Below are 57,671 nucleotides of genomic sequence, written 5' to 3' on the forward strand. Positions count from 1 at the left end.
CGTCGGCGAGAAGACCGCCACGAAGTGGATCAACCAGTTCGGCTCGTTCGCGGAGCTCGTGGAGCGGGCCGACGAGGTCAAGGGCAAGGTCGGCCAGGCGCTCCGGGACCATCTGGAGGCCGTCAAGCTCAACCGTCACCTGACGGAACTGGTCCGTGACGTGGAGCTGCCGAAGTCCGTCGGCGACCTCGAGCGCGCCCCCTACGACCGGACCGCGCTGAAGGGCTTCCTGGAGGTCCTGGAGATCCGCAACCCGAGCCTGCGCGAGCGGCTGCTCGCCGTGGACCCGGGCGCCGCCGAGGACGAGCCCCCGGCCCCGGCGGCCGGCGTGGAGCTCGACGGCAGCGTGCTCGGCGCGGGCGAACTGGCCCCCTGGCTGGAGCGGCACGGCGCCCAGCCCCTCGGTCTCGCCACGGTCGCCGCCTGGGCGCTGGGCGTCGGCAGCGTCAGCGAGATCGCTCTCGCGGCCGCCGGGGGAGCGGCGGCCTGGTTCGACACGACCCAGCTCGACGAGGCCGACGAGCGTGCCTTCGCCTCCTGGGTCTCCGACCCGGACCGCCCCAAGGTCGTGCACGGCGCGAAGGAGGCACTGCGGGTCTTCCCCGAGCACGGCTGGGACATCCGGGGCATCACGATGGACACGGCCCTGGCCGCCTACCTGGTGAAGCCCGGGCGCCGGTCCTTCGCGCTGGACGCCCTCTCCGTCGAGTACCTCCACCGCGAGCTGGCCCCCGCCGCCGCCGACGGGCAGCTGGCCTTCGGCGCGGAGGACGAGCAGGCCGAGGCCGACGCGCTGATGGCGCAGGCCCGCGCGGTCCTCGACCTGGGCGAGGCCTTCGGCGGGCGGCTCGGAGAGGTCGGCGCCGGCGAGCTGCTGCACGACATGGAACTGCCCACGTCACTGCTGCTGGCCAGGATGGAGCGGCACGGCATCTCGGCCGACCGGGCCCATCTCGAGGCCATGGAGCAGCAGTTCGCGGGAGCCGTGCAGCAGGCGGTGAAGGAGGCCCATGCCTCCGTGGGCCACGAGTTCAACCTCGGTTCGCCCAAGCAGCTCCAGGAGGTCTTCTTCGGGGAGCTCAACCTCCCCAAGACCAAGAAGACCAAGACCGGTTACACGACCGACGCCGACGCGCTGGCCTGGCTCGCGAACCAGACCGACCACGAGCTGCCCGTCATCATGCTCCGCCACCGCGAGCAGGCCCGGCTGCGCTCCACCGTCGAGGGCCTCATCAAGACCATCGCCGCGGACGGCCGGATCCACACCACCTTCAGCCAGACCGTCGCCGCGACCGGACGGCTCTCCTCCACCGACCCGAACCTGCAGAACGTGCCGGTGCGCACGGACGAGGGCCGGGCGATCCGCCGCGGCTTCGTCGTCGGCGAGGGCTTCGAGTCCCTGATGACCGCCGACTACAGCCAGATCGAACTGCGCGTCATGGCCCACCTCTCGGAGGACGAGGGCCTGATCGAGGCGTTCACCTCGGGCGAGGACCTGCACACGACCGTGGCCTCCCAGGTCTTCGCCGTCGAACGGTCCGCGGTCGACGCGGAGATGCGCCGCAAGATCAAGGCGATGTCGTACGGACTGGCCTACGGCCTCTCCGCCTTCGGCCTCAGCCAGCAGTTGAACATCGAGGCGGCCGAGGCGCGGGCCCTGATGGACACCTACTTCGAGCGGTTCGGCGGCGTCCGCGACTATCTGCGCCGCGTCGTGGACGAGGCGCGCGCCACGGGCTACACGGCGACGATGTTCGGCCGCCGGCGCTATCTCCCGGACCTCAACAGCGACAACCGCCAGCGCCGTGAGGCGGCCGAGCGCATGGCGCTGAACGCGCCGATCCAGGGCACGGCGGCGGACATCGTCAAGATGGCGATGCTGCGGGTGGACGCGGCGCTGCGGGAGGCGGGCCTCACCTCGCGGATGCTGCTCCAGGTCCACGACGAAATCGTTCTGGAGATCGCCCCGGGCGAGCGCGAGCGGGTCGAGGAACTCGTCCGCCGCGAGATGCCCGCGGCGGCGGAACTGCGCGCACCGCTCGACGTCTCGGTGGGGGTGGGCCCGGACTGGGAGTCCGCCGCGCACTGACGCAGCCGGTGCGGGCGTCCCGGGCCGGTACGGGTGACGGGTCCCGCCGGACGAAAGCGCACCGCCCGGCGGGACTGGCGCCCGCCGGGCGGTCCGAAGGTGGCTCGGTGGGTTCGTGTCCGTTCGGCGAGGGCGTGTGGGACGCGGCGTGTGCCCTGCGTGGATGTCCCCTGTGGTGGGCGCCCGTGCGGGTGTGGGCGCGACGCCCGCGTTCGTCCGTGAGGCGGTGGGCGCCCGCCGGGCGGTCCGAAGGTGGCTCGGTGGGTTCGTGTCCGTTCGGCGAGGGCGTGCCGGCGGCTGCCCGTGCCGGCCGGCCCGCCCTCGGCCGTCCGTCCGCGTCAGGCGTTCCCGCGCGGGCGGCGCGGCGCGGGGTGAGGGCTCCCCCCGACGAGAGGCCGCCGTCTCCGCGTTCGGGCCTCCCCGGGCTCCGACGCGGGGGCCCGCCGGGCGGCACCCCTCAGGACAAGCCCGTACGGCACCCGTCAGGACACGCCCGCATGCTCCCGGGCGGGCGCCTCTTCCAGGCTCGCGCCGCGGCGTGACCACAACCGGACCGCCGCGCCGTACAGCACGACCCCCAGCGCGAGCCCCGCCCCCGCCCCGAAGCACGCGGTCGGGATGATGTCGAGCGGCGTGTCGATCCGGCCCCAGTGCTCGTACCAGCGCACGCAGCGATGCACCGTTCCCGCGAGGACGCACAGCGTGAGCAGCGCCACGGCGGCCCACCGTCCGCGCCGGCCCAGCGACGGCACGGGCACCGGCCCGGTGCGCCCCGGGGTGCGCTTCCACGCGGACGCCGCGAACCAGCCCAACGCCACCAGCGCCACGATCGAACTCCCGTACTGCGTGTACGTGTAGAGGGGGAATCCCGCGAGGGATTCGGCCAGCACCGGCAGCGCCCGCGTGCCCCAGCGGTCGAAGTGCGTGAACGCGTCCCAGACCACGTGCGTCGCCGCCCCGATCACCGCCGAGACCCAGAACCACAGCGCCAGCGACGCCCGCGTCCGGTCCTGCGGGGCGTCGCCGCGCACCAGGGCGTGGGCGCGCGCCTGCAGGTGCCGCGGCAGCAGGGCCAGCAGCGGTTCACGCACCATCAGCCAGATCCCCACCAGTCCCGCCGCGATGACGACGTCGACCGTGAGCACCCCCAGCGGACCGTGCGTCACGTCGCCGAACCACATCGCCTCCGGCAGCACACTCGCCGCGAAGTACGTCATGTCGGGTGCGAACGAACCCGCGACCAATGCCGACGCGACCAGCGGTCCCCGGGCTGTACCGTTCCTGCGGATGCCGGGCAGGACCGCCGCGGCGTGGCTGAGCGTGAATGGCATGGTGCCTCCCCCGTGAGACCGTGTTCGAGCGATGCGGCCCAGTATGCGGGAACCCGGCCGGGCGCCGTGTGAACCGGACGGCCCTGTGCCGTCTGTGGACACGGGGTGAACACCGGGCGCGAGCGGCCGGGGTGACTGTTCTGCGGCACGGGGAGTTGCCGTAGTGTCGCACGGGACGTTGCGCGGGGAGCGGAACGGCCGCCTATGGGGAGGGATCAGGGGTATGGCAGCGCAATTCGGCCGCCGGCTGCGCAAGGGGGCCACCACGACAGCGGTGGCGGCGGTCGCGGTGGCCGCGCTCTCCGCGTCGCAGGCGCCGGGTGTCGCGCCCACCGCCACCGGCGGCGACGCGCAGTCCTCCGGGTCCACCCCGCCGTCCGGCTCCTCGGCGACCGGCAACTCCCCCTACTTCACGGACCTGCCACCGCTGAACAGCCCCAACAAGCCGGGCGCGTCGCCCCATCTGCCCGTCGTCGGCCCGGCGGAGTCCGGTATTCCGGCCACGGTGCTGGCCGCGTACAAGCAGGCCGAGCAGGCCCTCGCCGCGAGCGACCCCGGCTGCAGGATCCCCTGGCAGCTGCTGGCCGCGATAGGCAAGGTCGAGTCCGGCCAGGCACGTGGCGGCCGGGTCGACGCCAACGGCACGACCTTCTCCCCGATCCTCGGCCCGGTGCTGAACGGTGTCGGGTTCGCCAACATCTCCGACACCGACAACGGCGCCTACGACGGCGACCGCACGCACGACCGCGCCGTCGGCCCGATGCAGTTCATCCCGTCCACCTGGGCCACCTGGGGCCAGGACGCCAACAGCGACGGCCGCAAGGACCCGAACAACATCTACGACGCGGCCCTCGCCGCCGCGAAGTACCTCTGCGCCGGCGGCCGCGATCTGTCCGTCAAGGAGGACCTCGACAAGGCGATCCTGAGCTACAACCGCTCCCGGGAGTACCTGCGGACGGTTCTGTCCTGGTTCGAGTACTACAAGCGCGGCACGCACGAGGTCCCCGACGGCTCGGGAGTGCTGCCGGTCGACCGCAGCGACAGCGACTCCGCCGGGTCGGGCACCACGCCGGCCGCGCCGGGTGTCACCCCCGGCCCGTCGCCCTCCCCCTCGAACCCCGGTGGTTCGACCGGGAGCCCCAAGCCCCCCTCGGACCCGTCGAAGCCGGGTACCGGCACGCCGTCCCCGGGCCCGACGACGCCGACCGTCCCGACGCCGACCGTCCCGACGCCGACACCGAAGCCGACGCCGACCCCTCCGCCCGCCGTGACGGTGTTCGCCATCGAGAACGCGGGCGACGGGCGTCCCACCGCCGTCGCCGGCGAGGAATTCGCCGTCCTGCCCAAGGTCCGGGCGAAGAACCGCTCGGGCCAGTCGGTCGTCGGAGCCGACCTCGTCTTCGAGATCGTCGGCGCGACCGACGCCCGGTTCGCCGGCAACCGCACCACCGCGGTCGTGCGCACCGGCGAGGGCGGCGTCGCCGTCGCACCCGCGCTGAAGGCCGGTGAGAAGACCGGCGACTTCACCATCCGCGTCACCGTCGCCGGACGTGCCCTGCCCCGGCTCGACTGCACCGCGACCGTCACCGACCGCCGGGCCGACGCCCTCGTCCGGACCGGCGACAAGGAGCTGACCGCCGCGCCGTCCTCCGAGTTCGCCGACGCGGTCGAGGTCAAGGCCACGTTCAAGGGCGAGGCGGCCGCGGGTGTGGCGGTCACGGCCACGATGGTCACCTCGGACGAAGACCCGGCCGAGAACACCGGTGGGCCGTACTTCAAGGGCGCCCAGGACGAGCGGGTCCGCACCCTCACGCTGAGGACCGGAGCCGACGGCCTGCTGGTGCTGCCGGACATCTTCTCGGACGAGCTGTCCGGCGCCTTCCTGCTGCGTCTGACGACCGAGGGCGGCGCCACGCTGACCGTCGAACTGAAGGTCGCCGCCCCCGAGGCCCCGCCCGCCTGAGCTGCCGGCCTGCCCGGCGGCCCGCCCCGGACCAGCGTCCCTCCGCGCGGATCCCATCGGAGGGACGGTGTCGTGTGCGGTGCGACGTGTTCTCATCTCGACGCCCCGTTGCTACGGTGCCCCCGCCCGCTGTTCTGACGCTTATTCAGATCGCGTACCCGGGAGGCCGACCATGCGCGCCCTCGCCGCCGCCGCCGTCGGGCTGGCCCCGGTGCTGCTCGTCGTGCTGCTCATCGCCGTGCTCGACGTCCCGCCCGGGAAGACCTCGCCCAGACCGCTCCTCACCACCGTCCCCGGCCCCAAGAAGTAGTCGGGAGGAGCAGCCGTCATGCGCCGCAGAGCCAGTCTCGTGCTCCTGTCCCTCGCCGTCTTCTTCGCGGCGCTGGCGCCGGTGCTGCGCTGGTACGCCTTCCCCCGACTCGCGAAGATCCCGCCGAGCCAATACCAGGAGATGGTGCTCGAGGCGAGGCCCGCGACCCTGCTGCAGTACGACACCATGCAGCCGAAGCGGGTGGAGAAGGTCACCATCGTGCAGACCCTCAAGGGAAACGTGGAGGAGTCGGAACGGATCGAGCGCGACGCGGGCCGGGACGTGGTCGTCTGGGACTCGCTCTCCTACGTCCAGGGGCCGGACGGGAGAACGGTCTCCCAGATCCCCGAGCGGTACATCTTCGACGCCCACACCCAGGCCCCCGTGCACGCCGCGGGGGAGACCGTCGACGGGGACCCGGTCCGGCGCCAGGGCATCGAGTTCAAGTGGCCCTTCCTCACCGAGAAGCGGGACTACGAGTACTTCGACGCCCAGACCAGGACCTCGGCCCCCATCCACTACCGGGGAACCCGCACCTTCCGCGGCCTGGAGGTCTACTACTTCGAGCAGACGGTCCCCTGGACCAAGGTGCCGTACCCGAAGAAGATGCCGATGCCCGGCATCGACGCGACGACGCTGGAGAAGCAGACCGGCACCACCCGCTGGTACACCACCAAGCGCATGTTCTGGGTCGAACCGGTCACGGGGGCGCCCGTCAACGGCGAGGAGATCCACGCCGAGGAGCTGCGCGGAGGATCGCTCCTCGGCGGCCGCGACAGGGTGACCGCGTTCTCCGGGCACGTGAAGATGCGGGAGGACTACGTGGACCACACCGTCGCCCTGGTGTCGTCCCACCGCGGCCTCGTGCTCCTGCTGGTCTCCCGCCTGCCGTGGACGTTCCTGACCCTCGGCACCGGCCTCCTCGCGCTCTCCCTCCTCCTCGAAGCGCGTTCACGCCGGCCGGACGGCGACTCCGCGGCGGCACCCGGGCCCCCACCCGCCCGGGCGTGACCGGGCGAGCCGGGCGAGCAGGGCGAACTCGTGCGACGCCGGCCGGACGGCGACTCCGCGGCGGCACCCGGGCCCCCACCCGCCCGGGCGTGACCGGGCGAGCCGGGCCCGCCCCTACGCCGCGCCCGCCGGTCAGCGCTTCACACCGCGCGTGGGCTCCGCCGTCGCCGGATCCTCCGGCCAGGGATGTTTCGGATAGCGCCCGCGCAGCTCCGCGCGCACCGCCCGGTACCCGTCGCGCCAGAACGACGCCAGATCGGCGGTCACCGCAGCGGGGCGTCCGGCGGGGGAGAGCAGATGGACGAGTACCGGCACCCCGGCGAGGCGAGGCGTCTCCCGGAGCCCGAACAGCTCCTGGAGCTTCACGGCCAGCACGGGCTGTTCGCCCGAGTAGTCCACCCGGATCCGCGAGCCGCTCGGCACCTCGATCCGTTCCGGGGCCAGTTCGTCGAGGCGCACCGCCTCGCCCGAGGCCCACGGAAGCAGCCGCCGCAGGCACTCCCCGGCGTCGATCCTCGCCAGATCGGCCCGGCGCCGGGCCCGGGACAGCTCCGGCTCCAGCCACTCACCGGCGAGATCCAGCAGGGACGTGTCCGACACATCGGGCCAGGGCGCACCCCGCACCCGGTGGAGGAAGCCGATCCGCTGCCGCAGTGCCGCGGCCTCCCGCGACCAGGCGAGCAGCCCAGGACCCTCGCGCCGGAGCCCCTCCAGCAGCGCGTCCCGCACCAGGCCGGGCCCCGGCTCCGGAAGCGGGCGCACGGACAGTTCCACCGCGCCCAGCCGGTCCACCCGCCGGGCCACGACGTCGCCGTCCTCCCAGCGCACCTCCTCGCCCCGGGCGGCTAGATGCCCGGCGGCGGTGCGCGCGGTCTCCTCGTCCACGACGGCGGCGAGCCGCACCCGTGCGGACGCGGCCTGCGCCTGCCGGTCGGCCACCGCCACCGCCAGCCAGGGAGCACCCCGCAGCGGCGACCCCTCACCGAGCTCCGCACCGGTCCCGGAGACCATCAGGTACGACGTGCCGCCGCGCGCCCGCGCCACCCGCTCGGGGAACGCCAGCGCGGTCACGAACCCCGCGACCGCGTCGTCGGAGGCGGCCGCCGGACGGCCCGGGGCGCTCCCGGTGCCGCCGAGCGAGCGGGCCAGCCGGTCCGCCTCCGCGCGCCAGAGCGCACCGTACGCGTCAGCGCCCCGCCCGGCCGAGCGCCAGGCGTCCGCCAGGTCGTCCCCGTACTCACGCGGCGGCTCATCGCTCAGCAGCGCGACGACCTCCGCGGCACGCCGGGCACCCACCTCCGGCGCGCCGTCGACCAGGGCCCGCGCGAGCCGGGGATGCAGGCCGAGCCGGGCCATCCGCCGTCCCCGGTCCGTCGCCCGGCCCGACGCGTCGACCGCACCCACGGCGCCGAGGACCGAGCGGGCCGCGGCCATCGCACCCGCGGGCGGCCGATCCAGCAGGGCGAGCCCGGAGGCGTCCGGATCACCCCAGCACGCCGCCTGCAGGGCGAACGCCGTCAGGTCCGCCACCTGGATCTCCGGCGCGGGGAAGCGGGGCAGCCTGGCGTCCTCCGCCTCGGCCCAGCAGCGGTAGACCGTGCCGGGCGCCTCCCGCCCCGCCCGGCCCGCCCGCTGCCGGGCCGCCGCCCGGGAGGCCCGTACCGTCGTCAGCGAGCCGAGGCCGCGGGCGTGATCGGTGCGCGGCTCCCGGGCCAGTCCCGAGTCCACGACGACCCGTACGCCGGGGACGGTCAGCGACGACTCGGCGACCGACGTCGCCAGCACGACCCTGCGGCGCCGCCCGGGGGAGAGCACCGCGTCCTGCACGGCCGCCGGCGCCCGCCCGTGCACCTGCAGCACCTCGGCCCCGGCGTCCCCGAGCAGCCCGGCGACCCGCGCGACCTCCCCCACCCCCGGCAGGAAACAGAGCACGTCCCCGGACCGCTCGGCCAGAGCCCCGCGGACCACCGACGCCACATGCGCGAGCAGCGCCGGATCGACCCGCATGCCGTGCGGCGGACGCACGGGCCGCCCGGGCGGCGCCCACACCACGTCGACGGGATGGGCGACCCCCTCGGCCTCGACCACCGGCGCGCCGCCGAGGAGCCGGGCCCAGCCCTCCGCGTCCGTCGTGGCCGACGCCGCCAGCAGCCGCAGTTCCGGCCGCAGCGTCTCGCGCACGTCCAGCAGGAACGCGGCCACCGTGTCCGCGTCCAGATGCCGCTCGTGGCACTCGTCGAGGACCACCGTGCCGACCCCGGCGAGCTCCTGGTCGCGCTGGAGCCGCTGGAGCAGCACACCCGTGGTGACGACCTCGATCGCGGTGTCCGGCCCCACGACCCGCTCACCGCGCACCGTGAAGCCGACCCGGCCGCCCACCCTCTCGCCCAGCAGCCATGCCATCCGCCGGGCGGCCGCACGCGCCGCGATCCGCCGCGGCTCGGCGACCACGACCCGGCCGCGGGCGCCACCGCGGTCCAGGAGGCCGGCGAGCGCGATCGGCACCAGCGTCGTCTTGCCCGTGCCGGGCGGGGCGCACAGCACCGCGGTGCCGTGCGCGTCGAGGGCGCGCTCCAGCGCGGGCAGGGCGCCGCGCACGGGGAGCCCGGCCAGGGAGTCCTCGCGGATCACCTCACCCGTCCCCCGCCCGGGCGCCCGTCCCGCTCCGCTCGCAGACGAAGACCGCCGTCCCCGGGATCAGGTTCCCGCGCAGCGGGGACCAGCCGGCCCACTCCTGGCCGTTCCACGGCGGCCACTCCGGCTCGACCAGGTCCACCAGCCGGAAGCCGCCCGCCACCACGTCGCGGACCCGGTCCCCGATCGTCCGGTGGTGCTCCACGTAGACGGCCCGGCCCTCCTCGTCCTGCTCCACGTACGGGGTGCGGTCGAAGTAGGAGGCGGCGACGCTCAGCCCCTCGGGGCCGGGCTCGTCGGGGAACGCCCAGCGGATCGGGTGCGTGACCGAGAAGACCCACCGCCCGCCCGGTCGCAGCACCCGCCGCACCTCCCGGAACACGCCCACCGGGTCGGCCACGAACGGCACGGCCCCGTACGCGGAGCACGCCAGGTCGAAGGAGCCGTCGGCGAAGGGCAGTGCGCCGGCGTCCGCCTCGACCAGCGGGAAGCCGGTGCCGAGCCGCAGGGCGTGCTGGAGCTGGCGGTGCGAGAGGTCCAGTGCCACCGGCCGCGCGCCCTGGGCCAGCAGCCAGCGGGAGCACTGCGCCGCGCCGGCGCCGATCTCCAGCACGTCGGCGCCCCGCAGGGCCTCCGCCGGGCCGAGCAGCCGGGCCTGCTCCTCGTCCAGCCCCTCGGGACCCCAGACGAAGCGGTCGTCGCCGAGGAAGGAGCCGTGTTCGGACTGGTACTCGTCGGCGTTGCGGTCCCACCAGCCGCGGTTCGCCCGGCTGCTCTCCGCGCCGCCGGCGTCACGCCTGGTCGCCACCGGTTCGTACTCTTGGATCATCTCGCCCGTCGTTGTACGTTTGCTGGTACCTCGCCCGGAAGGGCCGGGACGGCCCTGCGGCCGTGTCGCGGAGGGGCGAGGCGCGGCCATCATGGCCTCGGCAAACCTTAGTTGTGCCGGGTATGCGGTGTTCCGCCCCGGGTGGGGGCCTTCGCGCATTGACCGTGCCCTGCCGCCCCCGTATGCTAAAGGTTGCGCTGCGGGCTTGCGCGCCTCAGACGGAGCAGGCCGCGCTCGCATCTGTTGTATGTCCCCTCGGTTCTCGAGGCGCCATTCCTCTCGGGTTGGCGCTTCCTTGGCTGTCCGGCTTCTTCAGCTGCGATACGGGCTCACGGCGTAGCAGTACCTACGACTTCAATGTCCGTACCGGAGCCCTTTCCCACATGACGAGCAGCACCGAGACCACCGCCACCACCCCGCAGGTTGCGGTCAACGACATCGGTAACGAGGAAGCCTTCCTCGCCGCGATCGACGAGACGATCAAGTACTTCAACGACGGCGACATCGTCGACGGCGTCATCGTGAAGGTCGACCGGGACGAGGTCCTGCTCGACATCGGTTACAAGACCGAAGGTGTCATCCCGAGCCGCGAGCTCTCGATCAAGCACGACGTCGACCCGAACGAGGTCGTCGCCGTCGGTGACGAGATCGAGGCCCTGGTCCTCCAGAAGGAGGACAAGGAAGGCCGCCTGATCCTCTCGAAGAAGCGCGCCCAGTACGAGCGTGCCTGGGGCACCATCGAGAAGATCAAGGAAGAGGACGGCATCGTCACCGGTACCGTCATCGAGGTCGTCAAGGGTGGTCTCATCCTCGACATCGGCCTCCGTGGCTTCCTCCCGGCCTCCCTGGTCGAGATGCGCCGCGTCCGCGACCTCCAGCCGTACGTCGGCAAGGAGCTCGAGGCCAAGATCATCGAGCTGGACAAGAACCGCAACAACGTGGTCCTGTCCCGCCGTGCCTGGCTGGAGCAGACCCAGTCCGAGGTCCGCCAGACGTTCCTCACCACCCTGCAGAAGGGCCAGGTCCGCTCCGGCGTCGTCTCCTCGATCGTCAACTTCGGTGCCTTCGTGGACCTGGGCGGCGTCGACGGTCTGGTGCACGTCTCCGAGCTGTCCTGGAAGCACATCGACCACCCGTCCGAGGTCGTCGAGGTCGGCCAGGAGGTCACCGTCGAGGTTCTCGACGTCGACATGGACCGCGAGCGTGTCTCCCTGTCGCTGAAGGCGACGCAGGAGGACCCGTGGCAGCAGTTCGCCCGCACCCACCAGATCGGCCAGGTCGTCCCGGGCAAGGTCACGAAGCTGGTGCCGTTCGGTGCGTTCGTCCGCGTGGACGAGGGCATCGAGGGTCTGGTCCACATCTCCGAGCTGGCCGAGCGCCACGTGGAGATCCCGGAGCAGGTCGTCCAGGTCAACGACGAGATCTTCGTCAAGGTCATCGACATCGACCTCGAGCGTCGCCGGATCTCGCTGTCCCTGAAGCAGGCCAACGAGTCCTTCGGTGCCGACCCGGCGTCGGTCGAGTTCGACCCGACCCTGTACGGCATGGCCGCGTCCTACGACGACCAGGGCAACTACATCTACCCCGAGGGCTTCGACCCCGAGACCAACGACTGGCTCGAGGGTTACGAGAAGCAGCGCGAGGAGTGGGAGCGCCAGTACGCCGAGGCGCAGCAGCGCTTCGAGCAGCACCAGGCGCAGGTCATCAAGTCCCGCGAGGCCGACGAGGCCGCCGCGGCCGAGGGCGGCCAGGCCGCTCCGGCCGCCGCGCCCCAGGGCGGTTCGTACTCCTCGGAGTCGGACGACAACTCCGGCGCCCTGGCGTCGGACGAGGCCCTCGCCGCGCTCCGCGAGAAGCTGGCCGGCGGCCAGAGCTGACAAGCTCCCCGTAAGCCACCGGGCGACCGGCACGGAGGCCCGCCCCCTTTCGGGGGCGGGCCTCCGTCGTCGTCCCGAACGCGCCGCGGCCCGCGCCCTCCTGGAACTCCGAAGCGGCCCGGCGCCGCGGGAATGATCGCGGAGGCCGCGAGGTTGACACCGGAGACACGGAGAAGGGGCGGTAACGGTGCGAGATCCGCAGAGTCTGTACGAGTGGGAGCCGAAGGGCCTGGCGGTCGTCGACGTGGCACTGGCGCAGGAGTCGGCCGGACTCGCCATGCTGTACCACTTCGACGGGTACATCGACGCGGGCGAGACGGGCGAGCAGATCGTCGACACCCTGCTCGAGTCACTGCCCCACCAGGTGGTGGCCCGCTTCGACCACGACCGGCTCGTCGACTACCGCGCCCGCCGCCCGCTGCTGACCTTCCGCCGCGACCGCTGGACCGGTTTCGAGACGCCGTCCCTGGAGGTCCGCCTGGTCCAGGACGCCACCGGCGCCCCGTTCCTGCTGCTGTCCGGTCCCGAGCCGGACGTCGAGTGGGAACTGTTCGCCGCGGCCGTGCGGCAGATCGTCGAACGGCTCGGCGTGCGTCTCTCCGTGAACTTCCACGGCATCCCCATGGGGGTACCGCACACCCGCCCCGTCGGCATCACCCCGCACGGCAACCGCACGGACCTCATGCCCGGTCACCGCAGCCCCTTCGACGAGGCCCAGGTGCCCGGAAGCGCGGAGTCCCTCGTCGAGTACCGGCTGGCGCAGTGGGGCCACGACGTCCTCGGCGTCGCCGCCCACGTACCGCACTACGTGGCCCGCTCCGCGTACCCGGACGCCGCGCTGACCGCCCTCGAGGCGATCACCGCCGCGACCGGTCTGGTACTCCCCGCTGCCGCGCACACCCTGCGCGCCCGGGCCCAGCGCACCCAGACCGAGATCGAACGCCAGATCGGCGAGGGCGACGAGGAGCTGACGTCCCTGGTGCGGGGGCTCGAGCACCAGTACGACGCCATCGCCGGCGCCGACACGCGCGGCAGCCTGGTCGCCGAACCGGTGGAGCTCCCGTCCGCGGACGAGATCGGCAGGCAGTTCGAACGGTTCCTCGCCGAACGCGAAGGCGACTCCTAGTCGCTCGACGGGCCGGGCGCGCACATGGCGACGGGCGGGCCCAGCCCGACGGGCACTCGGCCCCGGCGGGCCCGGCCGTCCCACCCGGCACCCAGCCAAGGGCCGTCCGCAACCCCCGGGGATCCGCGCGCGGCGTCAGATGCGATGCACCGCAAGGCGGGGAGTCGCTCTCGTGCTGCGTGTACTTCGGGTGGTTCGACAACATGGCCAGGTGCCGTGGCTGTCGTCGTCCGCCCGCCGGGGACCGCGGGACAGCCCTTAGGCTTCGGCCCATGTTGAAGGTGGGCCTGACCGGCGGAATCGGCGCCGGCAAGAGCGAAGTGTCCCGGCTCCTCGCGTCGTACGGCGCGGTACTGATCGACGCGGACGAGATCGCACGGGAGGTCGTCGAACCCGGCACGCCCGGACTGGCGGCCGTCGTCGAGGCGTTCGGCCCCGACGTCCTCACACCCGAGGGCACCCTCGACCGGCCACGGCTGGGCGCGATCGTCTTCGCGGACGCCGAAGCGCTCGCGCGGCTCAACGCCATCGTGCATCCGCTCGTCGGGGCGCGGTCGGCCGAGCTGGAGGCCGCGGCCGGCCCCGACGCGGTCGTCGTCCACGACGTCCCGCTCCTCACGGAGAACGGCCTCGCCCCCCTGTACGACCTGGTCGTCGTCGTGGACGCCGCCCCCGAGACCCAGCTGGACCGGCTCGTACGGCAGCGCGGTATGACCGAGTCGGACGCGCGCGCCCGAATGGCCGCGCAGGCGACGCGCGAGCAGCGCAGGGCCGTCGCCGATGTGCTCATCGACAACGACGGGCCGCTGGAGGCGCTGGAGCCCCAGGTCCGCCGGGTCTGGGCGGAGCTGAGCGAGCGGGCGCGGCGCTAGGTGCGTTCTTCGGTCATGACCGTGACCGACGGGTCGGGCCCGGGCCCACGACGCCGGCGCGCCCGCGCCACGGGCCCGGCCACCGGGAATCCCCTGCGGCCGGGAATGTTGAATACCTGAGGGGGAGGGAAGGATGCGAGCGTGCCCGAGACCAACCCGGAGACCCACGTCATCGACTTCCGCGCGGCCGAGCAACTGCTCGCCTCGCGGGACCCGCGCGGGGCGATCAAGCTCCTCGACTCGGTCATCGCCGCCCACCCGGAGAGCAGGGCGGCCCGTCTGCTGCGGGCACGCGCCTATTTCGCGTCCGCCCAACTGCGCGCGGCCGAACGCGAGTTCCAGCACATAGTCGACCACGAACCCGACAACGCCTTCGCCCACTTCGCGCTGGCCCGCACCTTCCAGCGCGCCGGCCGCCCGGACCAGGCACAGCGGCATTTCCGCCTCGCCGCCGCGCTCGATCCCAAGCCCGAGTACCTGGAAGCCGCACGCTTCGACACCTGAGGCCGAAGAGGCGGACGCGGCGTACGGCGACATCCGAGGCGGGGCGCCGGGACCCGAGGCGGGGCGCCCGGACACCGGGCGCGGTGCCGCCCGGGCCCTAACGCCGCCGCCGGTCGTCCCCGTGGTCCGGCTCGTAGGGCGGGATGCCGGGACCGGGCTGGTAGTGCGGGCCCTGGTGCAGCCGGTGCACCACGATCATCAGGTCGATCATGACGACCAGGCTCAGCACCGCGCAGGCGATCGCCCAACCGGGGCGTTCGGCGAGCGCGAAGAGCGCCGTACCCGCGACCGCCCACAGCAGTCCCCAGACACTCAGCCAGAGCCGCATCCGCAGCGGACTGCGGGCCGTGGCCGGCTCGTTTCCCGTACGCATCGCCATCGCCTCTTCCCCTCCAGGATCCACCCGGACCGCGCGGGACCGGTCGTGCGGACGACGAATTCCTCCTGGGGCGGCTCCCGCGGGGCGACGGCCGCGGGGCGCGCGGGAGAACGAGGGGGCCGGCCACGGGCGGGCGATGAGTCCGCCGGCTGTTCCGGTCCGACTCCGTGCGAGCGCCACGGGGCGCCGGCACGGACGGCCGGCACGGCACACCGCAGGGTCGGCCGCCCCCGCCACGCACCACGGCCGGAACCGGCCGCCGCGCCCCCGCCGCGCCCGCCACGGCTTAGGAACCGGCCGCAGCGCGCATCTCACGGCCCTGACGCTGTGGGTGCTGCTCGCCCCGTTCCGCGCCGGCGCCGGTGCAGCGGGTCCGCGCCCAGCGCCCCGGCGCCTGCTCAGTGGACCCAGCGGTAGCTGCGCCAGGGCTGGGTGCCGGGGGCGATGTTGTTGAACAGCGTCGTCGCGATGTACGCCGTGTCCCCGCCCGTGCAGTCCGCCGTCCGGTACGCGATGAGATCGATCAGCGTGGCGTTCTCGATCCGCACCGCGCCGGCCGGCCCGAGCTTGTGGCAGCCGGTGACCACGGGATTGGACACCGTGACGACGCGGTCCTCCCCGCCCTCGTAGTTCACGGTGCCCACGGCGGTCCGGCCCAGGCCGGAACAGCCCGTGAGGGCGGCGGTCAGAAGCACTGCCCCGGCGGCGATGCCGAGGCGCCGGTGATCGGCCATGACTGGTCCCCGTCTGTGATGCGGACTCCTGCTCAGACCCTGCCGGACGTCCTCGGGGGTCCGCACGCCGGATGCGCCCGCTCAGGGGACGCCCCGTACCCGCACGGCGCTCGACCACCGCACCGCACAGGATTACCGTTGAATCACAGACCGAATCTCCCGGACGCGTGAAACTGCAGGGGGTGCCGTGATGGTTGAGGATCTCGTGGCGATCGGTGTCACGGCGGGTGCCGCGTGCGCCGCCTACCTCATGGCCGCGGCCAAGGTCGTCAAACAGTACGAGCGGGGCGTGGTCTTCCGCCTGGGCCGGCTGCGCGACCGGGTCCGCGGCCCCGGATTCACCATGATCATTCCGATCGTGGACCGGCTGCACAAGGTCAACATGCAGATCGTGACCATGCCCGTACCCGCGCAGGAGGGCATCACCAGGGACAACGTCACGGTCAGGGTCGACGCCGTCGTCTACTTCAAGGTGGTCGACGCGCCCGACGCCCTCGTGAAGGTCGAGGACTACCGTTTCGCCGTCTCCCAGATGGCCCAGACGTCACTGCGCTCGATCATCGGCAAGAGCGAACTGGACGACCTCCTCTCCAACCGCGAGAAACTCAACCAGGGCCTCGAACTCATGATCGACAGCCCGGCGCTCGGCTGGGGCGTGAGCGTCGACCGCGTCGAGATCAAGGACGTGTCGCTGCCGGAGACCATGAAACGCTCCATGGCACGCCAGGCGGAGGCCGACCGGGAGCGCCGGGCACGCGTCATCAACGCGGACGCCGAACTCCAGGCCTCGAAGAAACTGGCCGAAGCGGCCCACCAGATGTCCGAGACCCCGGCGGCACTGCAGCTGCGCCTGCTCCAGACCGTCATGGCGGTCGCCGCCGAGAAGAACTCCACCCTGGTCCTCCCCATCCCCGTCGAACTGCTGCGCTTCCTGGAACGCGGCTCCGCCCCCGACCGGGACGCCGAGCACCACCACGAGGCACACGCGGTGAAGCCGCCGCTGAACGCGCCGGTGACCAACTCGACGGCGTTGCCCGCCATGCCGGACCTCCCGCTACCGATCGTCCCGGAGAGCCCCGCCGCCCTCGGCGACCAGGCACACGGCGGCCACGAGTCCCTGGACGACGGAAGGAGGTGAGACGGGAGGAGACGAGACGCCGCCCGCCCGGCAGCAGCGGGGCCCACCCCCGCGCACCGTCCCCGCGGACCCCCGCCCGGCACCCGGCCGCGACGCAGGCCGGAGTCGATGTCAGACCCGCCCCGTAAGGTCGTACACCCATGGCGCGGTCCACGTCGCGCCACCCGTACGACCGAGCGGAACGGAGGCGACGCGGGCATGCTGCACACCCTTGCCGCCGTCTTCCGCCCGGCGGCCCTGCCCCGCGACGGACGGGTCGCCTTCTGGAGCCCCGACGGGAAGCCACTGCCCGACAGCGCCGCGGCGGGAGACACCCCCGCCGTCCCCGGCGAGATCACCGTCGTCCGCCGACACGGCGCCGGGATCCGCAGCCGCACCGTCCCCGCACTGCTGCTGCCCGTCGCCGACGCCGTGCCGCTCCTCGCCGGCACCCGGCACGACACCGCCGCCCACCCCGCCACGGCCTGCTGGGGCGCCGCCGCCCTGCACGCCCTGCACCTCGTCGCACGCGGCAGACTGCTCCCCGGCCTGACATCCACCGACCACGACGCCTGGCGCGCCGGGCCACTCGACGCCGACGACATCGCCCAGCTCCGGGCCATCGCCGCCGCCATGCCGCCCGAGGCGCACGCCACCCCCCTCCCCGGGCTGCGGCCACTCCGGCTGCCCGAACCCGAGGCGCTGATCAGAGCATTCCTCGACGCGGTCGCGGACAGCCTGCCCCGCACCCCCGCCGCCGAGCACGCCGCCGGCGGACCGTTCGCCGCCACGGCACCGCAGCACCTGCCGCACGCCCGCGAATGGGCGGCACAGGCCGCGGCAGGCATGGACGCCGGCGTCCGGATCTCCCTCCGCCTGGACCTGTCCCCCCACGAACTCTTCGACACGTCCGAGGACGGCCGAGACGGCCGGCAGGCCGCGGCAGCCCTCGTCCAGGTGCACAGCCTCGCCGACCCCACACTCGTCGTCGACGCCGCACGGCTGTGGGCGGGGGAGGGCGACGAGCACTTCGGCCCCCGCGCCCGCGTCGACGCCGTGCTGGCCCTGCGCCGCGCCGCCCGCGTCTGGCCCCCACTCGGCCGGCTCCTCGAGCGCGAGGTGCCCGACGTCCTGCCCGTCACCGAGGACGAGCTGTACGAGCTGCTGGGCCCGGCAGCCACCCGCCTCGCCGACGCCGGGATCGCCGTGCACTGGCCCAGGGAACTCGCCAGGACCCTCAGCGCCACGGCGGTCGTCCGCCCGACCGCACCCGGCTCCGCCACCGACGGCACGCCGTTCTTCGAGAGCGAGCAGCTCCTGCGGTTCGACTGGCGACTCGCGCTCGACGGCGACCCCCTCACCGAGCAGGAGATGGACGCCCTCGCCGAATCCCACCGGCCCGTCGTCCGGCTGCGCGACCAGTGGGTGGTCGTCGACCCCGAGCTCGTACGCAAGGCCCGCAAGCGCGAACTCGGCCTGCTGGAACCGGTGGACGCCCTGGCCGCGGCACTCACCGGCACCGCCGAGGTCGACGGCGAGAGGGTCGAGGCCGTCCCCGAGGGCGCGCTGGCCGCCCTGCGGGACCGGCTCACCCACGGTCCGGCCCCCCTCGCCCAGCCCACCGCCCTCGCCGCCACCCTGCGGGAGTACCAACTGCGCGGACTCGCCTGGCTCGACCTGATGACCTCACTGGGCCTCGGCGGCTGCCTCGCCGACGACATGGGCCTCGGCAAGACCGTCACCGTCATCGCGCTCCACCTCCACCGCGCCGAGCACCGGGCCCGCACGGCACCCACACTCGTCGTCTGCCCCGCGTCCCTGCTCGGCAACTGGCAGCGGGAGATCACACGCTTCGCACCCGGAGTGCCCGTCCGGCGCTTCCACGGCCAGGAACGCAGCCTCGACACCGGCCCCGGCGGCTTCGTCCTCACCACCTACGGCACCATGCGCACCAGCGCCGCGGAGATCGCCGCCCGGGACTGGGGCATGGTCGTCGCCGACGAGGCCCAGCACGTCAAGAACCCCTTCTCCGCGACCGCCAAGGCCCTGCGCACCATTCCCGCCCCGGCCCGCGTCGCCCTCACCGGCACCCCCGTCGAGAACAACCTCTCCGAGCTGTGGTCCCTCCTCGACTGGACCACACCGGGACTGCTCGGGCCGCTGAAGACCTTCCGCGCCCGCCACGCCCGCACCGTCGAGAACAACGAGCACACCGGCAACGAGGAGGCGGTCGAACGTCTCGCCCGGCTCGTCCGCCCCTTCCTGCTGCGGCGGAAGAAGAGCGACCCCGGCATCGTGCCCGAACTCCCGCCGAAGACCGAGTCCGACCACCCCGTCCCCCTCACCCGGGAACAGGCGTCGCTCTACGAGGCGGTCGTCCGGGAGACCATGGCCCGGATCGAGACCGCCGAAGGCATCGCCCGCCGCGGCCTCGTCATGAAGCTGCTCACCTCGCTCAAGCAGATCTGCAACCACCCGGCGCAGTTCCTGAAGGAGGACCGGCCCCGCCTCACGGCCCGTTCCGGCAAACTCGCACTGCTGGACGAACTGCTCGACACGATCCTGGCCGAGGACGGTTCCGTGCTGGTCTTCACCCAGTACGTGGCGATGGCCCGGCTCATCACGGACCATCTGGCCTCCCGGGCGACCCCGTCCCAGCTGCTGCACGGCTCCACCCCCGTACCGGAGCGGGAGAGGATGGTGGACCGCTTCCAGTCCGGCGAGATCCCCGTCTTCGTCCTCTCCCTCAAGGCGGCGGGCACCGGACTCAACCTGACCCGAGCCGGCCACGTCGTCCACTACGACCGCTGGTGGAACCCGGCGGTGGAGGACCAGGCCACCGACCGCGCCCACCGCATCGGGCAGACCCAGCCCGTCCAGGTCCACCGGCTGATCACCGAAGGCACGGTCGAGGACCGCATCTCCGAACTCCTCCAGTCGAAACGGGCCCTGGCGGACGCCGTCCTCGGCTCCGGCGAGGCCGCCCTGACCGAACTCACCGACCGCGAACTGGCCGACCTCGTGTCCCTCAGGAGGCCGTCATGACCCCGGCCCCGCCCCGCCGTACGCAGGCCGCACCGCACCGCACCGGCCGGCCCGCCCGGGAGGCCCCGCACCGCCCGGACGACCGACGGCGCACGTTCCCCGCCCTCGCCCCCCGGCCCGGGAAGGACGGCTTCGCCACCTCCTGGTGGGGCGACGCCTGGGTGGACGCCCTGGAGGACACCGCCCTCGACCCGGCCCGTCTCACCCGCGGCCGGGCGTACGCCGGACGCGGCCACGTCGACGCGATCACCGTGACCCCGGGAAGAGTCGTCGCCTACGTCCACGGCTCCCGGCCGCGCCCCTACCGCGCCGAGATCCGGCTGCGCACCCTCGGCGACGACGACTGGGAGCGGCTGCTGGACACCGCGGCGGCCCGTCCGGACCACATCGCGGCCCTCCTCGACAAGGACGTCCCGCACGCCCTCGCGTCCGCCGCCGACCTGCTGCCCGCGCCCGGCGACCTGATCCCCGACTGCTCCTGCCCCGACGACGGGTTCCCCTGCAAACACGCCGCGGCACTCTGCTACCAGACCGCCAGGATCCTCGACGAGGACCCTTTCGTGCTCTTCCTCATGCGCGGCCGCGGCGAGCAGGAGATCCTCGCCGAGCTCACCCGGCGCAACGCCGCCCGCTCGGCGGCCGAACACGCCCGACGCCGCGCCGCCCCCACGGGACACCACGCCGACGACGGCGACGACACCGCCCCGGTTCTCGCCACGGTGCGCGCCCGCGACGTCCTCGCCCCGCGCGCCCGCCCCCCGCTCCCGCCCCCGCTGCCCGCACCACCGCAGCCGGGTCGCCCACCCGTGTACCCCCAGGCCGCCGGCGCACCCGACCCCCTCGCCCTCGACCTCCTCGCCGGCGAGGCCGCGGCCCGCGCCCACACCACCCTGCGCACCGGCAGGGACCCGGTCGGCGGGCTCAACCTCTGGCAGGACGCGGTCCGGCTCGCCGCCGCCCACCCCGGATCCGGGCTGACCGCGTCCACCCGCACGCTGTACACCGCTCTGGCCCGAGCCGACGGCCGCACCCCCACCGACCTGGCGCGCGCCGTGGCCGCCTGGCGCCAGGGCGGGCTCGCGGGACTCGCGGCCCTGGAAGAGGAATGGGACCCGCCCGCCGGTCCCTTCGACCGGGCCCGCCCCGCCCTCGCCGCCGCGGACTTCCCGCACTTCCGTCCCCGGCGCAATCGCCTCTCCACCCCCTCCCTCCAACTGCGTCTGGGCCGCGACGGCTTGTGGTACGGATACGAGTCGGACCCCGGCCGGGACGACTGGTGGCCGCGGGGCACACCGGACGAGGACCCGGTGGGCGCCCTCACGACCCTCCTGGGCCGCTGACCACAGGCCCGGGCCCACGGCCGGCCCCCGGGCCGCGCCGACCACCCCACCCGGCGCGCGCACCGGCGCCGAGTACAGGACCGCGACGCCGGGAGCCGAACACAACGACGGTGCTGAACAGTTCTGCCTCGCCCCACCCGAAGGGGTGAAACGCCTCGCGGCCATAACCCGGTCGGTTCCATGCCGTTATTTTCGGTGCGGGTGAGCACCCGTGTTCATCCACCGGAAGGCAGGAATCCATGAGGCACATTCGCCGAACAGGTCTGGTCGCAGCGATGGTCACCGGCGGCGCGCTGGCCGCCGCCGGGGCCGCCCACGCCGACTCGGGCGCGCAGGGGAGCGCGGCCGGATCACCGGGCCTGATCTCCGGCAACGCGGTGCAGATCCCGGTCCATGTGCCGGTGAACGTGTGCGGCAACACCGTGAACGTGATCGGTCTGCTGAACCCGGCGGTCGGCAACAGCTGCGAGAACGAAGGAAACGGCGGCGGAGGCGACGGCGCGACAGGCGGCGGAGCGGTCGCCGGGGCGAGTGCGAACGACTCGCCCGGAGTCCTCTCCGGGAACGCGGTCCAGCTGCCCGTCGACGTCCCCGTGAACGTCACCGGCAACTCCGTGAACGTCGTCGGCATCGGCAACGCCGCGGCCGGCAACTCCTCCTCGAACTCCGCCAACCCGCCGGCCCCGCCCCGGCAGGTGACGCCGCCGAAGACGGTCACACCGTCGGAGGTCCGCCCCGTCACGCGCGCCCCGGAGCCCCAGCAGGGCCCGGTCCACCTGGCAGAGACCGGCACACCGGCGTCCCTGGGCCTCACCCTCCCGGCGGGCGCGGCTCTGGTCCTGGGCGGCGCCGTGCTGTTCCGCCGGTCCCGCGCCACGGCGTAGACGCGCCGGGCGCCCACGTCGCACACGGGCCCGTGCTGCTCCTGCCGCCCGGTCCTGAGCCGTGCGGGCCGGCAAGCGCGGCCCGCCGCGCCCCCTCCGCCGCCACCCGCCTGCGCCGCGACCACCCGAGCTGGTCTCGGCCGCGCTGACGCATGCACGGCTGAGGCAGCCCGCGATGGCCACGTTCGGTGCGGAGGACGCCTACCGCGGAAACCCTCCGCCCCTGCGCACCCCCGGGTGACCATCCGCTCCGGACGCCCCGGCCGTCACGGCGGCGTCGCCCGCCAGGCCGTGAGCATCGTGTCGACCGCAGTGGCGACACGCCGGCGGGCCTCGTGGCGAGGGACACCCCGCATCAGCAGCGCGTCGTACGGCGTGTCCCGATGACGCACCGAAGCCCGCACGGCCGCCGTGACCGCGCCCTCGTCCAGGGCGCGGCCGGCCGCGGTACGGCCCACCCGCCCGCTGCCCCGCACCGAGGTGTGCGCCGCCACGTCCAGCGCGCGGTCCAGCGGGCAGGACGGGAAGAGCCGCAGGATCTCCGCGGTGAGCCGGGCGGTGAACCGGACGTCCTCCGCTGCCCGCCGGGCCGCGTCCCGCTCCCGCCGCCGGGCCCGTGCCTCCGCATCGGCCAGGCACGCCGCCTCCGCACGTGCCAGTGCCGCCTCCTCCACCAGCAGGCCCTGCCGTTCGTACCGGGTGCGCTGTCTGTTGTGCCGTACGACGACGGCCCACAGGGAACTCGCCTCGCGCGCCCGACGGGTCAGCGCCGCGTCACCTCGCGCCAGGAAGACCAGATGGCCCAGGTCCGCGCAGTCGAGACAGCGCGGCGCGTGGAACTCCAGCACCAGCCGCTCCAGCGGTCCCCGCCGGCATTCCGCGCAATGCCGCCGCTTCAGCGGCTCGACGACGACGAGCGGATCCACCGGACCCTCGCCCCCTCCCCGTGGAACGCGCCCTCGCGAACGGGAGATGACAGCTGACAGATGACGGCCGCCCAATAATCGTTCGAGAAAAGGACATCGGTCTTGCTAACTTCCCGGACGTGGCGAAACTCAATCAGATCATCGCAGTGGAGAAGGGCGTCAAGTCCAAGGCGCACCAGGACCTGACGACGGCTCATCACGGCCTCCAGAAGCCGGCCCTGCTCGCCGGAATCGCCCGCACCTACCAGCCCAAGGACGAGGAGGGCGAGCAGCTCCCGCCCGAGTCGACGCTGGTGCAGGTCAAGGCCGAGGACGTGCTGCGCGACACCGCGAGGACACTGACCCGGTTGTTCGACGTGACCGCCACCAAGGACTGGGCCAACTGCACGGCCCGCGCGGACATCACCGTCGACGGGCGGGTCCTCGTCGCGGACGTACCCGTCGCGTACCTCCTCTTCCTGGAGAAGCAGCTCACGGACATCAACACCTTCGTGCGCAAGCTCCCGGTGCTGGACGCGGCGGAGTCCTGGACCCAGGACCCGTCCACCGACTCCTGGAAGACCGAGCCGGTCAAGACGGTCCGCACGAGGAAGGTGCCCCGAAACCATGTGAAGGCGGAGGCGACCGAGAAGCACCCCGCGCAGGTCGAGGTGTACTACGAGGACATCCCGGTGGGGTACTGGACCACCGTGAAGTTCTCCGGTGCCCTGCCCGCCCGCCGGGTCAACGAGCTGCTGGACCGGGTGGAGAAGCTCCAGCAGGCGGTGAAGTTCGCCCGTGAGGAGGCGAACGGCGCGGAGGTCACCGACCAGCGGGTCGGCGACGCCGTGTTCGGCTACCTCTTCGGGTAGCCCCAAGTACTCCCCGGCCACCACGCACCACGGCCGGGGCGCGCGAGGAGCGCAAAGCTGAAGCTGAAGCTTGTCGTGAACCGCGCGGCCGGCAGGAGACCGGCCGCGATGAATCTCAGACTCTCGCTCCAGACTCAGCATTCGCCGCTCATCGCCGGATCGACCGGGCCCGGGCCCTGGTGCGTCGAGATGCCGGTTCAAGTCCGGCCCGCGGAGCTCGGTCCGCGGTGGTCCAAAGGAAGGACGCGGCGCAATGACGACTGACCCGGGTCCTCAAGCGTGCCGGCGTGTGAATGTGAGCGGCATCAACAGGGCCCGGAGGCCGGCTACGCCTCCGGGCCCGCTCCCGTTCACCGGCGTCCTCCGCGCGTGCCGGGCGACGCGGTCCGGTCCTCCCGGCGCGCCGTGAACCATCCCGGCTCCGCGGGCCCTCCGGCGCGCGCCCCGCATCGCCCGGTTCACCCGGCCCGGCGGCCCGCGGCTTCTCGCCTACTGGCGGTATCCGCTCAGGAAGCGCCCGATCCGGCTGATCGCGGCATCCAGGTCGTCCGCGTGCGGCAGGGTCAGGATGCGGAAGTGGTCCGGGCGCGGCCAGCTGAAGCCGGTGCCCTGCACGACCTGGATCTTCTCCCGCAGCAGCAGGTCCAGCACGAACCTCTCGTCGTCGTGGATGGGGTGCACCTCGGGGTCGATGCGCGGGAAGGCGTACAGCGCCCCTTTGGGCTTCACGCACGAGATGCCGGGGATCTCGTTCAGCCGTTCCCACGCCCGGTCGCGCTGCTCGCGCAGCCGTCCTCCCGGCGCGGTCAGCTCGTGGATGGACTGGCGTCCGCCGAGCGCGGCCTGGATGGCGTACTGCGCGGGCGCGTTGGGGCACAGCCGCATCGACGCGAGCATCGTGAGCCCCTCCAGGTAGCTGCGGGCATGCTGCTTGGGGCCGGTGACGACCAGCCAGCCGGAGCGGAAGCCGGCCACCCGGTAGGTCTTGGACAGTCCGCTGAAGGTGAGGACGAGCAGGTCCGGGGCGAGCGCGGCCGCGGTGTGGTGGACCGCGTCGTCGTAGACGATCTGGTCGTAGATCTCGTCGGCGAAGACCATCAGCTGGTGGCGGCGTGCCAGGTCCAGGATGCCCTCGACGATCTCCCGCGGATACACCGCTCCGGTGGGGTTGTTGGGGTTGATGATCACGACGGCCCTGGTCCGGTCGGTGATCTTCGACGCCATGTCGTGCAGGTCCGGGTACCAGTCGGACGCCTCGTCGCAGAGGTAGTGGACGGGCTTGCCGCCGGAGAGGGTCGTGACGGCGGTCCACAGCGGGAAGTCGGGTGCGGGGACGAGTACTTCGTCGCCGTCCTCCAGGAGTGCCTGCACGGCCATGGACACGAGTTCCGAGACGCCGTTGCCGAGGAACACGTCGTCGACGGAGACGTCCGTGAGTCCGAGGGCCTGGTAGCGCTGGGCGACGGCGCGCCGGGCGGAGAGGATGCCGCGGGAGTCCGTGTAGCCGTGGGCCTTCGGCAGCATCCGGATCATGTCCTGGACGATTTCCTCCGGCGCCTCGAAGCCGAACAGCGCGGGGTTGCCGGTGTTGAGCCTCAGCACGCTGTGGCCTGCCTCCTCCAGTGCGTTGGCGTGCTCGATCACCGGGCCGCGGATCTCGTAGCAGACATCGCTGAGCTTGCTCGACTGCCGGAACTCCATGTGGAGGCCTCCCCAGGACTGGCGCGGACGGTGGTACCCGCTGTCACTTGGTTTTACCAAGTGACAGCTTGGAAAGTCCAACAACGGGTCTAGACTGCCCTGCATGCCCCGTCCTCCACGCCGCCGAAGCTACGACCAGTACTGCGCCGTCGCCCGCGCCCTCGACTCCGTCGGCGACCGCTGGACGCTGCTGATCGTGCGGGAACTGCTGGCGGGCCCCCGCCGGTACACCGATCTCCACGCCGATCTGCCCGGAGTCAGCACGGACGTCCTCGCCTCCCGGCTCAAGGACATGGAGCGCGAGGGGCTGACGGCCCGCCGCCGGCTGCCCGCCCCCGTCTCGGCGTACGTGTACGAACTGACCGAACGCGGCCGGTCGTTGCTCCCCCTGGTCGGAGCCCTCGCCGAATGGGGTGCGCCCGCACTCGACCGGCCCCGCCCGACGGACGCCGTGCGGGCCCACTGGTTCGCCCTCCCGTTGCTGCGCCGGCTGGAGGCGGCGGGTGCGACCGGCACCGTCGAAGTGCGCCTCCCGGAGGGGGAGTTCCATCTGCGGCTCGTTCCGGACGGCTCCGGGGAATCCGGTTACGGGGACGGCCCGGCCCCCGCCGGTATCCCGGTCACCCGGCTGGAGCTGGACGGCGGCACCTGCCTCGCCGTCAGCCGGGGTGACCTCGGCGTCGCGGAGGGCGTACGGGACGGGCGCATCCGCCTCTCCGGCGGCGGCACCCTGGCAGCCGCGCTCGCGGAAGGGCTCGAAGGGGAGCCCCCGGGCACCGGCCGGGACACGGGCGTACTCGTCGACGCGTCCCGCGGCCGGTCGCGGGACGCCCCGGAGCAGGGCGGCCGGGAGCAGGGCGGCCGGGAGCGATGATGGACGGGTGCGACTGGAACCGATCACCTGGGAACGGCTGACCGAGGCCGTCGCCGACCGGATCGCGAAGAGGCGGGCCGACGACGGCAGCCCGTGGCTGCGCGTCGCCGTCGACGGCGCACCCGCCGCCGGCACGGCGGGTGCGGCCGGGGCCCTCGCCGAGGCTCTGCGGTTGCGCGGCCGGGCGGTGCGGGTGGTGGGCACGGGCGGGTTCCTGCGGCCCGCCTCGCTGCGGCTCGAGCTCGGACGCGAGGATCCCGACAGCTTCTACGACGGCTGGTTCGACACCGGGGCGCTCTGGCGCGAGGTGTTCGGGCCGCTGGAGCCGGGGGGTTCGGGACGGGTGCTCCCGGATCTCCGGGACCCGGTCACCGACCGCTCGACACGCAGCCCCCGCATCGAACTGCCGCCGGGCGGCGTCCTGGTGCTCCACGGCCCGCTGCTCCTCGGGCACTGGTTCCCCTTCGACCTGACCGTCCATCTGCGCCTCTCGTCCGGAGCCCTGCGCCGCCGCACCGACGCCGCCGAGCTGTGGACGCTGCCCGCCTTCGAGCGCTACGAGCAGGAGGTCTCGCCGTCGGAGTCCGCCGACGTGGTGGTCCGTGCCGACGACCCGCGCCACCCCGCGTGGAACGCGCCGTGGGAAGGCCGCGACGGAATCGGACGCTGAGGTGCGTCGGGGGCACTCGCGGGGTGCGTGCTCCGGGTGACGGGCACGGCCGGCCCGGTGGCGCGCGGGCAGTCCGGGCGGTTCCGGCCGGCGGTGTGTGCCTCGGGACGTGCGCCTGGCCGTGGACTACGGCCGCGTACCCGCGTTTCGCGGCGGTCGGCCCCCGCACACCGTGACCGCGTGGGCCCCGGCACGGCATCCCGCCGACGCCGCGGCGGCCGGGGACGCGCCTGACAGCAGTGCGGCCAGGAAGGCGCCCGTGAAGGCGTCGCCCGCTCCCGTGGAGTCGACCGCCGTCGCCGGAACCGGGGCGACCCGGGCCGTCACCGCGCCCGACTCCGCGACGAGCGCGCCGCCCGCGCCGAGCGTGACGACGGCCAGCGGGACGTGGCGGCTCAGTTCGGCCGCGGCGTCGCCGGGGTCGGGGAGGCCGGTGAGGAGCCGGGCCTCGTCCGCGTTCGGGAGCAGCACGGCGGCGCCCGCCGTCGCCCTGAGGAAGCGGTCCACGCCCAGAGCGGCGATGAACCCGGCGGAGGCCGGGTCGACGCTCACCGGAACGCCCCGTTCGAGCGCGTCCACGAGTGCCAGTCCGGCCAGTTCCCGGCTGGGCTCGGAGAAGAAGAGGTACCCGGAGAGATGGAGTCGGGCCACTCCGTCCAGCAGCCCCGCCGACCAGTCGGCGGGGCACAGCCGCAGCGCCGCTCCGCTGTCGGTGAGGAAGGTCCGTTCGGCCTTCGCGTCGACCAGTGCGACGATCGTGGCCGTCGGTGCCTCCTCGTCGGGGATCAGCGTCGGGCGGACTCCGGAGTTCCGCAGCAGTGTGTCGTGCCACTCCGCGCCGTCCGCGCCGACCCGGCCGAGCAGCCGCACGTCCGCACAGCCCGAGTGGGCCGCCCAGCAGGCGGCGTTGGCGCCGGCGCCGCCCGGCAGCGTCCGTATCTCCGCCGCGGTGTCGGTCCCGTACGTGAGCGGCTCGGCGTGGCGGGCCACCACGTCCGTGGCCACGTCCCCGACGACCAGCAGCGCTCCGGCCGCACCGGGCCGCGCCGGTTCCTCGTGGCCCGCTGCCGCTCTCACAGCGCGGCCGCGATCCGCGCCGCCAGCCGTACGTTGCCGCGTACCGCCGCCAGATTGGCCTCCAGCGAGGCGCCGCCCGTGCGTTTCATCAGGAAGTCCAGCAGGAACGGTGTGACCGCCTGGCCGCCGATGCCCCGCTCCCGGCATTCGTCGAGCGCCTCCGCGAGCACACGGTCGTGCAGTGCCGGGTCCAGCTGCTCGTCCTCCGGCACCGGCCGGGCCACGATCAGCGCCGTGTCCGGCCCGCCGAGCGCGTCCTGTGCCCGCATCACGTCCGCCACCTCCTCGGGGGTACGGACCGTCCAGTCGACCGGCAGGCCGGAGGAGGACAGATAGAACCCGGGGAAGTGCCCGGTGCCGTAGCCGAGGACGCCGACCCCGAGGGTCTCCAGGCGCTGCAGCGTCGCCGGGACGTCGAGGATCGACTTGACCCCGGCGCAGACGACCGTGATCCCGGTCCTGGCGAGCAGCCGCAGGTCCGCCGACTCGTCCTGGGTGACGGACCACTCCCGGTGCACCCCGCCGAGCCCGCCGGTCGCGAAGACCCGGATCCCGGCGCGTGCCGCGAGGAAAGCCGTGGCGGACACGGTCGTCGCCCCGCTGGCCCCGGCGGCGAGGGCGGGTGCCAGGTCGCGGTGCCCGAGCTTGCGCACCCCCGGGTCCGTGGCGATGCGCTCCAACTCGTCCTTGCCCAGGCCGACATGGGCCCTGCCGTCCAGTACGGCGATCGTCGCCGGCACCGCGCCGGCGCCTCTGACCAGCGTCTCGAGCTCCTCGGCGACGGCCAGATTGCGCGGCCGCGGCAGTCCGTGGGCGATGATCGTGGATTCCAGGGCGACGACGGGCCGACGCGCGGCGAGCGCCTCCCGTACCTCTTCGGACATCATCAGCGTGGTCTCGGGCATGTCCACATCCCTGGCACGGCAGCGGCGTGCTCAAACGTTTCGGCAGTCGCCCCGTCACGCCCCGGCCGACATGATGCGCGCGCTCGTGCCCCGCCCCGTCCGTCGCGCCGCTCCGTTGCACGCCGCCGCCCCACCGGGATCATCCGGCTCAGCAGCCGTCCGCCGCTGCTACCGCCGCCGCTCGCACCGTCTCCGCCGCGGCTGCCGGACCGCGCCCCGCCCCTCCCGGCCACCTTGCTCCGCCGCTTCCCCACCAGCACCGCTTCCGGGACCACGGTGCCGACGGCCCGCGCACCGACCGGGCACGGCGGCCCGAGCGGTGCTTCGCGACTCAGCCGCAGTCGCGCGGCTTCGGCAGTCGGGGCAGCCGGTCCGCACGCACGACCTGGATCACCGACCGTGCGCCCGGCCCCTTCACCCGGTCCTTGTTGTAGGCGACGGCCAGGGCGCCCGCTCTGGCCTGGGCGTAGCCGTACTGCGGGGTGATCCGCGTGTACGCGGAGGTCCGCAGGTCCAGGGCGTAGGCGGCCTCCGGCGTACGCCATGTGATCAGTTCACCGCTGATGCGCAGCTGGTCGAGCCCCTCGGCCGCGGGGGCACCGGAGAGACGTGCCACCGGTGACGGCTGCCCCTGCCGCCAGACCACCAGCCTCGGCTCACCCCCGTCCTCGCCCTCCTCCTCGATCCAGGCCCAGGTGGTGCCGTCGGAGGCCGGAGACCTCAGATCGCGCAGTGCGGCGAGGGGTCCCGGCAGTCCGGCGGGGCGCAGGGTGGTGAACGACAGCGCGGACAGCTGCGTCGAGCGTCCGTCCGCGCTCGCCTCCCGCCAGGCCAGCAGCCCGCCCGCGGCGAACGGGGCGTCGAGCACACCGGAGTGCAGGGCGCGAGGCGAGGCGGCCCGGTTCCCGGAGCCGGGCCGCCGGACCGGACTGCTGAAGATCGTGGCCCGGCCCTTGCCCGTGCCCTGCGCCCAGAAGACCGAACCGTTCCGGACGACGGGCTGGGGGAGCGGGCCGGGGAGGGTGGACCGGGCGAGCCTGCGCATCCCGCCCCGGGCGTCCTGCACGTACAACGACCACGGACTGTCCAGCGTGCGGCCCTCCAGGACCGCGAACGCCGTCCACCGTCCGTCCGCCGAGACGTCGGCGGCGAGGAGCTGGTGCTCGACGGGATCGGTGAACGTCAGCAGGGTGCGTGGTGCCCCGGCGTCCTCGACGACGGCCGCCCGGCGGCTCCGCCCGTCGGAGAGCTGGACCACGGTCCACCGGGCCCGGGGGCCGACCTCGGTGAGGACCGCACGCTGGCCCGCCGGCGCGCGGAACTCGCCTGCCGCGAGCGCGGACCGCCAGCTCGCGGGCAGGGGCGCCTCGCACGCCGCCCGGACGACGGTGGCCGGCGGGGAAGCCGTCCGCGCGGAGCCGGACGGCAGCGCGTGCGCCGGCCCCGACGAGGACGGCGACGGCCCTGCGGAGGCCGGCGACGGGGGAACCGGAGAGGCGGTGGGGTCCGTGGGGCCCGACTTGTGGGCCGGTGAGCACCCCAGGCCCGCGAGCACGAGCAGGGCCGAGCCGAGCAGCGCCGGGACCCGTGGTGCTCCGGCGCGGTTCGCTGGTGCCGGTGGTGCCGGTGGTGCCGGTGGTGCCGGTGGTGCCGGTGGTGTCGGTGGTGCCGGTGGTGCCGGTCGTTCCGGTGGTGAGCCGGCGCGGGCCCACCGGCCGCACCGGCGCTCCGGACGGTCCGGCGCCCCGCCCGCCGGACGGGGCATGCCGGCCAGGGGCTTCCGGCCGGAGGGCCTACCAGACGTAGCCACGGCCACCCATGATCGTCGTGATGGTGTCCGCGGAGATCCGGGCGGACTTCGGGACGCCGCCGGCCCACGAGATCACGCTGGTGCTCACCCCGCCGACCGGGTCCAGGTAGCGGACCTGCCGCGCGTCCGTGTCGCTGTTGTAGCCGTCGATGGCCACCCAGTGGAAGATCTCGATGTTCGGGTGCCCGGCCAGGTGCGGACCGCCCGGTACTTCCCAGGCGTTCCCGGCGATCGCGTAGTCGTAGTCCGTGTTGTGGACGATGTGCTCCCGGAAGTCCGCCACGTCGGCCGACGTCGGGCTGTACGGCAGCGACCTCGGCACGTAGTTGGCGCCGGGGAGACGGTGGTTGAGGGCGTCGGCCATCGGGTAGCCGGTCGGCTCCGCCACGTCGATGCCGACCCCGTACCAGGCCGTGCCGTTGGAATCGGTCTCCAGGAGGTCCGCCGCGCTCTGCTGGGAGCGCCCACCGACCTCGTCGTGCGCGGACTGGGTGATGACCAGGGCGGCCGGGCCGCACCAGTACGACGTCCGCTGGGACTGGTGCAGGCCGCCCGAGACGATGTAGCCGGCGCGCTTGGCGCGGGTGGCCGGCCGCCCGAACCACGCGGCGGCCTCCGCCTCCTTCCTGGCGGTGACCCGGCGCTGCTCGGGGGTGAGCCGCTGCGGACCGAGGGTGTCCAGGGCCTGCTTGTAGAACGCGCCGGGTGCCCGCCGGGACCCGGATCCGGGCAGGGGGCCCGGGAAGGGGTCGGTGTCCTGCCCCGCCGTCGCGCGGGCGTCGGCCGGTTCCGCTGCGGCGGCCGGCCCGGTCGCGATGAGGGCGGAGAGGAGGCACACGGCCGTGATGAGGGCGAGGCAACGCCCTGTGCGCACTGCTGACATCGGTGGTCGCTTCCTGTACGAGGGAACTCGGGCAAGCGCTGCCGTGGGTGTCGCACGCCTTCGCGCGTGGGCAGCTGTGGGCGTACCTCGACGGTGCCCCGCGCCCTTGTGCCTCCCGGAGCGGCTCGCCGCGCGCCGCGGATCTTTCGCCCGCTAAGGTGAGCCGCCATGACGACCTTTGATCACTCAGTTGCCGGGCCTTCTTCTCCTTCGTTCGTCGTGCACATCCCGGACGCGGAGCTGGAGCCCGAGCCCCTCGACCCGGCGCAGATCGTCTCGGGGAACCCGGTGGTGACGGGCAAGGTGCTGTGGGAGTCCGAGGACGGGAAGCAGGTACGCGGCCTCTGGCAGATCACGCCCGGCGTGGTCACCGACACCGAGGCCAACGAGCTGTTCGTCGTCGTGAGTGGACGCGCCACGGTCGAGGTCGAGGGCGGTGCCACGCTGGAGATCGGGCCGGGCGACGCCTGTGTCCTGCGGGAGGGCGACCGTACGACGTGGACCGTCCACGAGACGCTGCGCAAGGCCTACCACATCAGCCAGTGACGGCGTCGGCGGGCGGTCAGTCCTCGGCCGCCGCGTCGCTGCGGGTGACGGCGCGGCGGACGGCGAGGGCCGCGAGCGGCAGCAGCAGACTCGCGCCGACGAGGTTGAGCAGACCGTAGCCTCCCTGCGCCACGATCAGCCCCGCCATGACGCCGCCGATACCGGCTGCCGCGTTCATGGTCAGGTCCGACAGGCCCTGGGCCGCCGCCCGGGCGGGTCCCGGCACGGAGTCGGTGAGCAGGGCGGAGCCGGAGACCAGGCCCGCGGACCAGCCGAGGCCGAGCAGGAACAGACCCGCCGCGGTACGGCCGTGGCTCGCTCCCGCCGTGCCCGCGAGGAGCGCGGCGCAGGACAGCAGGCCCACGGAGAGTCCGATCACCGTCAGTCTGCCGAAGCGGTCGGACAGCACGCCCATCACCGGCGAGAACGCGTACATACCGGCGATGTGGCCGCTGATGACCAGGCCGATCAGTTGGATCCCCGCGCCGTGGTGGCTCAGCGCGACGGGGGTCATCGACATGATCGACACCATTGCGGTGTGCGAGATCGCGACCGTGACGAGCGCCAGTCTGGCCCCGGCGGACTCCCGTACGGCACGGACCCCCGCACGCAGCGACCTCTCCTCCTCGTCCCCTTCCTCCGACGGCGCGAGTGCCCGGGCCGTCAGCAGCGGATCGGGCCGCAGCAGCAGGGCGACGACCACCGCCGCGATCAGGAAGACCCCGGCCGCCCAGACGAACGGCCCGGCGGCCTCGGGTATCCCGGACCCGGAGACACTCCGGCCCGCCGGTGCGGCGATGTTCGGTCCCAGGACCGCCCCGATCGTGGTCGCCCACACCACCAGGGAGATGGCGCGGGCGCGTCTCGTCGGCTCCGCCAGGTCCGCTGCGGCGAATCGCGCCTGGAGGTTCGCCGAGGAGGCGGCTCCGAAGGCCGCCATGCCCGTCAGCAGGAGCGGGAAGTTGCCGAGCACCGACGCGAGTACCACGACACCGGCCCCCGCGGACCCGATCACATAGGCCAGTACCAGCCCGGGACGCCGCCCGCGGGCGGTCATCAGCGCGGCGAGCGGAACGGACAGCAGTGCCGTGCCGGTGACCGTCGCGGTGGGGGCGAGGCCCGACAGGGCCTCCGACCCGCTGATCTGCTGGGCCAGTACGGCGGCCAGCGCGATGCCGGTCGCGACCCCGAGACCGCCGAGGATCTGGCTCGCGATCAGCACCGGAGTGATCCGGCGGCGCAGGGCGGGCAGGTCCCTGGAGCCGGCGGCTATGGGCACGTCATGAGAGGTACTTGCCACTGCCGCAGTCTGCCAGTGACATCGGCTCCACGGCACCCCGGCCGTCGTGCCGCGGTGCCGTCGCACGCGGTCCGTGCGGCCCGGGCCGGTCAGAAGAGCGGCTGCGGCAGGACTCCTTCCAGCGCCAGCAGCTTCCGCTTGGTCTCGAGACCGCCGCCGAAACCGCCCAGGCCGCCGTCGTTCTCCACCACGCGGTGGCACGGCACCACCAGGGGCAGGGGGTTGGACCCCATCGCCGCGCCCACCGCCTGGGCGGAGCCGGGCCGGCCCACCCGGTCGGCCAGCTCCCCGTACCCCACGACCGTGCCGTACGGCACCGTTTCCACGAGCTCGCGCAGTACCTGGCGGTTGAAGCCGGACGTCAGCGACCAGTCCAGCGGCAGCCCGAACTCCGAGCGCCGCCCCGCGAAGTACTCCGCGAGCCGGCGTATCGGCTCGGCCAGCAGTCCCGAGCCCGGGGCGTCCTCGACCCCCCGGCGGCCCAGGCGGTCCGCGAGCCGGCCGACGGCTCTGGCCCGCACCGGCTCCCGGGCGTGGAAGACGACGCTCACCAGCCCGTCCTCGGTCGCGGCGAGCAGCAGCGGCCCGATGCCCGAGTCCACGACGGTCCACTCGAAGCTCTTCATGCGGACCACCGTACGGCCGGGCACCGACAGCCGCCCCGGCCTGTGGAAAACCCGGACCGGGCTCCCGGGCCGGTGCTCGGACCGCCGGGGCCCGGGCCGTGCGCACCGGTCGGCCGCGGGCGGGTGCCCGGCCGCGGCACCCGGCACCCGGCACCCGGCGAACCTGCCGGCACGCCGTCGCGGCGGAGTCCGCCGAGGTCACCGCGCCGGGTCGGGCCGGCTCGGGTCGGGCCGCCCCGGGTCGGTTCGGTCGACTCGGTCGGTTCGGTCGACGTGCCATGGGCTCGCGGACCAATCACGTACGGTCACATGACGGACACAAGACGCTCGGAACCCTCGCGCCGCGGCTCCCGGTCCACGCTGTCCTCGCGGATGAATTCCCCTCCCGATCTTTGCTTGCCAGGGCGCTCGCCATACGCTCGCCCGGGACGGCCTTCTCGACGGGACGCACGAGGACACCTGGCGACACATGGGGCGAAGGGCATAGCGCGATGCAGGGCACAGTGGACGGTTTCAGCCATGGGCTCGTCACACCCGTGGCCGCGTACCTCATGGCGTGCCTGGGGGGTGTGCTCGGGCTGCGCTGCACGACCAGGGCACTGCGGAGCGGGGGCGTCGTACGGCCGGGTTGGCTGGCGCTCGGCGCCGTCTCCATCGGTTCCGGGATCTGGACGATGCACTTCGTCGCCATGACGGGCTTCGCCGTGGACGGAGTGCCGATCCGCTACGACCCCGTGATCACCTTCGCCAGCCTCGGCGTCGCCGTCGTGATGACCGCGATCGGGACGTTCGTCGTCGGCCACCGCGGCGCGAACACGATGGCCCTGGTCACCGGAGGCATGATCACCGGCCTTGGCATCGCGACCGTGCACTACCTGGGCATGGCGGGCATGCGGCTCAGTGGGCGGATCGAGTACGACACCCCGACCGTGGCCCTGTCGGTGGTGATCGCCGTCGTGGCGGCGACGGCCGCGTTGTGGGCGGCGGTCTCGGTCCGCGGTTTCCTGTCGAGCCTCGGCGCCGGCCTGGTGATGGGTGTGGCGGTGAGCGGCATGCACTACACCGGCATGGCCGCCGTCACCGTCCATGTGCACGGTGCCGCCTCGCCGCCGGCCGACGGCGACAGCCCGCTCGCGCTCCTCGCCCCGATGCTGGTGGGGCCCGTGGTGTTCCTGGTCCTGGCGGCGTTGATCGTCGTGTCCGACCCCGCGCTCCTCACGGGCGGCCCGGACCCACGGCACGCTCCTGCCGTGGGGCGCGCGGCCGCCGTGGGCGTGCCCGCGCAGCGCCGGCCCTCCCACGCCGAGCCGGCGAACCGGGCGGCGCCCACCCGAGAGGCCCGTCGCGGCGTCCAGCGGGCCCGCAGGCCCTGACGGTCCCGCCCGTCGCGCCCCGGTGGCAGCTGCCGGGCGAGGCGGCCCCCGGGCCCGCCGCCCAGCCGTCGCGACCGGTCCGGGCCGGTTGTCAGTGGGGGGTCGTACGGTTGATGGCATGCGGCCCGTTACCGAGATCGAACGCACGATGGCGCCCTTCGAGGTCGTCAGTCCCTACAAGCCCAGTGGCGACCAGCCCGCGGCCATCGCCGAGCTCGACCGGCGCGTCCGCGCGGGCGAGAGGGACGTCGTCCTGCTGGGTGCGACCGGCACCGGCAAGTCGGCCACCACGGCCTGGATGATCGAGAAGCTCCAGCGCCCGACCCTCGTGATGGCGCCGAACAAGACCCTGGCCGCCCAGTTGGCGAACGAGTTCCGGGAGCTCCTGCCGAACAACGCGGTCGAGTACTTCGTCTCGTACTACGACTACTACCAGCCCGAGGCGTACGTCCCGCAGTCGGACACCTACATCGAGAAGGACTCCTCGATCAACGAGGAGGTGGAGCGGCTGCGCCACTCCGCGACGAACTCCCTGCTCACCCGCAGGGACGTCGTGGTGGTCGCCTCCGTCTCGTGCATCTACGGCCTCGGCACCCCGCAGGAGTACGTGGACCGCATGGTGCCGCTGCGGGTCGGCGACGAGATCGACCGCGACCGGCTGCTGCGCCGTTTCGTGGACATCCAGTACGCGCGCAACGACCTCGCCTTCACCCGTGGCACCTTCCGGGTCCGCGGCGACACCATCGAGATCTTCCCGGTGTACGAGGAGCTCGCCGTCCGGATCGAGATGTTCGGCGACGAGATCGAGGCGCTCTCCACGCTCCACCCGATCACGGGCGAGGTGATCAGCGACGACAACGAGCTGTACGTCTTCCCGGCCAGTCACTACGTCGCCGGTCCGGAGCGCATGGAGAAGGCGATCACCGGAATCGAGCGGGAGCTCGAGGAGCGCCTCGCGGAGCTCGAGAAGCAGGGCAAGCTCCTGGAGGCCCAGCGGCTGCGCATGCGCACCACGTACGACATCGAGATGCTGCGCCAGATCGGCACCTGCTCCGGCGTGGAGAACTACTCGATGCACTTCGACGGCCGCCTCCCGGGCAGCGCGCCGAACACCCTTCTGGACTACTTCCCGGAGGACTTCCTCCTGGTCATCGACGAGTCCCACGTCACGGTCCCGCAGATCGGCGCCATGTACGAAGGTGACGCCTCCCGCAAGCGCACCCTCGTGGAGCACGGCTTCCGGCTGCCCTCCGCGCTCGACAACCGGCCGCTGAAGTGGGAGGAGTTCCAGGAGCGGATCGGGCAGACCGTCTATCTGTCGGCGACCCCGGGCGCGTACGAACTCTCCCGCGCCGACGGCTCCGTCGAGCAGATCATCCGGCCCACCGGCCTCGTCGACCCGGAGGTCGTCGTCAAGCCCACCGAGGGCCAGATCGACGACCTCGTGCACGAGATCCGCACGCGCACCGAGAAGGACGAGCGCGTCCTCGTCACCACACTCACCAAGAAGATGGCCGAGGACCTGACGGACTACTTCCTGGAGCTGGGCGTCCGGGTCCGCTATCTGCACAGCGACGTGGACACGCTCCGCCGGATCGAGCTGCTGCGCGAACTGCGCGCCGGTGAGTACGACGTCCTGGTCGGCATCAACCTCCTCCGGGAGGGCCTCGACCTCCCCGAGGTGTCGCTGGTGGCGATCCTCGACGCCGACAAGGAGGGATTCCTGCGCTCCGGCACCTCTCTGATCCAGACCATCGGCCGCGCGGCGCGCAATGTGTCCGGACAGGTCCACATGTACGCCGACAAGATCACTCCGGCGATGGAGAAGGCGATCGAGGAGACCAACCGGCGCCGGGCCAAGCAGATCGCGTACAACGAGGCGAACGGCATCGACCCGCAGCCGCTCCGCAAGAAGATCAACGACATCGTCGCCACCATCGCCCGCGAGGAGGTCGACACCGAGCAGCTTCTCGGCACCGGCTATCGGCAGGGCAAGGACGGCAAGGGAGCCAAGGCGCCCGTCCCTTCGCTGGCCGCGCACGCCGTCAAGGGCGCCGACGCCAAGGCGGGCAAGGCCGGGAAGGCAGGCAAGGGTGCGATCACCAGCGACCGGCCGGCCGCCGAACTGGCCGGGATCATCGAGGAGATGACGGATCGGATGCGAGCCGCGGCGGCGGAGCTCCAGTTCGAGGTGGCCGCGCGGTTGCGGGACGAGGTGGGCGAACTGAAGAAGGAGCTGCGGCAGATGAAGGAAGCCGGTATCGCCTGAGCCGGGCCGGTGCCATCCGGGCCGCGGCCAGTGTCTCAACACCGCCACAAAAACACACCAAGTCTGCTGCGCGGTCCGAGCGACTGCGTAGGGTGCAGGCAACCGCACACACGGACGGTTGCGGGGGAACCATGGAGAGGGGACAGCGCGTGGTGGACGTATCCAAGGGCAATGCGCCCGGGGGTCCCGGCGTCAATCTGACCAAGGGACAGGCCATCAGCCTGGAGAAGAAGGGCGGCGGCACCCTCACCGCGGTGCGGATGGGCCTCGGCTGGCAGGCGGCCCCCCGCCGGGGGCTGTTCGGGTCGCGCACCCGGGAGATCGACCTGGACGCCTCCGCGGTGCTCTTCGCCGACAAGCAGCCGGTGGACGTGGTCTTCTTCCGGCACCTCGTGAGCGACGACGGCTCGGTCCGCCACACCGGCGACAACCTGGTCGGCGGTGCCGGCCAGGGCGGCGACGACGAGGCGATCCTCGTCGATCTGCAGCGGGTGCCGGTGCACATCGACCAGATCGTCTTCACCGTCAACTCCTTCACGGGCCAGACCTTCCAGGAAGTGCAGAACGCCTTCTGCCGCATCGTGGACGAGACCAACGGCCAGGAACTCGCCCGTTACACGCTGGACGGCGGCGGCCAGTACACCGCCCAGATCATGGCCAAGGTGCACCGCGCCGGCTCCGGCTGGCAGATGACCGCCCTGGGCAACCCGGCCAACGGCCGTACGTTCCAGGACCTGATGCCGTCGATCCTGCCGCACCTGTAGGCGCGCGGGCGGATCGGTCCGCGCCAGCGGACACGGCGGCGCCCGCCGTGACCGCGCGGCTCCCGGGGGCGAGCAGGCCGCCGGGAGCCGCTCAGCACACCACCGAGGGGGACAGAGGCGATGACGGCCGAGCTGGTCAGGGGGCAGAACCATCCCTTGCCCCACACCCGACTCGAGATCCGGGTGTCCGCCGGCAAACCGGTCGTGGCCGCAGCCGCGTTGAGCGACGAGGACGGCCGGGTCCCGGGCACCGAGTGGGTCGCCCACCCCGCACAGCCGGCCCTGCCCGGCGTCGAGGTCTCCCGCCAGGCCACCGCGGACCATCTGCTGGCCGTCGACCTGAACGCCGTACCCGCCTCCGCGCACCGGGTGACGGTGCTGCTGGCGCTGCCCATGGGACCGGGGCGCCCCGTACGCTTCGGGGCCGTCGCCGCCCCGTTCGTCTCCGTCGGCCCCCCGGACGGCGACGAGATCGCGAGCTACACCGTCACCGGCCTGGACACCGAGTCCGCCGTCGTGGCCCTGGAGCTGTACCGCCGCCAGGGGGCCTGGAAGGTCCGCGCCGTCGGCCAGGGGTACGCGGGCGGTCTCGCCGCCTGCCTCACCGACCAGGGCCTCGACCGCGCCGGCGAACTCGCCGCGGTCGTCCACGAGGCCGTCGCGCCCGGCCTCTCGCGCACTCTCGGCACGCCGCCGCCCCGGACGACGGAGGTGCGGCACAACGCGGCCGCGGCCGCCACCGCGGGCGACACCGGCCCCTCTTCCGACCCCGGCCCGGCACCGGACGCCGCCTCGGGTACGGGTCCGCGGACGTCGGGCCCGGCGACGCCGCAGCCGCCGGCCCAGACGCACGGGGGGCCCGTCAACTACACGCACCCGCGCAGGCAGTCCTCCGCGCCGCCGCCTCCGCCCCCGGCCGCGCCGCCCGCCGGGCCCGGCCGGCCGCCGGTGCCCGTCGCGGGCGACGCCACCGGCTGGTCCATGGAGGAGCGGCTTTACAACCAGGTCTGGGGCATGTTCGAGGACCTGGCCCGGACGACGGCCGCCTACCGCAGCGCGGTGGACTTCGCCGACTCACGGCTCGACCAGGAGCTCGACCGCGCCCTGTCCGACCCGCGCAGCCGGATCGCCGGCGCGGGGGACGGCGCCCGTGAGGCGGCCCGTGCCAGGCACGAGGAGCTGACGGGACGCGCCCGGGAGGCCCTCGACCGCGACCTGGCCCAGCTGGCCGCGGAGTGCGAGGTCGTCGAGCCCGCCCTGCCACCGGCGTTCGCCCGCTGGGACAGCCCGGTCTGGCACGGCTACCGCGTCCCGATGGAGATCCCCATGGCCCTCCGTCTCGGCGACCTCCACCTCCCCGAGCGGCCCGAGCTCCGGATCCCGATGCTGGTCCGGCTGCCGCTGGAACGCGGGCTGTGGGTGGACAGCGGCCGGGGCACGTCGGAAGCCGCCGTGACGCTGGACGAGGCGCGGCTGCGCACCCTCGCCGTGGACAGCGCGGTCGCCCACGCGGCCCGGCTGCTCGCGGTCCATCCGGCCGGGGAGTTCACCGTGCACGTCATCGACCCCGCGGGTTCGGCGGCGCGTTCACTGGCCCCGCTGGTGCGGTCGGGCGTGCTGGACGGGCGGCCGGCGGCCGGGGCCCAGAGCGTCTCCACGGTGCTGGCGAAGCTCACGCAGCGCGTGGACCTGGTGCAGATGGCCGTGCGCGGGGGCGCGGCCGACGCACTTCCGCCGGACCTGGACACCGCTCAGCAACTGCTGATCGTCAATGACTTCCCGCACGGTTTCGACGACCGCGCCGTCACACAGCTCCGCTACCTCGCCGACGAGGGGCCCGCGGTCGGGGTCCATCTGCTGATGGTCGCCGACCGGGAGGACGCCTCCGCGTACGGGCCGGTGCTCGACCCGCTCTGGCGCTCGCTGCTGCGGATCACCCCGGTCCCGGACGACCACCTGGCCGATCCATGGGTCCAGCACTCCTGGACGTACGAACCGCCGTCGGTGCCGGAGGGCAGCGATGTGCTCGGGCTGGTGCTGGCGAAGGTCGCGGAGGCGCGGCGCACCCTGCGCCGCTGACCCGCGGCGGCGGGGCGCATGTGGCGCTGATCCGCGGCGGCGGGGCGCATGTGGCGCTGATCCGCGGAGGCCGGCGCGGTCCGGACCCGCGCGCCACCGGCCTGCTCGCGGGGCACCGCTCCACCGCTGTGCTGCCCCCGCCGTGAGCCGCCCCGTGCCGCCCGCACCGTCCGCCCCTCGGGACGATTGCGGACTCGCCTTGCTGATCTGCGACTTTGACCCTCCATTACCCTCGCCTTTACCTTTCTTTGGTCTTTCGGGTAGTGTTTCCCGCGCGGAGGGGAGTACTCCCACCTGCGGCGTGCCCGTCAGTACGGACCGACAGACCCAGAGCGGTCCCGGGGCGCCGGCCCGCGGTTCGGCGACCAGCCACCCGGGTGGAAGAGACCTCCGGCAGCGACGACGCTGGTGAGTAGCCGTACGACGCCGGAGGCGCAATGGACGTTTCATTGACCATGTGGCTGGTGACCATTCTTGGTCTCTCCGCCCTGATCGCTGTCGACTTCTTCATCGGGCGCAAGCCCCATGATGTGTCGATCAAGGAAGCGGGCATCTGGACGATCGTCTGGATCGTCCTGGCAGCGATCTTCGGTGTCGGACTGCTGCTGGCCGGTGAGAGCCAGGCCTCGGGCGAGTTCTTCGCGGGCTACATCACGGAGAAGTCGCTCAGCGTCGACAACCTCTTCGTCTTCGTGCTGATCATGGCGAAGTTCGCGGTGCCGTCGCAGCTCCAGCAGCGCGTCCTGATGTTCGGTGTGCTCATCGCGCTCGTGCTGCGGGCCGTCTTCATCGCCGCGGGCGCCGCGATCATCGCCAACTTCTCCTGGGTGTTCTACATCTTCGGCGCGTTCCTGATCTACACGGCCTGGAAGCTCATCCAGGAGGCGCGGTCCGACGAGGACGAGGACGAGTTCGAGGAGAACAGGCTTCTCAAGTCCGTCGAGCGGAAGTTCGGCGTCGCCGACAGGTACCACGGCACCAAGCTCTTCATCCGCGTCAACGGCAAGCGGGTGCTGACGCCGCTGATGGTCGTCATGCTCGCCATCGGCACCACCGACGTGCTGTTCGCCCTGGACTCGATCCCCGCGATCTTCGGTCTGACCCAGGACCCGTACATCGTCTTCACCGCGAACGCCTTCGCGCTGATGGGTCTGCGGCAGCTGTACTTCCTCATCGGCGGACTGCTCAAGAAGCTGGTCCACCTCAGCTACGGGCTGTCGGTGATCCTCGGCTTCATCGGCGTCAAACTGGTGCTGCACGCGCTGCACGAATCCGGGGTCCATGTCCCCGAGATCTCCATCCCGTTCTCGTTGACGGTCATCTGCGGCGTCCTGATCATCACCACGATCACGAGCCTCATCGCCTCCAGGAAGCAGGAGAAGCGGGAGGCGGAGGCCAAGGCCGCGGACTCGTCCGAGAAGGACAGCGTCGAGGCCTGAGTCCCCCGGTGGGCCGCGCGCTCCCTGACGCGCGCGGCGCACGGCACTCCGGCGCCGGCCGGGTCGTCCGCGACCCGGCCGGCGCGGTCGTGCCCGGCCCGGCCGCCCGCGGTCGCGCAAGAGCCGTGCCCGGATCCTGTCAGGGGATCCGCGGCCAGGATCCTGCGGTCCCGGGGAGCGTGAGCCTGGATTCCGCGTCCCGGGATCCGCGGCCCCGGGGGAATGCGCGGGTCCCGCGCCGTACGGTCGCCGGAGAACCGCGGGTCCCGCGCGGCGGGCGCCGGGAGCGTCATACGGCAGCGGCGCCCTCGGCGGGCTCGCGCAGCCGCCCTTGGGCCGGCGCCGTCTCCGGCAGCAGCGCGAAGCAGCCGAGGCTGAGCACGGCGACCGCGCTCAGATACGCCGCGACCCCCCACGGCGGTCCGCTCCCGCCCGCCAAGGCCGTGGCGACGACCGGGGTGAGCGCTCCTCCGAGCACTCCCGCCAGGTTGTAGCCGACCGCCGCCCCCGTGCACCGCACCCGGGGCTCGTACAGCTCCGGCAGATACGCCGCGACCACCGCGAACATCGTGATGAACGCCAGCAACGCGCCGAGGAACCCGGCGAACATCAGCAGCGGCTCGGCCGTCTGCAGCAGCGCCACCATCGGGAACGTCCACAGTGCGCTCGCCGCGCATCCGACAAGACAGAGCGGTCTGCGCCCGTAGCGGTCCCCGAGCATCGCCGCGAACGGCGTCACGGCCCCCTTGACGGCGACCGCCGCCATGACGCAGACCAGCATCACGGTCCGGCTCACCCCGAGCCGCTCGGTGCCGTACGCCAGCGACCACGTGGAGACGGCGTAGAAGACCGCGTAGCCGACCGACAGCGCGCCCGCGGTGAGCAGCACCAGCCGCCAGTGCCCCCGCATCACCTCGGCCAGCGGCAGCCGCGCCCGTTCGCCGATGCCTTCGAACTGCGGTGTCTCCGCCAGTGATCCGCGCAGCAGCAGCCCGCCGGCGGCCAGCAGCCCCGCCGCCCAGAACGGCACCCGCCAGCCCCAGTCCCGGAACTGGGCATCCGTCAGCCCCGCGGACAGCGCCAGCATCACTGTGTTGGCCAGCAGAAACCCCACCGAGGGGCCGATCTGCGGAAAGCTCGCCCAGAGCCCGCGCCGCCCGGCCGGGGCATGCTCGGCCGTCAGCAGCACCGCCCCGCCCCACTCGCCGCCGAGGCCGAGCCCCTGGAGGAAGCGCAGCACCAGCAGCAGCGCGGGAGCGGCCGCTCCGATGGTCGCGTACGACGGGACACAACCCACGCCGACGGTCGCCAGCCCCGTCAGGAGCAGCGAGGCGAAGAGCACCGGCCGCCGCCCGTGACGGTCGCCGATGTGCCCGAAGAGCACCGACCCCAGCGGCCGGGAGAGGAAGCCGACGGCGAACGTCCCGAAGGCGGCGAGCGTCCCGGCGAGCGGGGAGAACGTCGGGAAGAACAACGGGCCGAGGACCAGTGCCGCGGCCGTGCCGTAGACGAAGAAGTCGTAGAACTCCACGGCCGTCCCGGCGAGGGAGGCGGCCGCGAGCCGGGGCATGGAGACGGCCCGGGCCGCCGGCACCGGAGGGGTCGACGGCGACTCTTCCGACGACGGAGCGCGACGATTGTGCATGTCGCGCCAACTACCTGTGGTCGTCGGCGGTTACGGGGCGCGCAGGCGCGTGGTCGGCGGCGGGTGGCGCACCGGTGCACGGCCGGTGCACGACGCGGCGCCCGTCGGTCGCCGTGAGCGGTCTCGTCCGTGGCCGCCTCCGTCCGCCCGTCGAGGAGCCCCGCTCGTCGCCCCCGGGCCCGGGTCCCGGATCCACCTCCGGGCCGTCCCCGGGGCCCGCGCTCCGGGAGCGAGGCCCGGACCCCGGGGCTCCCGCCGGTCCGACGCCCGCTCTCGGTTCCGCCCCGGGGCTCAGTACGTGACCACGATGCGGCGGGCCACGCCCTTCTCGGACACCCTCCTCCGGCCCGCCGGGCCCGTCGGCGGGATCATCAATCGTGAGCAGTTGCGGCGCATCACGGCGAAGCTGGCGAAGCAGATCACGGACGCGCAGAACGAGGCGCGCCGGTTGCGCCCGGCCTTCGACCTCGACGCGTTCGACGGCCTCGTGGGGCCACGGTCGGCGGAGACGTGGGAAGGGCTTGAGGTGCCGCAGCAGCGGCGGGTCCTGGACGGCCTGGGCGTGCGGTTGAGGGTGCACCCGGTGGCGCGGCGCGGCCCTGGGTTCGATCAGAGCACCATCGAGCTCGAGTGGGTGCGGACGGGCGACTGAGCGCGCGGACGCCGCACGAGCGTGGTCCCCGGGATGTCCCGGGCCACGTCGTCGTTCCGGCCGAGGCCGGAGGACTGGCTTTGTTCACGAGAACCGACAGCAGATGTTCACCACTTCGGGAGGCACCACTACCTGGTGCTGTTCGATTGCGCAGCTCCGGAGTGTGAGCACCGGCGTCGTCTGGCAGTCGGCTAGAAGAGACCGGCTTGCATGTGGTGCGTGAGGTTGTCGAGGATCTCGCGCAGCAACGGGCTGCGGACCGCCGGCAATCGGACCAGGGCGTGCTGGAAGGTTCCCGGGTCGGCTCGGAACAGGTGGTGGGGGCGTGGCGGGGGCGGGGCGTCGCGCAGTACGCCGTCGGGCATGGTTCCCGAGGTGGGGAGGTAGAGGTGTGGTTCGGGGAAGGCCATCCACATCCATATCCCGAACGGCAGTGGCACCGGGCGTGCAGATGCGTCCGGGCTGGCCGGGCTCCAGAGTTCCCCCGTCTGCGGGTGGGTCGGCACGAGGATCATGTCGGCGTCCGGGCCGGGGGCGGATAGCCCCGGACCGGACAGGACGGCGCGTCGCGCTGGCTGGTCCGCGGGCAGCAAGGCGTCGAGGGCGCGTTGGAACACTTCCGTGATCGTGCCGGGCGGGACCGTCACCGGTCGGCCGTCGGAAGCTGCCAGGAGGTGGGCCAGGGCCCGACCGGCTGCCGCTTCCCACTGTGGGCTCCATGACCACCAGTGGTCCAGCCCGAGGAGCGAGCCCCATCTGCTGATCGGCTCCATCGGGGGCGTGGCTACCCCCTCCTCCAGCAGTTCCTCCCAGGAGAGGATTGCGGAGTCGGAGTCGGTGTCGTCGACGGGGAGGCGGTGCACGGCGTCCGGCGCGAGCCAGACCGCCTGCCAGAGTGAGCAGTCGTCGATCCGGCTCGCTACCGGCAGGCCGCACGCCTCGCAGGCCATGTTGGGGCCGTCACCCCAGTCGAGGCCGCAGCAGTAGCCGCCGGCTTCGTGCGGGATGAGCACGGTGCCGCGGGTATCCCCGGGGGCGATGACGACGGTGCCGGGTGCGCTGTCGGACAAGGCGTAGAGCGGAGCGTAGATACCGCGGGCCGCCGCCTCGTCCGGGTCGATCTCCTCCCACCTCCGCCACGGCGGCCCCCAGGGCTCCGGTTCCACGGCGAATGTGCCCGACTCCATGAGCACCGGGAGCTGGATCCCGTTCCCGTACTTCTGATGGGCATGAACCGGCAGCGCGACCGGGGACAGCGGGATGGTCAGCTCGGCGCCACATCCCGCACACGCGAAAACGAACAAATGTCCTCCGCGAAGAAAGTAAGGGGCATCGTCGCAGCTCTATGGCGGACCTTCCACGTGTTTTCTCATCCGCGGCGCGGGACTGTGCACCGCCACGGTGTGTAACGCACGGTTCGAATCCCCGACGTGCCGGGTGCCCCCGGTCCAGCAGCCACACCACGAACGCCACCAGAGCGCCGCGCGTCGCCTCCAGCTCCGGGAACTCCTGGTCGGTGCAGAACCGCTCCCAGACGCGCCACGCCTTCGCGTACGTGTCCGTCGTGTTCGCTGGCCGCAGCCGTCGCTGCACCTCGTCAGCGAAGTCCTCCGCGTCCGCGAGGCGCTGGGCGTCCTCCACGCCGTGCCGCTGTGCCCACTGGACGAGCAGGGCGGGCGCTCCTCGGACACGGCCGGGACGAGGGGCGCGCGGCGGCCTCTCCTGAAAAGTGCTCAGACACTGCCGTCACCATGCCCCTTCCTACCGGTCCTGCATCGGATTGACGGTGTGGCTGAGCCCGGGCAGGGTGCTGCCCCAGAGCATTTTGGTCTCCCATTCCTGCGCCTGGATGTTGATGTAGCCATCCCACACGAGTTCCGAGCCGTTCCAGTACCAGCGGGCCAGGCCGTTCGCGGGCCCGGCGAACTCCACGCCGTACGCGATCAAAGGGATGCTGGGCCACGGGTGGTCCCTGTTCGCCTCCATCGCGCTCCGCACCTGCTGCACCAGGAGGTCGAGTTGGGATTGCGCCTCCTCGTAACTCCGGTAGCGGGGCGGCGGGGTCCAGCCCAGGGTGCCGACAATGACGCCGACGACCGGATGCGGCGCAACGGACACTCTTCCGGCCTCGAAGACGAACTGCGGCGCGAAGGACAGCACCGGCTCGTCTTCGGGCTCGAAGCAGATCCGCCGCTCGCGTTCGTGTAGCCAGTCCGAGCGGGAGCCCTGCGTGGGGGCCGGTTCGTAGGCGACACAGCGGTTGTACGTGCGCCGCGGCAGCGTGGCCTGCATCTCGGCGCGTTCTTCGCGGGAGACGTAGAGGACGGGCCGGGCCCCGGCGGCGATGAGCCGCCGACGGTCGAGCACGAGTCCCCACGGGGCGTACGGGCCTCGCCCGGTCCCGTCGCGGAGCATCGTGCGGCGGGCTTCCTCGGTGACCTCGCTGAAGCAGATCACCGGGGCGTCGATCCCGAAGGGCTGCGCCCCGCGCAGCGTCCCGCTGTGCAGGATGCTCACCAGGCGCTGCTCCGGCGAGCTCGGCGGGAAGTCCGGCAGCTCGCCCCGCCCGCGGGGCCGACCGGTGAAGTGGACCAGGGTGTCGGGCAGGTCGGGGTGCGTGCTCACGTCGGGTTTCCTCCCCTTCGCCGACGCGCGTTCCGATGGACCGCCATGCCCGTTTTGTCGCGTCGGATAAGGGCCGGCGCGGACCGGGCCCCGCCGGGGAGGCCCGACCCCGTACCTGCGGGTCCCCGCGCTGAGGAAGACCATGGAGGGCCAGGACGCGGCAACGCTGATCTTCGGGCAGGGGATGACCGTCCGGGCCGCCGAGATCCTCGGCATGAGTCCTACGACGTGCTGGCGCCGGGCCTGGTGGTTCATGGACCGCACCCTGCCGGTCACGTACGGCCGCCCCCTCGGCCCGCTGCCCCCGCAGCGAGGAACCCGAGCCTGCCGCCGTGGCCGCCCCTGGCTCCACCGCGACGGCGAGGACTTCCCCGACCTGGACGCCCCGGAACCGCTCGATATGGCCGCGCTCCTGGAGGCCATCGAAGCGCCGTGGGACGACGCGGATGGCCTGGACGGTGACGGACCGGCTGAGCTCACGCCCAGCCCCCGTCCTCCAGAGCGGGGAGCACATCAAGCTCCCAGAGCGCCGGCACGGCTGAACGCAGCGACCGCCCCCGCTTCGGCTTCGAGCGGGGGCGGTCGTCGTTGGTGTGGTCACCAGCCTCGTGCGCGCCACTCCGCGAGGTGGGGCCGCTCCGTGCCGATGGTGGTGTCGTTGCCGTGGCCGGGGTAGATCCACGTCTCGTCGGGCAGGACGTCGAAGAGCTTGGTCTCCAGGCCGTCCATGAGGGAGTTGAAGTCTTCCGGACGTGTTGTCCGACCAGGACCGCCGGGGAAGAGGCAGTCGCCCGTGAACACGTGGGGGTGGCCGTGCGGGTCGTCGTAGACGAGCGCGATCGAGCCGGGCGTGTGGCCGACCAGGTGGCGGGCGGTGAGCTCGACGTGGCCCACCCTGATCGTGTCGCCGTCGTCGACGAGCACATCGGTGGGCACCGGGATGCCGGCGGCGTCGTGGCGGCCCGCGTACGTCCGCGCGCCGGTCGCGCCCACCACGTCCGCCAGCGCGCCCCAGTGGTCGCCGTGCCGGTGGGTGGTGACGACGGACGTGATCCCGTCGTCACCGATCAGCCGGAGCAGCGTCTCGGGCTCGTCGGCCGCGTCGATCAGCAACTGCTCGTCGGTGCTCCGGCAGCGCAGCAGATAGGCGTTGTTGTCCATGGGGCCGACCGCGACCTTGGAGATCATCAGGGCCGCCAGCTCGTGGACGTCCGCCGGGCCGCCGACCGTCACCGCTCCGCTGTAAGTCATGGGGCCAGCGTACTCAGGCGGTCACAGCGGCGGCAGCACCGGCAGCGGGCCGCCGGTGACCTCCAGCGCCGAGCCGTCACGGCGGCCCGCGAGCCAGCCGAGCAGGTCCGCGGCGGCGCCCCGGACGGTGATCGGGCCGCCCGCGGCCCCGCCCCCCGTGGTCCACGTCCGCCCGCCGTCGGCGACGACGGTCGTGGGCGGCACGTCCCGGTGCCCGTCGAAGCGCTCCGCGAGGAAGGCCGTCTCGCGCTCGGTGAAGCCGGCCGGCAGGTCCTCCAGCTCGTAGCCGATGCCGAGGTCCACGTGGTGCAGCTCGACCTCGATCAGCCGCCGGAAGGGGATACGGGCCGCGGCGTCCTTCACGCCGTTGCGGAGCTCCACGATCCGCGACCAGTCGGCGTCCGCCGTGGCCGCCGCCCGGAAGCGCTCCCCGGACTCGCGCACGTCGTCGAGCTGGACGGCCAGGGGCCGGGGCGCGTCGCGCTCGATGTCGGCCTCGCGCGTCTCGGCGCTCGCGTACATGGGGCGGCCCTCGAAGACGTTCACGAGGGCGTCCGCGTTGCGGGCGAGGTGGGCGAGGACGTGGCCGCGGCTCCAGCCGGGCAGCCGTGACGGCCCGGCGGCCGCCGCGTTGTCCAGTTCGGCGGCCGCGTTCAGCAGTCGCTCGGTTGCTTCGCGTACGGAGTCCAGGTCATCCACGGGATCGATCATGGGGAAGACGATAGTCCCGCCACACGTTCGGGTGAAGGTGACCGTAGACCGGCCTTAATCGAATACGCGTGCTATAGGCTCGGGGTTGAGGCATTCTGGAGGGCCGGGCGTTCATCCGTCCGGCAGCCGTCGATCTCGTGGTCGCCCTGGCCCGGAGCAGTCCGGGCCGGGGGCCGTTGCCCCCGATGCTTCTCACGACCTGTCTCAAGAAAGGTGCGGACCCGGCGTGGCCGACCGTCTCATCGTCCGTGGCGCTCGCGAGCACAACCTGAAGAACGTCTCGCTCGACCTCCCGCGTGACTCACTCATCGTCTTCACCGGGCTCTCGGGGTCGGGCAAGTCGTCGCTCGCGTTCGACACGATCTTCGCCGAGGGGCAGCGCCGCTACGTCGAGTCGCTCTCCTCCTACGCCCGGCAGTTCCTGGGTCAGATGGACAAGCCGGACGTCGACTTCATCGAGGGCCTCTCCCCGGCCGTCTCGATCGACCAGAAGTCCACGTCGCGCAACCCCCGCTCCACGGTGGGCACGATCACCGAGGTCTACGACTACCTCCGGCTGCTCTTCGCGCGCATCGGCAAGCCGCACTGCCCCGAGTGCGGCCGACCCATCACGCGCCAGTCCCCGCAGGCCATCGTCGACAAGGTGCTGGAGCTGCCCGAGGGCAGCCGCTTCCAGGTGCTGTCGCCGCTGGTGCGGGAGCGCAAGGGCGAGTTCGTGGACCTCTTCGCCGACCTGCAGTCCAAGGGATACTCGCGGGCCCGGGTCGACGGGCGGACGGTCCAGCTCACCGAGCCGCCGAAGCTGAAGAAGCAGGAGAAGCACACGATCGAGGTGGTCGTCGACCGCCTGACCGTCAAGGAGAGCGCCAAGCGCCGGCTCACGGACTCCGTGGAGACCGCGCTGGGCCTGTCCGGCGGCATGGTCGTGCTGGACTTCGTCGACCTCCCCGAGGGCGACCCCGAGCGCGAGCGGATGTACTCGGAGCACCTGTACTGCCCGTACGACGACCTCTCGTTCGAGGAGCTCGAACCCCGTTCGTTCTCCTTCAACTCGCCGTTCGGCGCCTGCCCCGACTGCACCGGCATCGGCACCCGGATGGAGGTCGACCCCGAACTGATCGTCCCGGACGAGGACCGCTCCCTGGACGACGGCGCGATCCACCCCTGGTCGCACGGCCACACCAAGGAGTACTTCGGGCGCCTGATCGGGGGGCTCTCCGACGCGCTCGGTTTCCGCACCGACATCCCGTGGGCCGGGCTGCCGCAGCGTGCCAGGAAGGCCCTGCTCTACGGCCACAGGACCCAGGTCGAGGTCCGCTACCGGAACCGGTACGGGCGGGAACGCGCGTACACCACCCCGGCGTTCGAGGGTGCGGTGTCCTTCGTCAAGCGGCGCCACAGCGAGGCGGAGAGCGACTCCAGCCGTGAGCGCTTCGAGGGCTATATGCGCGAGGTGCCCTGCCCCACCTGCGACGGCACCCGGCTGAAGCCGATCGTCCTGGCCGTGACGGTCATGGACAGGTCGATCGCCGAGGTCTCGGCCATGTCGATCAGCGAGTGCGCCGACTTCCTGGGCAGGCTGACGCTCACCGCGCGCGACAAGAAGATCGCCGAGCGGGTGCTCAAGGAGGTCAACGAGCGGCTGAGGTTCCTGGTCGACGTCGGCCTGGACTACCTCTCCCTCAACCGGGCCGCGGGCACGCTGTCCGGCGGCGAGGCCCAGCGCATCCGCCTCGCCACCCAGATCGGCTCCGGCCTCGTGGGCGTGCTGTACGTCCTGGACGAGCCGTCGATCGGACTGCACCAGCGCGACAACCACCGGCTCATCGAGACCCTGGTGCGGCTGCGCGACATGGGCAACACCCTGATCGTCGTCGAGCACGACGAGGACACGATCAAGGTCGCGGACTGGGTCGTGGACATCGGCCCGGGAGCCGGCGAGCACGGCGGCAAGGTGGTCCACTCCGGACCGCTGAAGCAGCTGCTGGCCAACAAGGACTCGATGACCGGGCTCTATCTGTCCGGGAAGAAGTCCATCGCGACCCCGGGGATCCGGCGGCCGATGGATCCCGCCCGGCAGCTCACGGTGCACGGCGCCAGGGAGAACAACCTCCGCGACATCGACGTGTCGTTCCCCCTCGGTGTGCTCACGGCGGTCACCGGCGTCTCCGGCTCCGGCAAGTCCACGCTGGTCAACGACATCCTGTACACCCATCTGGCACGCGAGTTGAACGGCGCCAAGTCGGTGCCGGGCCGGCACACCCGCGTGGACGGCGACGACCTCGTGGACAAGGTCGTCCACGTCGACCAGTCGCCCATCGGGCGTACGCCCCGGTCCAACCCGGCGACGTACACCGGCGTCTTCGACCATGTGCGCAAGCTCTTCGCGGAGACGATGGAGGCGAAGGTGCGCGGCTATCTGCCGGGCCGCTTCTCCTTCAACGTCAAGGGCGGGCGCTGTGAGAACTGCTCCGGCGACGGCACCATCAAGATCGAGATGAACTTCCTGCCGGACGTGTACGTCCCGTGCGAGGTCTGCCACGGTGCGCGATACAACCGGGAGACCCTTGAGGTCCACTACAAGGGCAAGTCCATCGCCGAGGTGCTGGACATGCCGATCGAGGAGGCCCTGCACTTCTTCGAGGCGGTGCCGACCATCTCCCGTCACCTCAGGACGCTGACGGAGGTGGGCCTCGGTTACGTCAGGCTGGGCCAACCGGCGCCGACGCTTTCCGGTGGTGAGGCGCAGCGGGTGAAGCTGGCGAGCGAGCTGCAGAAGCGGTCGACCGGCCGGACGGTCTACGTGCTGGACGAGCCGACCACGGGTCTGCACTTCGAGGACATCTCCAAGCTGATCAACGTGCTGTCCGGACTGGTCGACAAGGGCAACACGGTGATCGTGATCGAGCACAACCTCGATGTGATCAAGACCGCCGACTGGGTCGTCGACATGGGCCCGGAGGGCGGCAGCGGCGGTGGCCTCGTCATCGCCGAAGGCACGCCCGAACAGGTCGCCGCGGTCCCGGCGAGCCACACCGGCAAGTTCCTGCGGGACATCCTGGGCCCGGAGCGCATCAGTGACTCGGTGCCACCACAGAACCGGAAGACGGCGGTGAAGAAGGCCGCGTCCAGGAAGCCGGTCTCGGCCAACTCCACGGCCGTGAAGAAGAACACGGTCACGGCCAACGCGACCCCGGTGAAGAAGAAGGCGGCAGCGTCGCGGACCCGCGCCCGCAAGGCCTGATCCCGGCCCCGGCCCCGCCGTTCGCCGGCCCGCAGCCCCGTGACGGCCGTCGCCCCGGTTCCTGCCACCAGGAACCGGGGCGACGGGCGTCGGGTCCCGCGCAGCCGGCTCGTCCGGACCGGCGCTCATTCCGGCCCGTCCGGGATTTCGGGTCTGGCCCCGAGCCCCCGCCCCGACGGGTGGTCTTTTGCGACCACGGGGAATTCGGGAAGGTCGGGCCGTGGCTGCTCCGGCTGCACCGGAGCCCCGGCGCGCCCCGGGCCGACGTGTTCGATTCCGGCCGATGTGGCCCGGGCCCGACGCCGGTGACCGGGCGGCCCCCCCGCACGCCATTGCAGGTGGTCAGCGTGCAGGCGTCGCCACGCCACCGGTGCTGGTCCCGGTTCCGAGCCCCGCCCGCGCACGGGCGGCCGTCGTGACGCCGTTCCACGGCCGGCCCGCCGCAGACCCCTGCCCGCCGGGTTGCCGTTCCGTGCGTCCCGGAACCTCCGGGCCCGGGGCCCCGGGCCCGTGGCCGCTGTGCCGCGTCCCCGGGACGCCGGGTGGTGCGCTTCCGGCGCCGGGACGGCGAGCCGGCCCTCGTAGCCCTCCGGTCAGGCCAGTTCGGAGGCGTACGGGGGCTCCGCTCCCGTACGGGAGCAGGTGACGGCGGCGGCGCGGGCGGCGAACGCCAGCACCTCGGCCCAGCCGGCGGCGTCCAGGGCGCGCAGACCGCCGGGGGAGAGGGCGCCGCGTCGCTGCAGGTCGTGCAGCAGTGCCGCGTTCACGGTGTCGCCCGCGCCGATCGTGTCGGCCACCGTCACAGCCGCCGCCGGGACGGCGGTCTCCACACCCTCCCGGGTGCGCACCGCGAGGCCGCGGTCGCCGCGGGTCAGCACCACGGCGGCGGGGCCCTCGGCCAGCCACTGCTCAGGGGAGCCGCCGAGCCATGCGGCGTCCTCCTCCGAGAGCTTCAGCAGCGACACCGAGGGGAGCCAGCCCGCGAACCGTGTCCGGTACGCGTCGGCGTCGGGCACGAGTCCCGGCCGGATGTTGGGGTCGAGCAGCGTGAACACCCCGCGCTGCGCCTCGCGTCGCAGCAGCGCCTCGTACGCGCTCGCCCCGGGCTCCAGCACCAGCGAGCACGTGCCGAGCGCGAGCGCCCGCACCCCGTCCGGCAGTTCCGGCGGCAGTTCGAACAGCCGGTCGGCGGTGCCGGTCATGTAGAAGCCGTAGCCGGCCGAGCCGTCCGCGCCGACCTCGGCGACCGCGAGGCTCGTCGGCTCCGGGCCGCGCTGCACCAGCGACGTCCGTACGCCCGCCGCGTGCAGCCCGCCCAGCAGAGCCTCACCGAAGCCGTCCGCCGACACTCGGGAACAGAAGGTCACGGGAGATCCCAGGCGGCCCAGCGCCACCGCCGTGTTGTACGGGCCGCCACCGGGCCGCGGCAGCAGGGGCGGCAGTGGTGCGTCCCCGGCGGCCGTCCGCTGCGGGACCAGGTCGATCAGGGATTCACCGGCGACGACGATCACGGCTGAGAACGTAGCCCATCGCTGCCGGGTGCGACAGCCCCGTTCCCGCCCGGCCGACCCGCCCGGAGGGGCCGCGATCTGCGCCGGTATCGTCGGGTTGGTCACCTGCCCCGCCCCCATCCGTGGAGATCTTCATGTCCGGCCGATCCACCGCCCGCCGTACCGTGCTGAAAGGCGCCGCCCTCGCCGGGGCCGCCGGGCTGGGGGTCGCCGCCTGCTCCACCGAGTCCAAGGTGGGCCATGCACAGGTCCCGACGCCGACCGCACCGGTCGACCTCGGCGCAGCGGAGGAGGTCCCCGTGGGCGGCGTCCGGCTCTACCGGGAGCAGCGGCTCGTCGTCCACTGCCCGGCCGAGGGCCGGTACAGGGCCTTCAGCGCCCAGTGCACCCACGCCGGCTGCGTGCTGGACAAGGTGGAAGGCACCGAGGGCAACTGCCCCTGCCACGGCAGCCGGTTCGACGTGACGACCGGCACGGCGCTCCGAGGGCCGGCGACCGTGCCGCTCCCGGAGGTCCCGGTGCGGGTGCGGGACGGGAAGCTCGTGGCCGGCCCGGAGGTGTGAGCGGCCCGCCGTCCGCGCCCTTGGGCGTGAGCCGCCCACGCCCGCGGGGCCGCGGCACGCCGTCCCGGACCCCGGCGGTCCCAGGGGCCGGCGGCCGCGTTGTCGGAGACGCTCGCGGCGGCGCCAGCTAGTCGGTCGCCCGCGGTGTACCGCTGGGACACGTTTCAGGGAAGGTGACCGGGAGACCGATGCTCTTCATGGCGCTCTTGTACTCGGCGACGCCCGGCAACTGCTGGGTCGCCGCAGACCAGATCACCGTTGTGCAGGTGCTGGTGTCGCAGTTGCCGCCGAAGGTCAAGAAGTCCTCACTTTCCACCGACTGGCAGTGGCACAGCGCCCGGTGAGGGTTGTGGGTATCGACCTGACAGGTCACGTCGAGGCAGTTCGCCCACCTGGCACGGTCGGTGCAGGTCATCGCGTGCGTTCGGCTGGTGGTGCTCTGTACCGAGAACGTCGAGACCAGCTTGTCGCCCTCCGGTGCTCGCTCGGCACACGAGGCGAACCCGTAGGAGTATCCGTCCTCAACCACGCATCGGCAGATGACGACGTCCGGATCGTCCGGCGACGGCTCGCACGCCGCCGAGGTGCACAGCGCGTAGCGCTGGTCGCACAGCCATCCGTCGCCCGCCTTGACCTGCTTCGGCGGCCTCCCGGAGGGGGCGATGCTCTTGATGTCCCGGGCTGCCGCACAGGCCGAGGCAAGGGCGGGTGCAAGAGCCGCCGACGCGAACAGCACCGCCCGCCGCGCGATCGTCGAGCCGCCGCGGGTCTGAAGCGCCTTGTCGACCAGGCCGCCGATCTCCGCAGCGCCGACCGCCGGCGCAGCCACGACAACCCGCTCGGCGTCGATCAGCACAGCGGAAGGGGTGGCAGTGATCCCGTAAGCAGCCGTCACTCTGCGTTCGGGGTCTGCCAACAGCCGGTGCGGTGCGGCCTCGCGCGATCCACCTGCCGTACCCGACCCGTCCGCCCCGGCGATGACGCCCGCGCGTCGCGAGCCTCCGCTCACGACTGCGATGGTCATGCGCTCGCCGTAGGTCTCCTGCCACCCGGCAACTCGCGGGAGCAATGCGCTGCATGCGCTGCAGGCCTGATCGCTGAAGACGAGGAGAAGCGGGCGATGCGCCGCCAGCAGGCTTTCCATGGCCCACGTCCGACCTGTCTCGTCCGGCAGCGAGAAGCCGGGTGCGACCATGCCCGGCCGCACTTTCCTGCCTCGTTCCGGCTGCAGTCCGATCCAGGCGAGCGATGCGGTGACGGCAAGCCCCGCGAAGAGTCCGGGGAAGCGTCCGCCGACGGCGACGAACGCAGCCAGGGTCGCGAGAAGCCCGTTGCGGGCGACGGTCGACCAGCCGACCGGGGCGGCGTGCAGTCCTCCGAAGCAGCGGCAGGCGGGAGTCCGACCGCGCGACACGTTCAGCACGACGGCGACGCTGAAGCCAACCAGCAGCACGAGCGCCCCCAGCGCACCGGTGCGTTCCCACGGGCGTACGGCAAGAGCCAGCGCGACGACGAGTTCGCAGACAACGAGAAGGGCTCCGAGCGGCACCGCCGCGCGGGCCGGCAGTCCGAAGTCGACGATGGCCCGCGGTAGTCCCCTGCGGTCGGCCAACTTGGCGATCGCCGCGAGCCCGAAGACCGCCGCAAGCACTTTTGCCACCACAACCATCCTGCGCACCCCACAGCTCTCGACGTCCTGAAACAGGAGGCAGGCCATCCGACCGTGTCGGTCGCGTGGCAGCGCCCGCGCCCCACTCATACCGGTGCGCGGGCGGGGAGTGAGCCACCGGCCCCCGGCCGGCACTCGTATGGCCCTGTTCCGGCTGACGCCGCACGTGCGCAGGCGCGGACCCGGGAACATCCGCGGCGGGGTTCCGGCGGGCCCGCCCGCGAGCGACTGGACCAGAGGCGGCGTGGCGGCTCCGGTTGCGGAATCGCGGCTCTGGGCGAAGATCAGGTGCCCGCATTCACTGCGGTTGCCTCCTACTGCCGCGTTCCGGTTGCCCCCCGCCTGCGGCATGTCCCCGGCTGCCGCGTCGGGGCTTCAAGATCACCTCATTGCCCCTGGCCGTACCGCGGCGAAACCCGGGCTTCGGTCAATGCTCCCACTCCCACTCGATCCCCTGGATCCCCGGCCGGACGCCCTGCTCGACCAGGTGCACCGCCGGGTGGCGGCTGTTGGGGGCCAGTTCCGCACGGCAGATCCGTGCCGCGCCGGGGGAGTTCTGGGCGAAGTGCCGGCACCGCACCGGCAGCGCCGCCCCGTCGAAGCGGACCTGCAGCACGTACTGACCGCCGGCCGCGCGGAAGCCCCGCACGTACTCACCGCTAGGGCCCGCCGTGCCGTCCTCGAAGCCGTAGCCGAGGAGGTACGTCTCACCGGACCGCAGCCGGGCGTCGAGGAGCAGTTCCGCGACCAGCACCCCCGCCTCCCGGTCGTACCGGACGCGCCCCGGGCGGCAGTTCTCCGTGGCCCGCACGCTCACCCGCGCCGGATCCCATCCCGGATCCCCGCGATGGACCGCCAGCAGCCGGTCGACGCCGTCGCGGTGGGCGCGCACGATCTTCTGGGAGTCCCGGCCCAGCAGCTCGCGGCCCGGCCCGATCCGCACGCGCTCGTGGTGCCCCACCGTGTGCAGCCCGCCGTCCGCGGGCCGCCCCAGTCCGGCGAGCAGCCGCTCCACCGCCCCGGACCCCTCGGCCGGCGCACGCGGAGAACGGGCCGCGGGGCGCTGGGGGCCGGGCCCGGCCTCCACGGGGAGCAGCCGCAGAAGGGAGTTCTCCGGCAGCCGGAGCACGTCCTCGAGTGCCCGCACGGCCCGCAGCGACTCGGGGCGCTGCGGCCGGCGGGCGCCCTGCTGCCAGTAACTCAGACTGGTCACCCCGACCTTGATCCCCCGGTGTGCGAGATGGTGCTGCACCCGCTGCAGCGGCAGACCCCGCACCGCGAGCGCGGCACGCAGGGCGAGATGGAAGGGGCCCGTGCGCAGCACCCGGTCCAGTTCGGCCTGGGTGTGCGCGGGGTGCGCGGCGTGCCCCATGGGACTCCTCGATGGACGTTCACGGCCGCCCGGTGGGCCCTCGCGCCGAGGGCGGGGCGTGCGGACGGGACCGACGGCAGGCGTCACGGGGCCTCCGGGGCCGCCGTCACAGCCGCGTGTCACCCCGCATTGAAGCGTGCCGGTCCCGTCCGGACAACGGTTGTCCGAGTGCCGGTCCGAATGCCGTGGGAGCCTGGTCGAAGCGTCCGTATTGCACCGCCGAACCGTGAGCGCCCGGACACCGGCCGTAGCGGCGGCCCCGTCGAGGGCCTCCTCCGGCGCGGGCCCGG

44 protein-coding genes and 1 pseudogene (1 of these 45 running past the window's edge) are annotated in these 57,671 nt (G+C 73.0%); 24 read left to right on the forward strand and 21 right to left on the reverse strand.

The window, feature by feature from the left end; all coding sequences use genetic code 11:
- Window positions 1-2,089 carry the 3' portion of a DNA polymerase I gene (gene polA / locus O7595_RS25935; protein ID WP_269731019.1) on the forward strand. The gene continues 626 nt to the left of window position 1, outside the view, so 2,089 of the gene's 2,715 nt are visible here — the last part of the coding sequence; the start codon falls outside the window, past its left edge; its stop codon occupies window positions 2,087-2,089.
- Between the two features lie 482 nt (window positions 2,090-2,571).
- Here polA and O7595_RS25940 read toward each other — a convergent pair whose 3' ends face one another.
- Window positions 2,572-3,420 (reverse strand): DUF4184 family protein, encoded by an 849-nt coding sequence (locus O7595_RS25940; protein WP_269731020.1) that lies wholly within the window; start codon window positions 3,418-3,420, stop codon window positions 2,572-2,574.
- Between the two features lie 223 nt (window positions 3,421-3,643).
- Between O7595_RS25940 and O7595_RS25945 the strand changes: the two genes are divergently transcribed.
- The 3 genes from O7595_RS25945 (at window position 3,644) to O7595_RS25955 (ending at window position 6,704) form a co-directional block, all read left to right on the forward strand.
- Window positions 3,644-5,383, forward strand: coding sequence for a lytic transglycosylase domain-containing protein (locus O7595_RS25945; RefSeq protein ID WP_269731021.1), 1,740 nt, complete (start codon window positions 3,644-3,646; stop codon window positions 5,381-5,383).
- 172 nt (window positions 5,384-5,555) lie between these two features.
- Window positions 5,556-5,693, forward strand: a complete 138-nt coding sequence (locus O7595_RS25950; RefSeq protein WP_269731022.1) for an SPW_0924 family protein — start codon at window positions 5,556-5,558, stop codon at window positions 5,691-5,693.
- Between the two features lie 18 nt (window positions 5,694-5,711).
- On the forward strand, window positions 5,712-6,704 hold the full coding sequence (locus tag O7595_RS25955; protein ID WP_269731023.1) for a DUF3068 domain-containing protein: 993 nt from the start codon (window positions 5,712-5,714) through the stop codon (window positions 6,702-6,704).
- A 132-nt stretch (window positions 6,705-6,836) separates the two neighbouring features.
- On the opposite strand, the gene hrpB is transcribed toward O7595_RS25955, so the two are convergent.
- The gene (gene hrpB / locus O7595_RS25960) at window positions 6,837-9,335 is read right to left on the reverse strand and encodes an ATP-dependent helicase HrpB (RefSeq protein WP_269731024.1); all 2,499 of its coding nucleotides are present in this window, start codon (window positions 9,333-9,335) and stop codon (window positions 6,837-6,839) included.
- A 1-nt stretch (window position 9,336) separates the two neighbouring features.
- A complete protein-coding gene (locus O7595_RS25965; RefSeq protein WP_269731025.1) occupies window positions 9,337-10,167 on the reverse strand; it encodes a class I SAM-dependent methyltransferase in 831 nt (276 codons plus the stop codon).
- Window positions 10,168-10,550: 383 nt separating this feature from the next.
- On the opposite strand from O7595_RS25965, the gene rpsA reads away from it, so the two are divergent.
- The 4 genes from rpsA to O7595_RS25985 all read left to right on the forward strand — a co-directional run bounded on the left by rpsA (window position 10,551) and on the right by O7595_RS25985 (window position 14,546).
- On the forward strand, window positions 10,551-12,044 hold the full coding sequence (rpsA, locus tag O7595_RS25970) for a 30S ribosomal protein S1 (protein ID WP_017947549.1): 1,494 nt from the start codon (window positions 10,551-10,553) through the stop codon (window positions 12,042-12,044).
- A 187-nt stretch (window positions 12,045-12,231) separates the two neighbouring features.
- Window positions 12,232-13,170 (forward strand): PAC2 family protein, encoded by a 939-nt coding sequence (locus tag O7595_RS25975; protein WP_269731026.1) that lies wholly within the window; start codon window positions 12,232-12,234, stop codon window positions 13,168-13,170.
- Window positions 13,171-13,442: 272 nt separating this feature from the next.
- Window positions 13,443-14,042, forward strand: a complete 600-nt coding sequence (gene coaE / locus O7595_RS25980; RefSeq protein ID WP_269731027.1) for a dephospho-CoA kinase — start codon at window positions 13,443-13,445, stop codon at window positions 14,040-14,042.
- A 141-nt stretch (window positions 14,043-14,183) separates the two neighbouring features.
- Window positions 14,184-14,546 (forward strand): tetratricopeptide repeat protein, encoded by a 363-nt coding sequence (locus O7595_RS25985; RefSeq protein ID WP_138055932.1) that lies wholly within the window; start codon window positions 14,184-14,186, stop codon window positions 14,544-14,546.
- Window positions 14,547-14,643: 97 nt separating this feature from the next.
- Here the strand turns inward: O7595_RS25985 and O7595_RS25990 are convergent, their stop codons facing one another.
- Together O7595_RS25990 and O7595_RS25995 are read right to left on the reverse strand one after the other, a co-directional pair.
- Window positions 14,644-14,919 (reverse strand): DUF6343 family protein, encoded by a 276-nt coding sequence (locus O7595_RS25990; RefSeq protein ID WP_269732626.1) that lies wholly within the window; start codon window positions 14,917-14,919, stop codon window positions 14,644-14,646.
- Between the two features lie 404 nt (window positions 14,920-15,323).
- Window positions 15,324-15,659 (reverse strand): hypothetical protein, encoded by a 336-nt coding sequence (locus O7595_RS25995; RefSeq protein WP_269731028.1) that lies wholly within the window; start codon window positions 15,657-15,659, stop codon window positions 15,324-15,326.
- Between the two features lie 190 nt (window positions 15,660-15,849).
- On the opposite strand from O7595_RS25995, the gene O7595_RS26000 reads away from it, so the two are divergent.
- From O7595_RS26000 to O7595_RS26015, 4 genes are all read left to right on the forward strand, one after another.
- Window positions 15,850-16,797, forward strand: a complete 948-nt coding sequence (locus O7595_RS26000) for a slipin family protein (protein ID WP_269731030.1) — start codon at window positions 15,850-15,852, stop codon at window positions 16,795-16,797.
- A 198-nt stretch (window positions 16,798-16,995) separates the two neighbouring features.
- Window positions 16,996-19,821 carry a DEAD/DEAH box helicase gene (locus tag O7595_RS26005; RefSeq protein WP_269731031.1) on the forward strand — a complete coding sequence of 942 codons (2,826 nt, stop codon included), beginning with the start codon at window positions 16,996-16,998 and terminating at the stop codon, window positions 19,819-19,821.
- The gene (locus tag O7595_RS26010) at window positions 19,818-21,161 is read left to right on the forward strand and encodes an SWIM zinc finger family protein (RefSeq protein WP_269731032.1); all 1,344 of its coding nucleotides are present in this window, start codon (window positions 19,818-19,820) and stop codon (window positions 21,159-21,161) included. The genes O7595_RS26005 and O7595_RS26010 overlap by 4 nt, the downstream gene beginning before the upstream one ends.
- Before the next feature lie 239 nt (window positions 21,162-21,400).
- Entirely contained in the window at window positions 21,401-22,045 is a 645-nt protein-coding gene (locus tag O7595_RS26015; RefSeq protein WP_269731033.1) for a chaplin, read from the forward strand.
- 266 nt (window positions 22,046-22,311) lie between these two features.
- Here the strand turns inward: O7595_RS26015 and O7595_RS26020 are convergent, their stop codons facing one another.
- Window positions 22,312-22,971, reverse strand: coding sequence for a DUF2293 domain-containing protein (locus tag O7595_RS26020; RefSeq protein ID WP_269731034.1), 660 nt, complete (start codon window positions 22,969-22,971; stop codon window positions 22,312-22,314).
- Between the two features lie 119 nt (window positions 22,972-23,090).
- Here O7595_RS26020 and O7595_RS26025 point away from each other — a divergent pair, with 119 nt between their 5' ends.
- Entirely contained in the window at window positions 23,091-23,822 is a 732-nt protein-coding gene (locus O7595_RS26025; RefSeq protein ID WP_269731035.1) for a DUF7873 family protein, read from the forward strand.
- 489 nt (window positions 23,823-24,311) lie between these two features.
- Here the strand turns inward: O7595_RS26025 and O7595_RS26030 are convergent, their stop codons facing one another.
- A complete protein-coding gene (locus O7595_RS26030; RefSeq protein ID WP_269731036.1) occupies window positions 24,312-25,523 on the reverse strand; it encodes a pyridoxal phosphate-dependent aminotransferase in 1,212 nt (403 codons plus the stop codon).
- A gap of 103 nt (window positions 25,524-25,626) precedes the next feature.
- Here O7595_RS26030 and O7595_RS26035 point away from each other — a divergent pair.
- Both O7595_RS26035 and O7595_RS26040 read left to right on the forward strand, forming a co-directional pair.
- Window positions 25,627-26,277, forward strand: a pseudogene (locus tag O7595_RS26035) (winged helix-turn-helix transcriptional regulator); the annotation flags it as partial.
- A gap of 127 nt (window positions 26,278-26,404) precedes the next feature.
- On the forward strand, window positions 26,405-27,067 hold the full coding sequence (locus O7595_RS26040; protein WP_269731037.1) for a uridine kinase: 663 nt from the start codon (window positions 26,405-26,407) through the stop codon (window positions 27,065-27,067).
- Between the two features lie 126 nt (window positions 27,068-27,193).
- On the opposite strand, the gene O7595_RS26045 is transcribed toward O7595_RS26040, so the two are convergent.
- The 4 genes from O7595_RS26045 to O7595_RS26060 all read right to left on the reverse strand — a co-directional run bounded on the left by O7595_RS26045 (window position 27,194) and on the right by O7595_RS26060 (window position 31,742).
- Window positions 27,194-28,144 (reverse strand): carbohydrate kinase family protein, encoded by a 951-nt coding sequence (locus O7595_RS26045; protein WP_269731038.1) that lies wholly within the window; start codon window positions 28,142-28,144, stop codon window positions 27,194-27,196.
- Window positions 28,141-29,049 carry a pseudouridine-5'-phosphate glycosidase gene (locus O7595_RS26050; RefSeq protein WP_269731039.1) on the reverse strand — a complete coding sequence of 303 codons (909 nt, stop codon included), beginning with the start codon at window positions 29,047-29,049 and terminating at the stop codon, window positions 28,141-28,143. The genes O7595_RS26045 and O7595_RS26050 overlap by 4 nt, the downstream gene beginning before the upstream one ends.
- 331 nt (window positions 29,050-29,380) lie before the next feature.
- On the reverse strand, window positions 29,381-30,307 hold the full coding sequence (locus O7595_RS26055) for a hypothetical protein (RefSeq protein ID WP_269731040.1): 927 nt from the start codon (window positions 30,305-30,307) through the stop codon (window positions 29,381-29,383).
- 535 nt (window positions 30,308-30,842) lie between these two features.
- A complete protein-coding gene (locus O7595_RS26060; RefSeq protein WP_269731041.1) occupies window positions 30,843-31,742 on the reverse strand; it encodes a hypothetical protein in 900 nt (299 codons plus the stop codon).
- A 168-nt stretch (window positions 31,743-31,910) separates the two neighbouring features.
- Here O7595_RS26060 and O7595_RS26065 point away from each other — a divergent pair, with 168 nt between their 5' ends.
- Window positions 31,911-32,288, forward strand: a complete 378-nt coding sequence (locus O7595_RS26065; RefSeq protein ID WP_138055946.1) for a cupin domain-containing protein — start codon at window positions 31,911-31,913, stop codon at window positions 32,286-32,288.
- A 16-nt stretch (window positions 32,289-32,304) separates the two neighbouring features.
- On the opposite strand, the gene O7595_RS26070 is transcribed toward O7595_RS26065, so the two are convergent.
- Together O7595_RS26070 and O7595_RS26075 are read right to left on the reverse strand one after the other, a co-directional pair.
- Window positions 32,305-33,588, reverse strand: coding sequence for an MFS transporter (locus O7595_RS26070; RefSeq protein ID WP_269731043.1), 1,284 nt, complete (start codon window positions 33,586-33,588; stop codon window positions 32,305-32,307).
- 89 nt (window positions 33,589-33,677) lie between these two features.
- Window positions 33,678-34,214, reverse strand: a complete 537-nt coding sequence (locus O7595_RS26075) for a methylated-DNA--[protein]-cysteine S-methyltransferase (protein WP_269731044.1) — start codon at window positions 34,212-34,214, stop codon at window positions 33,678-33,680.
- A 491-nt stretch (window positions 34,215-34,705) separates the two neighbouring features.
- Here O7595_RS26075 and O7595_RS26080 point away from each other — a divergent pair, with 491 nt between their 5' ends.
- The 5 genes from O7595_RS26080 (at window position 34,706) to O7595_RS26100 (ending at window position 42,138) form a co-directional block, all read left to right on the forward strand.
- Window positions 34,706-35,587 (forward strand): MHYT domain-containing protein, encoded by an 882-nt coding sequence (locus tag O7595_RS26080; protein ID WP_269731045.1) that lies wholly within the window; start codon window positions 34,706-34,708, stop codon window positions 35,585-35,587.
- A gap of 118 nt (window positions 35,588-35,705) precedes the next feature.
- Window positions 35,706-37,856: an excinuclease ABC subunit UvrB gene (gene uvrB, locus O7595_RS26085; RefSeq protein ID WP_269731046.1), complete on the forward strand. Its 2,151-nt coding sequence runs from the start codon at window positions 35,706-35,708 to the stop codon at window positions 37,854-37,856.
- A gap of 131 nt (window positions 37,857-37,987) precedes the next feature.
- Window positions 37,988-38,620: a TerD family protein gene (locus O7595_RS26090; RefSeq protein ID WP_269731047.1), complete on the forward strand. Its 633-nt coding sequence runs from the start codon at window positions 37,988-37,990 to the stop codon at window positions 38,618-38,620.
- Between the two features lie 120 nt (window positions 38,621-38,740).
- Window positions 38,741-40,699, forward strand: coding sequence for a TerD family protein (locus O7595_RS26095; RefSeq protein WP_269731048.1), 1,959 nt, complete (start codon window positions 38,741-38,743; stop codon window positions 40,697-40,699).
- A gap of 437 nt (window positions 40,700-41,136) precedes the next feature.
- Window positions 41,137-42,138 carry a TerC family protein gene (locus tag O7595_RS26100; RefSeq protein ID WP_269731049.1) on the forward strand — a complete coding sequence of 334 codons (1,002 nt, stop codon included), beginning with the start codon at window positions 41,137-41,139 and terminating at the stop codon, window positions 42,136-42,138.
- Between the two features lie 289 nt (window positions 42,139-42,427).
- On the opposite strand, the gene O7595_RS26105 is transcribed toward O7595_RS26100, so the two are convergent.
- A complete protein-coding gene (locus tag O7595_RS26105) occupies window positions 42,428-43,708 on the reverse strand; it encodes an MFS transporter (protein ID WP_269732627.1) in 1,281 nt (426 codons plus the stop codon).
- A 373-nt stretch (window positions 43,709-44,081) separates the two neighbouring features.
- Between O7595_RS26105 and O7595_RS26110 the strand changes: the two genes are divergently transcribed.
- Window positions 44,082-44,435, forward strand: coding sequence for a hypothetical protein (locus tag O7595_RS26110; RefSeq protein ID WP_269731050.1), 354 nt, complete (start codon window positions 44,082-44,084; stop codon window positions 44,433-44,435).
- A 191-nt stretch (window positions 44,436-44,626) separates the two neighbouring features.
- Here O7595_RS26110 and O7595_RS26115 read toward each other — a convergent pair whose 3' ends face one another.
- The 4 genes from O7595_RS26115 to O7595_RS26130 form a co-directional block, all read right to left on the reverse strand.
- Window positions 44,627-45,739, reverse strand: coding sequence for a hypothetical protein (locus O7595_RS26115; RefSeq protein ID WP_269731051.1), 1,113 nt, complete (start codon window positions 45,737-45,739; stop codon window positions 44,627-44,629).
- A 457-nt stretch (window positions 45,740-46,196) separates the two neighbouring features.
- A complete protein-coding gene (locus O7595_RS26120; RefSeq protein ID WP_269731052.1) occupies window positions 46,197-47,060 on the reverse strand; it encodes a hypothetical protein in 864 nt (287 codons plus the stop codon).
- Between the two features lie 597 nt (window positions 47,061-47,657).
- Window positions 47,658-48,311 carry an MBL fold metallo-hydrolase gene (locus O7595_RS26125; RefSeq protein WP_269731053.1) on the reverse strand — a complete coding sequence of 218 codons (654 nt, stop codon included), beginning with the start codon at window positions 48,309-48,311 and terminating at the stop codon, window positions 47,658-47,660.
- A 21-nt stretch (window positions 48,312-48,332) separates the two neighbouring features.
- Entirely contained in the window at window positions 48,333-49,022 is a 690-nt protein-coding gene (locus O7595_RS26130; RefSeq protein ID WP_269731054.1) for a maleylpyruvate isomerase family mycothiol-dependent enzyme, read from the reverse strand.
- 226 nt (window positions 49,023-49,248) lie between these two features.
- Between O7595_RS26130 and uvrA the strand changes: the two genes are divergently transcribed.
- A complete protein-coding gene (uvrA, locus tag O7595_RS26135; RefSeq protein WP_269731055.1) occupies window positions 49,249-52,266 on the forward strand; it encodes an excinuclease ABC subunit UvrA in 3,018 nt (1,005 codons plus the stop codon).
- Between the two features lie 593 nt (window positions 52,267-52,859).
- On the opposite strand, the gene O7595_RS26140 is transcribed toward uvrA, so the two are convergent.
- Window positions 52,860-53,777 (reverse strand): carbohydrate kinase family protein, encoded by a 918-nt coding sequence (locus tag O7595_RS26140; protein ID WP_269731056.1) that lies wholly within the window; start codon window positions 53,775-53,777, stop codon window positions 52,860-52,862.
- A 134-nt stretch (window positions 53,778-53,911) separates the two neighbouring features.
- Between O7595_RS26140 and O7595_RS26145 the strand changes: the two genes are divergently transcribed.
- Window positions 53,912-54,340, forward strand: a complete 429-nt coding sequence (locus tag O7595_RS26145) for a Rieske (2Fe-2S) protein (RefSeq protein WP_269731057.1) — start codon at window positions 53,912-53,914, stop codon at window positions 54,338-54,340.
- A gap of 127 nt (window positions 54,341-54,467) precedes the next feature.
- Here O7595_RS26145 and O7595_RS26150 read toward each other — a convergent pair whose 3' ends face one another.
- Complete coding sequence (locus O7595_RS26150) at window positions 54,468-56,009, reverse strand: MauE/DoxX family redox-associated membrane protein (protein ID WP_443071862.1); 1,542 nt, start codon at window positions 56,007-56,009, stop codon at window positions 54,468-54,470.
- Window positions 56,010-56,436: 427 nt separating this feature from the next.
- Window positions 56,437-57,381 (reverse strand): hypothetical protein, encoded by a 945-nt coding sequence (locus tag O7595_RS26155; RefSeq protein WP_269731059.1) that lies wholly within the window; start codon window positions 57,379-57,381, stop codon window positions 56,437-56,439.
- Between the last annotated feature and the right edge of the window lie 290 nt (window positions 57,382-57,671).

The sequence above is a fragment of the Streptomyces sp. WMMC940 genome (assembly GCF_027460265.1).
Taxonomy (GTDB): domain Bacteria; phylum Actinomycetota; class Actinomycetes; order Streptomycetales; family Streptomycetaceae; genus Streptomyces.

What these genes read in the sequence shown, in the direction of transcription:
- O7595_RS25945 (WP_269731021.1), top strand. Translation starts at nt 3,644, where the DNA reads ATGGCAGCGCAATTCGGCCGCCGGCTGCGCAAGGGGGCCACCACGACA.
- O7595_RS26050 (WP_269731039.1), bottom strand. Translation starts at nt 29,049, where the DNA reads ATGCCCGAGACCACGCTGATGATGTCCGAAGAGGTACGGGAGGCGCTC.
- O7595_RS26105 (WP_269732627.1), bottom strand. Translation starts at nt 43,708, where the DNA reads ATGCCCCGGCTCGCGGCCGCCTCCCTCGCCGGGACGGCCGTGGAGTTC.
- O7595_RS26100 (WP_269731049.1), top strand. Translation starts at nt 41,137, where the DNA reads ATGGACGTTTCATTGACCATGTGGCTGGTGACCATTCTTGGTCTCTCC.
- O7595_RS26060 (WP_269731041.1), bottom strand. Translation starts at nt 31,742, where the DNA reads ATGTCAGCAGTGCGCACAGGGCGTTGCCTCGCCCTCATCACGGCCGTG.
- O7595_RS26155 (WP_269731059.1), bottom strand. Translation starts at nt 57,381, where the DNA reads ATGGGGCACGCCGCGCACCCCGCGCACACCCAGGCCGAACTGGACCGG.
- O7595_RS26000 (WP_269731030.1), top strand. Translation starts at nt 15,850, where the DNA reads ATGGTTGAGGATCTCGTGGCGATCGGTGTCACGGCGGGTGCCGCGTGC.
- O7595_RS25990 (WP_269732626.1), bottom strand. Translation starts at nt 14,919, where the DNA reads ATGCGTACGGGAAACGAGCCGGCCACGGCCCGCAGTCCGCTGCGGATG.
- coaE (WP_269731027.1), top strand. Translation starts at nt 13,443, where the DNA reads ATGTTGAAGGTGGGCCTGACCGGCGGAATCGGCGCCGGCAAGAGCGAA.
- O7595_RS25965 (WP_269731025.1), bottom strand. Translation starts at nt 10,167, where the DNA reads ATGATCCAAGAGTACGAACCGGTGGCGACCAGGCGTGACGCCGGCGGC.
- rpsA (WP_017947549.1), top strand. Translation starts at nt 10,551, where the DNA reads ATGACGAGCAGCACCGAGACCACCGCCACCACCCCGCAGGTTGCGGTC.
- O7595_RS26095 (WP_269731048.1), top strand. Translation starts at nt 38,741, where the DNA reads ATGACGGCCGAGCTGGTCAGGGGGCAGAACCATCCCTTGCCCCACACC.
- O7595_RS26065 (WP_138055946.1), top strand. Translation starts at nt 31,911, where the DNA reads ATGACGACCTTTGATCACTCAGTTGCCGGGCCTTCTTCTCCTTCGTTC.
- O7595_RS26125 (WP_269731053.1), bottom strand. Translation starts at nt 48,311, where the DNA reads ATGACTTACAGCGGAGCGGTGACGGTCGGCGGCCCGGCGGACGTCCAC.
- O7595_RS25950 (WP_269731022.1), top strand. Translation starts at nt 5,556, where the DNA reads ATGCGCGCCCTCGCCGCCGCCGCCGTCGGGCTGGCCCCGGTGCTGCTC.
- O7595_RS26130 (WP_269731054.1), bottom strand. Translation starts at nt 49,022, where the DNA reads ATGATCGATCCCGTGGATGACCTGGACTCCGTACGCGAAGCAACCGAG.
- O7595_RS26030 (WP_269731036.1), bottom strand. Translation starts at nt 25,523, where the DNA reads ATGGAGTTCCGGCAGTCGAGCAAGCTCAGCGATGTCTGCTACGAGATC.
- O7595_RS26150 (WP_443071862.1), bottom strand. Translation starts at nt 56,009, where the DNA reads ATGGTTGTGGTGGCAAAAGTGCTTGCGGCGGTCTTCGGGCTCGCGGCG.
- O7595_RS25995 (WP_269731028.1), bottom strand. Translation starts at nt 15,659, where the DNA reads ATGGCCGATCACCGGCGCCTCGGCATCGCCGCCGGGGCAGTGCTTCTG.
- O7595_RS26075 (WP_269731044.1), bottom strand. Translation starts at nt 34,214, where the DNA reads ATGAAGAGCTTCGAGTGGACCGTCGTGGACTCGGGCATCGGGCCGCTG.
- O7595_RS26145 (WP_269731057.1), top strand. Translation starts at nt 53,912, where the DNA reads ATGTCCGGCCGATCCACCGCCCGCCGTACCGTGCTGAAAGGCGCCGCC.
- O7595_RS26010 (WP_269731032.1), top strand. Translation starts at nt 19,818, where the DNA reads ATGACCCCGGCCCCGCCCCGCCGTACGCAGGCCGCACCGCACCGCACC.
- O7595_RS26005 (WP_269731031.1), top strand. Translation starts at nt 16,996, where the DNA reads ATGCTGCACACCCTTGCCGCCGTCTTCCGCCCGGCGGCCCTGCCCCGC.
- O7595_RS25955 (WP_269731023.1), top strand. Translation starts at nt 5,712, where the DNA reads ATGCGCCGCAGAGCCAGTCTCGTGCTCCTGTCCCTCGCCGTCTTCTTC.
- O7595_RS26080 (WP_269731045.1), top strand. Translation starts at nt 34,706, where the DNA reads ATGCAGGGCACAGTGGACGGTTTCAGCCATGGGCTCGTCACACCCGTG.
- O7595_RS26090 (WP_269731047.1), top strand. Translation starts at nt 37,988, where the DNA reads ATGGAGAGGGGACAGCGCGTGGTGGACGTATCCAAGGGCAATGCGCCC.
- O7595_RS26015 (WP_269731033.1), top strand. Translation starts at nt 21,401, where the DNA reads ATGAGGCACATTCGCCGAACAGGTCTGGTCGCAGCGATGGTCACCGGC.
- O7595_RS25940 (WP_269731020.1), bottom strand. Translation starts at nt 3,420, where the DNA reads ATGCCATTCACGCTCAGCCACGCCGCGGCGGTCCTGCCCGGCATCCGC.
- uvrB (WP_269731046.1), top strand. Translation starts at nt 35,706, where the DNA reads ATGCGGCCCGTTACCGAGATCGAACGCACGATGGCGCCCTTCGAGGTC.